The following is a 55814-nucleotide window of genomic DNA, read 5'->3' on the forward strand; positions in this document are numbered from 1 at the left end:
CATATATAATACAGAACGTCCTCACCTGAGCTTACAGATGAAGACGCCTGGATACGTACATCAAAAATGGCTGCAAGACATTCGTCCTACAGCCATCTAGATAACCTTATTACCCGTCAACTTATTCTAGGACGGGACAAAAGGAGCTTTGGAACTATAAGGTACCGGCTTCTTTCTTAACGTCGATTGCGATTTTCCAAAGGATGGATACCACAAATGCGCCTACAGCAAAGATGCCGAGTGAAATCAGCAATTCAGGTACAGTTGGAGCATAGGTAGCCCAAGTCTCAAATGGAGATGGTGCGAAACCACCGATGATGAGACCAAGACCTTTGTCAATCCAAGTTGCGAGAACGAGCATGCTAAGAGCCCATGGGAGGATCTTCATGTTTTCACGCAAGGATGTTGGGATGAGCAGTGCAAGGCTGGCAATAGCGAAAATTGCACCAATCCACATCCAGTAGGTTACCCAAGGAATGCCCTGTTCAGTACCTGCGAAGAGGTAATGGAGAGGGTGCATGTGACCTGGAATGTTACTGTAGAAGGAAGTAAATACTTCACAGAGGAACAGGAACACGTTGAGGCACATTGCGTATGTGATGATGATGGTAAGAGTTTTGATAGCCTCTTTACCAATTTCAAACTTAGCAATTTTCTTCACGATCATAAGAAGGAGAAGAAGAAGAGCTGGACCAGCACAGAATGCAGAAGCAAGGAAGCGTGCTGCAAGAACAGCGGTCAACCAGTAATGACGACCCGGGAGACCCTGAGACAGAAACGCTGTTACGGTGTGGATTGAGAACGCCCAAATTACGGAAGTGTAAATGAGGTATTTAACCCACTGTGGAGGAGCAATCTGGAAGCGTTCGCATTCCAGAGTTTTCCAGCCGATGATAGCGTTAAGGCACAGGTAACCGATAAGTACAACCATGTCGTAGAACATGACTGAGTTAAGGGTTGGGTGCAGAATTACGTTAAGCATACGCTGTGGCATACCCATATCAACTACGATAAAGAGCATGCACATAATAACTGCGCCGATTGCCATGAATTCACCAAAAATGATGATCTTTTTGAACTGCTTGTAGCCGTGGAAGTATGCTGGGAGAACCAGCATAACAGCGGATGCAGCAATACCTACAAGGTAGGTAAACTGAGCAATATAGAAGCCCCAAGTTACATCACGGTTCATGCCGGTAAGACCGAGACCGTATTTAAGCTGGAACAAGTATGTGATTGCACCGATGCCGATAATACCGCCGAGGAAAGCCAGCCACATATAGTACTTTGGAGATCCTTTCAAAACTTTTTCGAGCATGATGGGCCTCCTAAATTATGTAGAATACACCAGGCTCAGTGCCTAATGCAGGTTTACGACGAAGTGTGTAATTTTCTTCGAGCAACTTACGTACTTCAGATTCAGGATCTGAAAGGTCGCCGAAGTAAATTTTACCAGGTGCAGCTTCAACGCAAGCAGGAAGCTTGCCCTCATCAAGACGTTCAACGCAGAAGTTACATTTTTCAACTACACCGATCATACGGGTAGGGAACTTAGGGTTGATTTCTTTGATGTATGGACGAGGATCAGTGAAGTTGAATGAGCGTGCGCCAAATGGGCAGCCTGCCATGCAGAAACGACAACCGATGCAGCGATGGTAATCCATAGCAACAATGCCGTTCTCAAGCTTGTAAGTAGCCTGAGTAGGACATACGCGTACGCATGGAGGGTTTTCGCAATGGTTGCAGAGCATGAAGTATTCACGGTCTTCAATTTCTTTAGACTGATACTTGTTGGTTGTTTCAGTGAAAGTATGCTCGTACGCGTCTTTCCAGATCCATTTGATTTCAGTTTTACCCGGAATCTCAGGAACGTTATGAGCGGTATTACAAGCATTGATGCATGCGTCAAAATCTGCTTTAGCAGTAAATTCGCGTGTATCAATCACCATAGCCCAGCGCTTAGCTTTAAGCGCGAGAGCATCTTCTTTGTAACTAGGTTTAACAGCAGCAGCTGCTTTGGTCACGCCGCCAGCGGCAAGCTGAGCACCAAGACCTGCAACAGAAAGGCTGGCAACCTTAAGGAATTGTCTTCTGCTACGTTTCATTATTCATTCCCCTTAGGCGGAACGTGGCAAGTCCAACAGTATGGTTCCACGGCGTTCTCAAGGTGACATGTGTCACAGAACTCAGCCTTATTGGTATGACAGCTCATACAGGTTTTCTGTAAGCTTGCTTCCCAAGTTGCACCGTTAGATGCAACGTACACGCGTTTTCCGTCACGAAGAGCGGAATCGCGCCACTGGTTCAGCAGAGTCATGTGCTCAGCGCGCATAAACTCAACAGGCTCAATGCACTGCTTTTGATCGGCAGGCAGGCTCAATTTAGGACCAGTGTAGTCTTTGGAAGCCAGATTGCCCCAGAAAGGGTACGTAAAAACGGCTAAAAAGATTACCAGTCCGGAGATAACATACTTGCTGTTATACATGATTATTCATCCTCCATTCCTGGCAGTTCTTCTTGCCTGAGGTCCATAGTACGTTTGTGCTCGCCTTTCATAACAAGTGCGTTAGCAACAAGCTCATGTACACCGGAAACATCTACGCCTGGTGCCCAGTAATCAGCAAGCGGCGGCAGAGTTGCACGGTCGATAGCACAAACACAGGACATCATGTTAACACCATGTTTTTCCTGTACGTGACGCAATGCGTTACCACGAGGAAGAGCACCACGCATGCGGATTTCCATAATCTCGTCAGTGTTGAGACCGGAACCAGCACCACAGCAGAAGGTCTGCTCGCGGATGGTGTTTTCAGGCATTTCGTAGAAGTTGTTACATACAGCCTTAAGGATTTCACGAGGTTCTTCAAGAAGACCCATAGCACGAGCCGGGTTACAGCTATCGTGGAAGGTAACGTTGAGATGATCGTTACGTGAAGGATCAAGGCGAATTTTGTTGTGCTTAATAAGGTCAGCTGTGAACTCAGCAATGTGAACCATTTTGGTTTCCGCAGCATTTTCGAACACAGTACCAGTAATAGGACTTACTGGAGTTTCCATGCAGGAAGGCGCAGGACCGTTCATGGTTGACATGTACTGGTTAATAACACGCCACATGTGACCACACTCACCACCGAGAATCCACTTGGAACCGAGGCGCTCAGCTTCAGCGTACATCTTAGCGTTCAGTTTCTTCATCATGCTGGATGACGTGAAGAGACCGAAGTTACCGCCCTCAGATGCGTATGTGGACAAGGTGTAATCAAGCCCGATTTCTTCGAAGAGCATCAAGTAACCCATAAAGGTGTAGATGCCAGGTTCAGCAAAAGCGTCACCGGAAGGAGTAATGAAGAGAACTTCATGTCCTGGTTCGTTGAAAGGAGGGTTGATTGAGATACCGGTAACTTCTTCAATGTCTTCGCAGAGGAATTCTACGATTTCTTTGAATGCATGCGGTGTAATACCAAGGTGGTTACCAGTGCGGTTACAGTTGCTTACAGGGTCCATGATCCAGTGCAGACCAAGACCGAGTTCGTGCAGCAACTCGCGAGCCATCATGGTGATTTCAGCGGTATCAATACCGTACGGACAGTACAGAGAACAGCGACGACATTCAGTACACTGGTAAAAATAGTAGAACCATTCTTTAATTACGTCTTTGTCGAGCTTGCGTGCACCGGCAAGTTTACCAAGGATTTTACCGGCAGTGGTGAAATCTTTACGGTAAACAGAGCGGAGCAGTTCTGCACGCAGAACAGGCATGTTTTTAGGGTCGCCGGAACCGATGAAGTAGTGACACTTATCAGCACAGGCACCACAGCGAACACAGATGTCCATGAAAAGTTTAAGAGAACGGTACTTTTTAAGGCGTTCTTTCAAACCGTTGTAGATGATTTCTTCCCAGTTTTCAGGGAGGTGCCAATCTTCCTCAAATGGATTCCAATCGTGAGGATTAGGCATTCCAAGAGGTTCCATGGTCGCTTTTTTAGCTGGATATGCAACTGCGCCTTCAGTAATTTCAGGCTTGGTGTTCATCCAGTTTTCACTAGGCATGTCGTAGCTGACTTTCATCAGCTCTTCCGGTGAAGGTATATTGGCCATAATTGCTCCTTATTCTTCCGGCTTCTTTACGACCGGGAGTCCTGCCTCAACCATAGGTACCCTGAACTCGTCTTCGTATGCTTCGTAAGTGCGGTATACTTTTTCCGGGTTCCATGGGTTAACGTGCAGCTTAATGCGGCTGTCGTTTGCCATGTTACGTGTCGGGCTAAGGAATACACCGCCAGCATGCATGAGTTTACTGAACGGGAAGTACATAAGGAGTACTACAAGGAAGAACATGTGCACGTAGAAAATGCTGCCGATTTTTGCGAGAGCGGCTGTGTCCGGTGCGAAGTGGAGCAGGCTCATTACAAAAACTTTAACAGTAGCAATGTCGACTTTCATGAAGTAGCGCATTGCGATGCCGGTAGCACAAAGACCAAGAATCAAGAAAAGTGGGAAGTAATCGCTCAGAAGAGAGATGTAACGCACTTTCTGATTAAAGATACGGCGACCAATCAGGTACAACAGCGCTACAATAATTAGTGGACCAGTCATAAACAGACGTGGAGCACCGATTTGCAGGATGCCGTCGATCATTTCGATACCATTTACAAAGAATGGTACCGGTTCAGCAAAGAACCTGAAGTGGCGTAAAAAGATAATAAGGAAAGAGTAGTGGAAAATGAGCGCGAAGAGCCACAGGAACTTAGAGGACCAGTAGACCACGCGGTCGCCTTCGATAGAAACATTAGTGTTGCGGAACAGGGAGCGAAACAAAAGTACTTCAAGGATCATGCGTCCCCAAACACCCGCTGTATTAGTCGGGTTGTCGAGGGTGGCAGGCTTAATCCAAGGAAGGGACTTCTGCTGGCCGCCTGTAGTAGGAATGCTGAACGGAACCGGGCGTTTTGCCCAGTCTAAAATCCGCCATGCGAAACCTACAAGGAATACGATTATTGCAGTGTAAGGTAAACAAACTGCCAGAACATATTGGAATCCCATCATTGATCCCATCCAGGCAAGTATACCCAAAGCAATAACCGCGAGAAGTGAAATAATCATTCCGTTACCTCGCTGCTAGGCTATTGGTTGTTACGATTCCGGTTCCCCAACCGGTTTCTCCAATATACGTTCTGCTCTTTTCAAGAGCTGAAAGTGCTTCCTTTTAAATTCATCAACGCGCATTCTCTGAACCTTATCGCGGCATTCCGAATAAATACGGAATCCCATAAGTGCCAGAGAATCTATTTTAGATTCTAGTTCCAGAAGATCAGCAAATTCTTCGGACTTAGAAAGTTTGGGGACAATGTGTTTTCGGATGATAGTTTTTAATATGAAGAGAACAGCCATTGCCTGATCTGCTTCAAATTTTTGAACAGCGCGTACTTGAACAATTTCATTCAAAGCCGGTTTTAGAATATCGCTGTCCAGATTATCATCTGCAAGTGCACCAATAATGATAGCGGTTGCTTTTTTGGTTTTGTTCCCTACAGGGTTCGAAAAAGCGTTGTCCTGACTGCGCAGGAAGCCGACAGTATCGATGTCATAGGTACCAAATATGGCAGCAATCCACTCTTCGGTGATTGTTTCTTTATGTTCAGAAAAAATAGTTTTAATTTGTTGCATAGAAACTCTTCGCTTGGGCTAAAAGGATTCCGGCGGGAGACCCTATAAAGCGTTTTTTACTCTTTGTCCAAATAAATTGGCAAAAAAGTATGACACCAAAGGATAATAGTGCTTGTCCGTTGCCCGTCGGTTTCAAATGATTTTTTTCACATAATGTGATTATATGGTTGCGTCAACATATTCAATCAGATTGGTTGTACAACCAGCCTGTCAGAAAAAGAAATAACTAGGGAATGTTAGTTAATCGCAGGGTTCGGAACCGTCTTCTGTGCAGCCAGAAAAGTCTTCAGTGAAATCTAGCGTATCTCCTGTTTTTTCTTGCTGTTGTCCGGTTGCGAGTAGAGATTTAGGCACACCGTTTGTAATCAGGACAGGGATACGTGTGACACCTATTGATGCCAATTGGGATTTATTTCTAAAAAGATTCCACTGATAATTTAGACGGGTCATAAGCGGTATGGAAATATCAGCAGGTGTGGCACGAACTGCACGGTTGAACGCAACGTACATGGACATGCCGTCATTCAACGCCTTTTGCATTACGAAAATCCTCTCAAGGTCATCGTCTGTTTCTGCTATGGGGTAGAAAGTAATGTTTCCAGCGTTGTCTTTAGTTAGATTTGGGATGAGTTTTTTGCATGCAGTGCAGCTTGGAGAAAAGAAAACTTGTACGTCTGCTTGCTTGTTTCCGTGGATAGCCCAAGTACCTATTTCTTCATTTATTGTCGCAAAAAGGTTTGGGGTAACTAGCAAAACCCAGATAGTTGCAACAGGTGCAAAAAGTCTAAGAGGGTGTTTCAAGCTGCTGCATTGCATAAATAAAACGAGAAGAAGGATTGCTGCAAAAAACAGGCACGGGACGCAAGGAGCTGTAAAGACCATGAGCAATAGAAAGCCCAAGTCGATAATGACGGCACAGAGAGCTAAAAAAAGTGCTGCCGTAGGAAATTTAAGAAGGTTCAGCAGTGCCAGGGAGATGAACAGCGCTGTGCCGATCCACCACAAAGAAATTCCGAATACAGATATATCTTTAAAAATTTCGCAGCCGGTTGTTATACAAATTGCGTCTAAATTTTTAGTGGCGTTAAGAGCGCAGAAAAGGGCACCGGCAAAGGCAACAAATGCAGTGCCATATGCAGATCGCTTAGAAAGGGACATGCAAAATCTCCAAAAGGTTGCAATAAGATAGTTATCTTGGACAGCCAAAATGCGTTTCAGACGCGGTTTGACGGTGAGCCTGAATAAGTCGCAAGTCTTTAGTGACTGTACTGTGATTGCAAATGCGGGTAAAGGGATTAGCTCAAATTTCATGCTTGAGGAGCTGTGTTTTGATATTTAGAGAAGATGGAACAATTCAATATACATTAAAGCGCAGTAAACGGGCTAAACATGTTCGCCTGCATGTAACACGAACTAAGGGGCTTGAAATTGTTGTCCCTCATTCTTTTAATAAGGCATGGCTCCCTTCGATTCTTGAAAAGCGCGCAGAGTGGATACGCAATGCCGCAAAAAGGCTGCGAGTTCCAACTGTTGGGGAGCCTCTTGAGCGTATTCCGAACGAAATATTTCTAACAGCTCTTAACTCTACGTATACGGTGAAATACGTTACGGATGAGAGAATTAATAAGCGAGTGGTTGATGCTCAAAAGATTATAAGGACAGCTACCGGATTGTTATCGGTAGAGTGTGGCGGACAAATATTGTTACCTGAAGATGCTTGCGAGGCGGATTGCATTGAATTGCTTCGATTATGGCTAATTCGGAGTGGTCGGGAATACTTGCCTGAATTTCTCGAAGAAGTCGCAGCACAGGTAGGAATTGAGTTTAAAAAGGTGCAGATTCGGCTTCAGAAGGGACGGTGGGGCAGCTGTTCCACGCGGGGGACGATCTCTCTCAATGCTCGATTATTACTTCTGCCACAGCATTTACTGCAATATATTTTGCTTCACGAGCTGGCACATGTTCGTCACCCAAATCACTCCCAAGCTTACTGGGATTTTTTACAAACGCTAGATCCAAATGCGCTACAACATGACGCAGAGATGCGCGATACATGGCAGCATATACCGCTTTGTTTTTCCATGTAGGAATTAGTAGGGGGCGTTATTGCTAAGTATTTTTTTGCTGGGCATTATATATAATGTTGTACAACTTTTTATCTGCATAAAAAAAAGGGGATCGGTTAACCGATCCCCTTTCATATTCAGAGTCGTCAAATTACATGGAGTCGCCAGAAGCAGCACCCTGCATTTTAACTTCAACTTTCTCGGTAAGACCTTCGTAGTATTCGCGAAGGATAACGAGAACTTCGTCACGACCGAAGTGATCTGGAATTTCAGCGCCTTCGGAGAGAGCTTTACGGAGTTTAGTACCGGAAAGGATAACGCGATCTTCTTTAGTGTGTGGGCAAGTACGCAGGGAGGCCATGCCGTCACACTTGTAGCAGTAGAAAGTCCAGTCAATTTTCATTGGCTTACAAAGCAGAGCTTTGCCTTCGTCTGCTGGAGTAGGGATACGATCGAAGATTTCCTGTGCTTCGAAGAGACCGTAGAAGTCACCAACGCCAGCGTGGTCACGACCGATGAGCATGTTGTTTACACCGTAGTTCTGACGGAAGGTAGCGTGGAGGAGACCTTCACGTGGACCAGCGTAACGCATGTCAAGTGGGTAACCAGCCTGAATTACGTTGTCTTTCACGAAGTAGTGCTCAACGAGAGTATCGATAGCTTTTACGCGAACGTCAGCAGGGATGTCGCCTGGCTTGAGGTTACCGATGAGGGAGTGAATGAGCACGCCGTCACAAACTTCGATAGCGATTTTTGCGAGGAATTCGTGGGAACGGTGCATTGGGTTACGGAGCTGGAGTGCAGCAACTTCAGACCAACCACGTTCTTCGAACATTGCACGAACTTCTGCAGGGCGGAGGTAAACACCTTCGTATTCTGCTGGGTATTCGCCTTCAGAAAGAACTTTTACAGGACCTGCGAGGTTAACTTCTTTCTGAGCCATTACCATTTTAACGCCTGGGTGATCTTCGAGAGCGATTTTCCAGAATACGTCGTCAGCAGACTCTTCGCCTTCACCTTTAAATACTTTTTCGCATTCCCATTTTTTGTCAGCTTCGGTCATTTCGAATTTTTCTTCTACTTTCATAGTAGCGAAAACGATGCCGTCGCGAACGAGAGCGATTTCTTCACCAACTGCAATTGCGTCAGCTTCAGCTTTGGAAGCGTCAAGAGTAACTGGTACAGGCCAGAAAGTGCCGTCTGCGAGAGTGAAGCTTTCACATACGTTCTTCCAGTCTTCTTTACCCATGAAGCCGTTCAGTGGGGAGAAGCCACCGATACCCATCATGATGAGGTCGCCTTTAGCACGAGCAGAAATGTCGAGCTTTTTGAGGCCTTCAGCTTTTTTTACTTCAGCTTCAAGTTCAGCACCTTCGAGCAGGCAACAAACGAGACCTTTACCACCATGTGGGGCTACCAGTTTAGACATAACTTCCTTCCTCCGGAATATAAAAGTTTGTAACTTGTGAATTACCGATTTGGTTTTTCATAAAGCCAATCTTGTAGTCACACTAACAGGATAGACGATTGCGCTTGTGTCTGTAAAAATTCCAGTTAGTGCGTGAGACTGGTTTGTGAAAAATTAGACAAAAAGTCAAGGGCAAATAATTAACTTTTTTAAAGCAGTAAAAACAGTGGCTTGAAGTGCGCATGTTGTGTCAAGAAAAAATAAAATAACAGTACTTAGGCGGTTGCTTGAGAATAATAGTACAAATTGACGCAAAAAAGCAGGTATTATTGAGTGGTTGCACAGGTGGCTTTCTTGTGAAAAAGAGCACAATGGCGCTTAGGGGGTGTTACAATTTATTTGTATGATGAGTAACATTATTATATTTGAAAAAAATAGCAAAAATTACTTGAACCCTATATGAAAAAGACGTAAGTACCTGATTCGAAATTTCACGGGTCTGACTGTCGATGCCGAGCGGGCTGCTGGGCTGCATCGGGTCCCCGTTTGGAATAGATGAGCTGCTAGCTAACTTTTAGTTCTCCACTGAAGGTTGGTTAGTGCTTTTGTTGTGATTGAGTTGCACCACACAACGGGGCTGCTCATCCTGTACTAAGCGAACGACTTTGATTAATTCCTATGGAGGAAAAATGCCCACTATCAACCAACTTATCCGCAAGGAACGTAAGAAGGTTGTAAAACGTAAGAAAACTCCAGCGCTGCAGGCTTGTCCACAGCGTCGCGGCGTTTGTACTCGTGTTTACACCACTACACCTAAAAAACCTAACTCCGCGCTGCGTAAAGTAGCTCGTGTACGCCTCACCAACGGCATCGAAGTAACTGCCTACATCCCTGGTGAAGGTCATAACCTTCAGGAACACTCTGTTGTTATGATTCGTGGTGGTCGTGTAAAAGACTTACCAGGTGTACGTTACCATATCGTGCGTGGTACCCTCGACACCGCTGGTGTTGCAGATCGTCGCCAGGGCCGTTCTAAATACGGCGCTAAGCGTCCTAAGTAAGCAGTTAATTGGAGTAATATAGATATGCCTCGTAAAGGACCCGTACCTAAGCGTGAGATTTTGCCAGATCCGGTATACGGAAGTCGTCTGGCTGCTCGTTTTGTAAACCGTCTTATGCTCGACGGTAAAAAAAGCACCGCAGAAAAAATCTTCTACAAAGCACTTGATGTTCTCGCTGAAAAAACCGGCGAAGATGCAATTCGTGCATTTGAAAAGTCTCTTGATAATGTAAAACCTCATCTGGAAGTTAAGTCTCGCCGCGTTGGTGGTGCAACTTATCAGGTTCCAGTTGAAGTTCGTCCAGACCGTCAGGTTTCTCTCTCTATCCGTTGGATCATCACCTACGCTCGTGGTCGTGGCGAGCAGGGCATGGTTGCACGTCTGTCCGGCGAACTGCTTGACGCGTTCAACAACCGTGGCGGTGCTGTGAAGAAGAAAGAAGACACCCACCGTATGGCAGAAGCAAACAAAGCTTTTGCTCATTTCCGTTGGTAATCTGAGGAGCTTACTGTGTCTGCTAAAGTAGCTGTATCGAAACAGAGAAATATTGGTATCATGGCCCACATTGATGCGGGCAAGACTACCACTACTGAACGTATTCTTTACTACACCGGTGTGTCTCACAAAATTGGTGAAACACATGACGGTGAGTCCAACATGGACTGGATGGAACAGGAAAAAGAGCGTGGTATTACTATTACCTCTGCTGCTACAACCTGTTTCTGGAACGACCACCGCGTAAACATCATTGATACTCCGGGTCACGTTGACTTCACTATGGAAGTAGAACGTTCCCTTCGTGTTCTTGATGGTTCCGTTTGTGTGTTCGATGCTGTAGCTGGCGTTGAGCCTCAGTCTGAGACTGTATGGCGTCAGGCTGACCGTTACGGCGTTCCACGTATCTGCTTTATTAACAAAATGGACCGTATCGGTTCCGACTACTGGCGTGCAGTAGGTATGATCTCCGAGCGTCTCGGTGCTAAGCCTATTTCTCTCCAGATTCCAATCGGTGCTGAAGACCATTTTGAAGGCATCATCGACCTCGTAACTGGCGAAGCTATCTACTACGATAAAGCTACAAAAGGTGCTGAGTTCGAAATTCGTGAAGTTCCTGCTGACCTTCAGGATCTTTACGATGAAAAACGTATGGAAATGATGGAAGCTATTGCAGAAGAAGACGAAGCTCTTCTTGAAAAATACCTCGGCGGTGAAGAACTTACCGTTGAAGAAATTAAAGCTGCAGTACGTAAAGCTACTATTTCTCGTACCATCGTGCCTGTATTCAGTGGTTCTGCATTCCGTAACATGGGTGTACAGCCTCTGCTCGACGCAGTAGTTGACTACCTCCCAAGTCCGGTTGACATTCCAGCAATGGAAGGTGCTAACCCTGATAACGAAGAAGAGAAAATTCTTTGTCCATGTGACGATAAAGAGCCTTTCTCCGCTCTCGTGTTCAAGCTTGCTTCTGACCCATACATCGGTCACCTTTCCTTTACTCGTATTTACTCCGGTAAAATCGAGTCCGGTATGACTATTCTTAACTCTAATACCGGTAAGAAAGAACGTGTTGGTCGTCTTCTCAAAATGCATGCTAACAAGCGTGAAGAGATCAAAGAAGCATACGCTGGTGACATTGTAGCTGTTGTAGGTCTGAAAAACATTTCTACTGGTGATACTATCTGTGCGATGGATCGTCCTGTAGTTCTCGAGTCTCTCGATATTCCAGATCCAGTTATCGAAGTTGCTATTGAGCCTAAAACAAAAGCTGACCGTGACGCTTTGTCCGCAGCTCTTGCTAAGCTCGCTAAAGAAGATCCATCCTTCCGCGTAAAAGGTGATGACGAAACTGGTCAGACCCTTATTTCCGGTATGGGTGAGCTTCATCTCGACATCATCGTTGACCGTCTTACCCGTGAATTTAGCGTTAACGCTAACGTAGGTAAGCCTCAGGTAGCCTACCGTGAAACTATCACTAAGGTTGCTAAAGAAGATCACAAGTACGCTAAGCAGTCTGGTGGTCGCGGTCAGTACGGTCATGTTGTTATTGAAATCGAACCTAACCCAGAGAAAGGTTACGAATTCACTAACTCCATTACTGGTGGTGTTATTCCTAAAGAATACATCCCAGCAGTTGATAAAGGTATTCAGGACGCACTTAAATCTGGTGTGTACGCTGGCTTCCCAACAGTTGACGTTAAAGTTAACCTCGTATTTGGTTCTTACCATGACGTTGACTCCTCCGAGCAGGCTTTCTACATTGCCGGTTCTATGGCAATTAAAGAAGCTTGTAAGAAAGCTGGTCCTCAGATCCTCGAGCCTATCATGGGCGTAGAGGTTGTTACTCCTGAGGAGTACCTTGGCGACGTAATGGGTGACCTCAACGGTCGTCGTGGTCGCGTGCAGGGTATGAATACCCGTGCTAACGCTCAGGTTATTGATGCGATGGTTCCGCTTTCCGAAATGTTCGGTTATGCAACTGACCTTCGTTCTAAAACTCAGGGTCGTGCGAACTTTACTATGCAGTTCGATCATTACGAGCCTGTACCTAACTCTATTGCTGAAGAAATTATCAGCAGTAAAGGTTAGTTCCTGAGTTCTCAGGTGATATAATGCTCCGGTCATCGCAAGATGGTCGGAGCTTTTCTGGTTAGAAAGGGTAGGGAAGTTATAATTCAACATTTCATATAAAAAAATATGAAAAAGGTGTTGACGTTAGAACTTGTCTCGCATATAAGTCTTTCTCGCTTGAGGGAACAACGAATTTCCTCAACGCATAAAACTCCTCCTCACAAATTTGGAGGTTAAGAATAGGTTGAGCCTATTCTGCTGTTTTTTGACATTTGCAGGCGTTTCTTGATGCTGCATTATGTCGTGCCGTTCCAGCAAAGACCGTGTTTTGCTGTAAGGTGCACATACAAAAATTTAAGTGTTTTACCACTTGCATCTTGGAACTCCTGCGAGCCACCAGTGCGTATTGTATCTATCAATTATGCACAGGCAGGCTGACGACATATGGACGTTCTTCGCAAATAGTGGAGTAGAGGTCTTTTGATGTTGTCAGGCTGACTGGCTTGTCACACATCACAACCCCTCTCTTCTTTTCTCCATTATTTCCGAAAGACAAATTTTCGAGCTCACTTTGAGTTCACCTGTCCTCTGTCGTGTTTAGGTCAAGATGCATCTGTTCAGCCGTTACTTTACAGAGATTTCATCTTGTACCATCGTGAGGAAATTTCTGCTTATTGCAGTTTGGATCATCCCCCTCACGGGATGATCACAGGTAAGGGTCTCGTATCCCTAATATGGAGTAATAAACTATGACAACTGTTAGCAGTGATCGTATCAGAATCAAGCTTAAAGCTTACGATTACCGCATCCTTGATAAGGCTGTGGCAGAGATCGTTGATACGGCGCGCAACACGGGTGCAGGGGTTGCTGGTCCAATCCCACTCCCAACAAACATTCACAAGTTCACGGTCAACCGTTCTGTACACGTAGACAAAAAGTCTCGCGAGCAGTTCGAAATGCGCATCCACAAGCGTCTTATGGATATCCTTGAGCCTACTCAACAGACCGTTGATGCTCTTGGAAAGCTCAGTCTACCTGCTGGCGTGGACGTTGAGATTAAACTCTAGCGAGAGGTAATCATGACTGAGAAATTAGGAATCTTGGGCCGCAAAGTTGGCATGACCCGTATCTTCGTTAACGACGGTTCTGCTGTAGCAGTTACAGTTATCGAAGCAGGTCCTTGCCCGGTAATCCAGAAAAAAGATGCGGCTACTGACGGATATAATGCAGTACAGATTGCTTTTGGCGAAGCTAAAGAAAAGCACGTAACCAAAGCAATGCGTGGTCACTTTGAAAAAGCTGGCCGCGGTCTGTTCCGCAATACTTGCGAAATTCGTCTCGAGGAAGCACCAGAACTGGAAGTTGGTCAGGACATCACCACAGAGATCTTCTCTGCTGGCGAAAAAGTTCGTGTGACCGGCACTACAATTGGTAAAGGCTTCCAGGGCGTAATGAAGCGCTGGAACTTCGCTGGTATGCCTGCATCCCACGGTCACGAAAAAGTGCACCGTTCCCCAGGCTCCATTGGTCATGCAACATTCCCTGGTAAAGTGTTCAAAGGCAAAAAAATGCCTGGTCACATGGGTAACGTTCGCCAGACCACATCTAACCTCGAAGTCGTCGCTGTTCGCGCCGATGAGAACCTCATCCTGGTTAAGGGTGCAGTACCTGGTCCTAAGAATGGCCTCGTACTGGTACGTAAGCAGTAAAGGGGTACTACAGTGGCTGTTGTAAAATTATACGATCAGAACAAAGCAGAAGCCGGTGAAATCACCTTGGCTCCTGAGGTGTTCGAGGTCGAGGTAAAACCCGAGATCCTGAACCTTGTTGTACGCGCTCAGCGTGCAGCTAAGCGTGCAGGCACCCACGCAGTAAAGGGCCGCTCTGATGTTAGCGGCGGTGGCGCTAAACCTTGGCGTCAGAAAGGTACCGGCCGCGCACGTGCTGGTTCCTCCCGTTCCCCAATCTGGCGTGGTGGTGCTGTGACTTTTGGTCCTCAGCCCCGCGACTATGGGTTTAAGGTAAATAAAAAAGTTCGTCGCCTTGCTATTAAAATGGCTCTTTCTTCCCGCCTCGCCGGTGAGAATCTTATGGTCGTTAATGGCATCGAACTGTCTGAAGTAAAGACAAAGCTCATGGCTGGTGTTACCGAAGCACTCGGTCTGAACAAAGCACTCATCATTGCAAAAGACCTTGATGAAAAGCTCGTTCTTTCCGCGCGTAACCTTCCTGGTATCACTGTACAGTCCGTTGAGCAGCTGAACGTTTACGATGTGCTCCGTCATAAGCAGCTTGTTCTGCTTGAAGGCGCAGTTGAATCCGTTCAGGAACGACTGAAGTAGAGGTAGGGTCACATGAATTATACTAAGATCCTCATCAAGCCGCTTGTATCTGAAAAAGCTACTTTCCTTAAGGAAGAAGCTCAGCAGGTAACCTTTTTTGTAGCACCTTCTGCTAACAAAATTGAAATCAAGAAGGCTGTAGAAGAAGCCTACAACGTAAAAGTTGCAGGTGTTAACGTAGTGAGACGTCGCCCTCAGCCTAGAGTACGTCATGGCCGCACTGTCGGTCAGATCTCTGGCTACAAGAAAGCGTACGTGACTCTGGCCGCTGGCGAAAAAATCGAATTCTTCGAGGGAGTGTAAGCAATGGCTGTTCGTAAGCTTAAGCCTACTTCTCCGGGTCGTCGCTCCCAGACAATTTCCCTTTTCGAGGAAATCACTCGTAGCACCCCAGAGAAGTCTTTGACTGAAGGCCTGTCCAAAAAAGCAGGTCGCAACAACTACGGTCGTATTACTCAGCGTCGTCGTGGCGGTGGACACAAACGTCTTTACCGTATCATCGATTTTAAACGTAACAAGTTCGATATTCCTGCAACTATTGCACATATCGAATACGACCCGAACCGTTCCGCTCGTATCGCACTTCTGCACTACGCAGACGGCGAGAAGCGTTACATTATTGCTCCAGTTGGCGTAAAACAGGGTGATGTTGTTATTGCAGGCGAAACTGCAGACATCAAACCTGGTAACGCTCTTCCAATGAGCAAAATTCCGGTTGGTACAATCATTCACAACATCGAGCTTGCTCCAGGCCGTGGCGGACAGTTCTGCCGTGCTGCTGGTGCATATGCACAGCTCGTTGCTAAAGAAGGCAAATACGCACTCTTGCGCATGCCTTCCGGTGAAGTACGTAAGGTTCTTTTGACCTGTATCGCAACCGTTGGTCAGGTTGGTAACGTAACTCACGAAAAAATTCGCATTGGTAAAGCTGGCCGTAACCGCTGGCTTGGTAACCGTCCGAAAGTTCGTGGTGTTGCAATGAACCCTATCGATCACCCACTCGGTGGTGGTGAAGGTCGTAGCTCTGGTGGTCGCCATCCGGTTACCCCTTGGGGCGTACCTACCAAAGGCTACAAGACTCGCGACAAGAAGAAAGCTTCCAATAAGCTTATCGTTAAGCGTCGCGGTCAGAAGTAGGAGTAGAAAATGCCTAGGTCTCTTAAAAAAGGTCCTTTTGTCGACGACCATCTTCTCCGAAAAGTTGAGAAGGCTCAGGAAAGTGGCGATCGCCGCGTGATCAAGACTTGGTCCCGTCGTTCCATGATTCTTCCTGAAATGGTAGGCCTTACCTTTGCGGTTCACAACGGCAAGAAATTTATCCCTGTATTCGTGACTGAGAACATGGTTGGTCACAAATTGGGTGAATTCTCCCCGACCCGCACTTACTACGGCCATGCTGCCGACAAAAAGAGCAAGGCTAAACGCTAGGGCAGGTGAAGTAATATGCAAGCTCAAGCAACCGCCAAGTTCGTACGCGTTTCTACACGCAAAACCCGTCTTGTTGCTAAAAACATCGTGGGTCTGCCAGTAGAAGACGCTGTAAATATCCTTAAGTTCACCCCGAACAAAGGTGCAGCAGTTATTAACAAAGTGCTGCACTCTGCAATCGCCAACGCCGAACAGGTGCCTGGCTCTGATGTGGATGCTCTCGTGGTGAAACAGGTTATAGTCAACGAGGGTCCAACCTGGAAACGCTTTATGCCTCGTGCACAGGGTCGCGCAACTCGCATCCTGAAGCGTACCAGCCACATCACTGTCATTCTCGAAGAAAGTTAGGATACAGTTATGGGACAAAAAGTACATCCATATGGTTTCCGTCTTGGTTTTAACAAGAACTGGAGATCTCGCTGGTTCAGCAAAAAAGAATATCCTGCCTTTGTCTTCGAAGATAACAAAATTCGTAAGTACGTAAAAAAGGCCCTGTATCATGCAGGTATTGCTGACATTGAAATCGAACGCGCTGGCGGAAAAGTTCGTCTTATCCTTAGCACAGCACGTCCGGGTATTGTCATCGGCCGTAAGGGCGTAGAAATCGAAAAGCTTCGCGCTGACCTCCGTGGTAAATTCAAACGTGAATTCTCCATCGAAGTTAACGAAATTCGTCGCCCTGAAACTAATGCACAGCTTGTAGCTGAGAACATTGCTATGCAGCTGGAACGCCGTGTTGCTTTCCGCCGCGCTATGAAACGCACTGTTTCTATGGCACGCAAGTTCGGTGCAGAAGGTATCAAAGTCTCTTGTGCTGGCCGTCTGGCAGGCGCTGAAATCGCACGTACCGAATGGTACCGCGAAGGTCAGGTTCCGCTTCAGACTCTGCGCGCTGATATCGACTACGGTTTTGCAGAAGCTTCTACCACTTACGGTATCATCGGTGTTAAAGTCTGGATCTACAAAGGCGAAATCCTTGACAGTGAGGTAGGGCAGTAATGCTTCAGCCTAGAAAGACTAAATTCCGCAAGCAGCAGACAGGCCGTCTGAGAGGCAAAGCCACTCGCGGTAACACTATTGCTTTCGGTGACATCGGTTTGAAAGCACTCGAACATGGCAAGATCTCCAACCAGCAGATTGAATCTGCTCGTATTGCGATGATCCGTCACATTCGACGTGGTGGTAAAGTTTGGATCCGCATTTTCCCGGATCACGTGAAAACCTCTAAGCCTCTTGAAGTTCGTCAGGGTAAAGGTAAAGGCGCACCATGTGGTTGGTATGCACCTGTTAAGCCTGGTCGTATCCTTTACGAAATCAAAGGCGTTGATATCGAGCTTGCTAAAGAAGCACTCAAACGTGCTGCTTACAAGCTTCCTATCAAGACTACTATTGTAGTTAAGGAGGGGCTCTAGTATGAAAGCTGCAGAACTCAAAAAACTTAGCGTTGAAGAACTCAACACTAAGCTGGAAGAAGCACGCAAGGAACTTTTTGACCTGCGTTTCAAGCATGCAACTGCACAGCTTGATAATACTTCCGGTATTCCTGCTACAAAACGTGCTATTGCACGTATTTTGACCATTTTGAAGGAAAAGGGAGCGTAAAATGTCCGAAGCTATTGAACAGCGGAAGGGTCGCGCGCTCGTTGGTACTGTTGTGAGTGACAAGAACGACAAAACTATTGTTGTTCGCGTTGAGACACTCGTAAAGCACCCGCTTCTTAAAAAGTACATTCGTCGTCGTAAGAAATTCACAGCTCACGACCCTAACAACGAGTGTGCAATGGGTGATAAAGTGAAAATCATCGAGTTCCGTCCTCTCAGTCGCAACAAACGCTGGCATCTCGTTTCTGTTTTGGAAAAAGCCGTTTAGGGGTTTGCTATGATTCAGGTAGAATCTACTCTTGAAGTAGCGGACAACTCCGGTGCCAAAAAAGTTGCTTGTATTAAAGTTCTCGGCGGTTCAAAACGCCGTTACGCTTCTGTAGGCGACATCATCGTAGTATCCGTGAAAGAGGCTATGCCTCATTCTAAGGTGAAAAAAGGTGACGTGATGAAAGCTGTTGTTGTGCGCACGAAGAAAGAAATTCGTCGCGTAGATGGCACTTACATCAAGTTCGACACCAACGCAGCAGTAGTGCTGAACAAGCAGGGCGAACCTGTAGGTACACGTATCTTCGGACCAGTTGCTCGCGAACTCCGCGGTAAAGGTTTTATGAAGATTGTATCTCTCGCACCTGAGGTATTGTAGGAGAAACCATGAAACAGTATCGTATCCATAAAGACGACAAGGTCATGGTAACCTCCGGTAAGGACAAAGGCAAAATCGGCAAAGTTACTAAGATCCTTCGTAAGAAAGATCGCGTAATTGTCGAAGGTGCTAATATGGTTAAACGCCACACTAAGGCGAACCCATATGCACAGCAGCCTGGTGGAATCGTCGAAAAAGAAATGCCTATTCACGTTTCTAACGTAATGGTCATGTGCGGTGCATGTGCAGAGCCTACCCGTGTAGGTTACCGCCACACCGAAGACGGTAAAAAAGTGCGCTTCTGCAAGAAGTGTAACGAAATCCTTGGGTAGGGTGAAAGACGATGACCCGTCTGAATAAGATCTATAATGAAAACGTGGTGCCGGCCTTGCAGAAAGAGTTCCAGTACAAAGGACCTATGCAGGTTCCCGGGCTGGAAAAGATCTCCCTCAACATCGGTCTTGGCGAAGCAAGCTCTAACAACAAAGTTCTCGAAGACGCTGTTGTAGCTCTTACAGCCATTGCCGGTCAGAAGGCCGTTGTTACTCGTGCTAAGAAATCTATTGCGGCATTTAAACTGCGTGAAGGCATGCCTATCGGCTGCCGTGTAACTCTTCGCGGTGCTGTAATGTGGGATTTCCTCGATAAGCTCGTTAACTTTGCACTGCCTCGTGTACGTGACTTCCGCGGTATCCCTGATCGTGGTTTTGATGGTCGTGGTAACTTTACCCTGGGTATCAAAGAACACACCATCTTCCCTGAAATGGAAGCAGATCGTGTTGAAAATGCCTTTGGTATGAACATCACCATCGTTACTACCGCTTCCTCTGACAAAGAAGGCAAATTCCTGCTTGATCAGCTCGGAATGCCTTTCAAGAAGTAAGGAGAACCAAAGATGTCTCGTAAGTCTCTTGAAGTAAAAGCAGCGCGCAAACCTAAGTTTAGCGCGCGTGCATACAATCGTTGTCCAATTTGTGGACGCCCGCGCGCATTCATGCGCCGCTTCGGCATTTGCCGTATCTGCTTCCGCCAGATGTCTCTGCGCGGTGAGCTCCCAGGCGTTCGTAAATCGAGCTGGTAAGTCACAAGGAGTTTTAGATGCTGACTGATCCTATTGCTGACATGCTTACACGTGTCCGCAACGCGCACTTGGCCCTTCATAAGGAAGTGAGTGTGCCGCGCTCGAAGATGAAGGAATCCATTGCCTCCATCCTCAAGGCTGAGGGTTACGTAAACGACTTCTCTGTAGAAGATCGTGAAATCAAGATCACTTTGAAATACGTTAAAGGTAAAGCAGTTATTGCTGGTCTCAAGCGTATCTCTAAGCCAGGTCGTCGTGTTTACGTAGGTGCTCAGGACGTTCCATCCGTTCAGAACGGTCTTGGAATTTGTATCCTGTCCACATCCCGTGGTGTACTAGAAGGAAACGCTGCTAAAGAAGCTAATGCTGGCGGCGAAATCCTCTGCGAAATCTGGTAGCGGGTGCAGTCATGTCACGTATTGGTAAGCAGCCTGTAGCAATCCCTTCCGGTGTTGAAGTTAAGATTGCGGGCGAAGCTATTAATGTAAAGGGCCCTAAGGGCAGTATTTCTACTCCTGTAGAAGCTACCCTCAATTACGAAATTGCTGACGGCAAAGTAGTAATTACCCGCAAAGATGAGTCCCGCGTAGCTCGTGCACAGCACGGCCTTCGTCGTACTCTTGTTGCTAACTGCATCGACGGTGTAAGCAAAGGCTTCTCCAAAACTCTCGAAGTTAACGGTGTTGGTTACAAAGTTGCGGTTAAGGGAAAAAATGTTGAACTTGCAGTTGGGTTCTCCCATCCAGTTGTTATGCCTCTTCCAGAAGGAATCGAGGCTAAAGCTGAGGGTAACAAGCTGACAATTAGCGGCATCGATAAGCAGCTCGTAGGTGAGTTTGCAGCTACCGTTCGTCGTGTACGTCCGCCAGAACCTTACAAAGGCAAGGGCATTAAATACGATAATGAGCAGATCCGCCGCAAAGCCGGTAAATCTGCAGGTAAATAGGCAGGTCTAGACAGATGAAGTCCAAGAACGAAAAAAGGTTGCGTCGTAAAGTTCGCATCCGGAAAAAGATTTCAGGCTCTGCTGAATGTCCGCGTCTCGTTGTCTTCAGGTCTAACCTGCACATCTACGCTCAGCTTGTGGATGACTGCGAAGGTAAAACCATTGCAGCAGCTTCCACACTGACTCTTAGCAAAGACGGCGAAGCACTTAAATCCAACAAGGCTTCTGCAGCCAAGGTTGGCACAGAAATCGCTCGCCTTGCTAAGGAACAGAAAATCGAGCGCGTAGTGTTCGACCGTAACGGCTACATCTATCACGGCCGCATTCAGGCAATTGCTGATGCAGCTCGTGAAGCAGGCCTGAAATTCTAACAGGTATAGGTATAGTCATGGAACAAAACGAACTCGGTTTGATTGAAAAGATTGTCTATCTCAACCGCGTTGCTAAAGTTGTAAAGGGCGGCCGCCGTTTCAGCTTTTCCGCATTGGTTGTAGTAGGCGACGGTCAGGGCAATGTAGGCTTCGGCCTTGGTAAAGCTCAGGAAGTTCCTGAAGCTCTGCGCAAAGCCTCTGAGCGTGCAAAAAGAGACATGGTTCAGATCTCATTGGTTGACGGTACATTACCTTATGAGGTATTAGGTCGTTTCGGCGCTGGTCGTGTTCTTTTGAAGCCTGCTTCAAAAGGTACTGGTATCATCGCTGGTGGCCCGGTACGTGCGATTATGGAAGCTGTTGGTGTAACTGATATTCTTGCAAAAGCTATCGGTACCAACAACCCACATAACGTACTCCGTGCAACCATGGCTGGTCTGACATCCCTGCGCAGTGCTGACTATGTTGGTTCTCTGCGTGGTAAGAAGCTCGAAGCTCCTAGGAAGTAGGTATAGCCATGATCAAGGTTAAACTTGTACGTAGCCGGATCGGCTCTCTCCCTAAACAGCGTGCTGTACTGGACGCTCTGGGCCTGAAAAAGATCCGTCAGGAAAAACAGTTTAAGGACAATGCTGCAATACGCGGTATGATTGCTAAAGTTTCTCATATGGTGGAGGTTACGGAGTAATGCAACTTCACGAACTTTTCCCGTTTAAAGAGGAACGTAAGCAGCGTCGTCGTATCGGTCGTGGCTCCGGCTCTGGCTGGGGTAAGACTGCAGCAAAAGGTCATAAAGGTCAGAATGCACGCTCTGGTGGCGGCGTTCGTCCAGGTTTCGAAGGTGGCCAGATGCCTCTGGCTCGTCGTCTGCCTAAGCGTGGTTTCTCCAACGCTAAGTTTAAAGCAGTATACGACGTGATCAATCTTGATCGCCTTGCTGAAGCTTTTGAGGGTCAGACTAAGATCTCCCTCGAGGACATCTACGCACGCGGTCTTGCTAAGAACGGTGCAGCTGTTAAAATTCTCGGTCGTGGCGAAATTTCTGCTGCGCTGACAATTGAAGCTCACAAGTTCACTGCTTCTGCACTTGAAAAAATCCAAAACGCCGGCGGCGAAGCCAAGGCGCTTGAAGGGTAGGTAAAACGTGGCGCTCAGTGGTGTTGATAATCTGGCGAAACAGCCAGAACTGAAAAAGAAATTGTTGTGGACCTTCTTCTTACTCGCTGTTTACCGTATTGGTATTCATGTACCTGTTCCAGGAGTTGATGCAGCGGCGTTGTCTGATTTCTTTGCCAGCGTTCAAAACACCCTGTTCGGCCTGTTTGACATGTTTTCCGGGGGCGGACTTCGAAAGCTTTCGATCTTCGCTCTCGGTATCATGCCCTATATTTCTGCCTCTATTATCGTGCAGCTTTTGCAGGTAGTTTCACCTGATCTTAAGCGCATGGCAAAAGAGGAGGGGGCTTCTGGTCGTCAGAAGATTACCCAGTACACCCGTTATGGTACTGTCCTCATTACCATTATTCAGGGTCTGGGTATCGCAGTTGGTCTGGAAAGCATGACCAGCCCAGTTGGCGCACCAGTTGTACTTACAGCCGGATGGGCTTTCCGACTCACCACGATCATCACGCTTACCGCAGGTACCGTCTTGATTATGTGGCTAGGCGAGCAAATTACTGAAAAAGGTGTTGGAAATGGTATTTCCTTAATCATTTTCGCTGGTATTATTGCTGGTCTTCCGGGTGCCCTGCTTAGATCCTTTAACCTTGTTGGTGCAGGTGAACTCAGCATTTTTGTTGGTATTCTCATCCTCGCCATCATGGCTGCCGTTTTGGCATTTATTGTCTTTATGGAGCGTGGTCAACGCCGTATCCCTATCCATTATGCTAAGCGTCAAATGGGTAGAAAAATGGTTGGCGGACAGACTACTCATCTTCCACTGCGTGTTAACACTGCTGGTGTTATTCCACCGATTTTTGCATCTTCATTGCTCATGTTCCCGGCTACAATCGGTACATTTGCACCGGATGTAGAGTGGATTCAGCAGTTCTCTGCATGGTTTGCTCCACAGACAATTATATATAACATCATTTTCATCGCTCTCATTGTATTCTTCTGTTTCTTCTACACTGCAATTGTTTTTGATCCAAAAGACATTGCTGAAAACTTGAAGAACTCAGGTGGTTTTATTCCTGGTATTCGTCCAGGTGTAAAAACTCGTGAATACATTGATAAGGTCCTTTCCAGAATCACTCTGTGGGGTTCCTTTTACATCGCAGCTATCTGTGTTCTGCCAATGCTCCTTATCGCAAAGCTTAATGTTCCATTCTACTTTGGTGGAACAAGCCTCTTGATTATTGTTGGGGTTGCAATGGATTTCATGTCACAGGTAGAGTCTCACATGATCTCTCGCCAATACGAAGGACTTATGAGTAAGTCTAAGAAAGGTAGAAAGTAGAAGTGAAAAAATACCGCGGTGTTTTTTTAAAAAATGAGAAAGAAATTGGCCTCCTTAGAGAGGCCAATAGAATTGGTGCTATCATTCTTGACGTCCTGGGTGAACATGTTCGCCCAGGCGTTAAGACTATCTTTTTCCATGAGTTAACAATGAACTTGTGCAAACAGTTCAATGTTAAGCCTGCATTTCTCGGTCTCTATGGTTTTCCTTATTCTTTATGCTGTTCAATAAATGAAGAAATCGTTCACGGTTTTCCGTCTGAACGTGAGCTTAAAGAAGGTGACATAGTTTCTTTTGATGTTGGTGTCCTTTTTGAAGGTTTTTATGGCGATAATGCCAGAACCTTTGCAGTAGGATCTGTTTCGGAAAAAGCGCAAGAGCTTATGGACGTAACCCGTGAATCTTTGATGAAGGGTATTGAACAGGCTCGCCCGGGAAATAATCTCAACGATGTTTCCAGAGCTGTTCAGGAACATGCTGAATCCCATGGTTTTGGTATTGTTCGTCGCTTTGTAGGACACGGTATCGGTCGCAAGCTTCATGAAAAACCGGAAGTTCCTAACTTTGTTCCGCAGGGTAATTCGGGACTTCCGCTGAAAGCTGGAATGGTGATTGCCATTGAGCCTATGGTTACTGAAGGTTCGTTTGAAGTTGATATTCTTGATGACAAATGGACAGCTGTAACTAAGGACAGAAAGCTTTCTGCTCATTTTGAGCATTCTATTGCTATTACATCAGACGGTCCCGTTATTTTGAGTCTGTCTGATTAATTGAGTCAATACACGTTTTTTGTGTTGACTACTTGTGGAACTTGGTGTTACTGACTACAGTTCTGGGCTTGTGAGAGCTCAGTTTTGTTGTGTCAGAAGATCCAGACTATGGAGTCAAAGATGAAAGTCAGGCCTTCAGTTAAGAAAATGTGCTCTAAGTGCAAGGTTATCCGGCGCAAGGGCATCCTGAGAGTCATTTGCGAAAATCCCCGACATAAACAGCGTCAGGGCTAAGCATACCAGGAGTAAATTGTGGCTCGAATTGCAGGTGTAGATCTCCCAAGAGGTAAGCGTGCAGATATCGCTCTTACCTACATTTTCGGCATTGGTCGTTATACTGCTCTCCAGATCCTCGACACCGTAGGTGTTGACTGGACACGCAACATTGACGACGTAACTGCGGAAGAAGTTAACGAGATCCGTAAAGTTATTGAGCAGGACTACAAGGTAGAGGGCGACCTCCGCCGCGAAGTTTCTTCCAACATCAAACGTCTTATGGACTCCGGTTGTTACCGTGGTCTGCGTCACCGTCGCGGTCTTCCTGTGAGCGGTCAGCGTACTAAGACTAACGCACGTACCCGTAAAGGTCCACGTCGCGCTGTTGTTGGTAAGAAGAAGAAGTAAGTCCATCCTCATGTAGGATCAGGCGTGGAATCTCTCCCGAGCCTAAGGATGCTTTCATATGATGCAACCCTTAGACCCGGCGTATCACGGCTTAGTCATACTAAGCTCGTATGAGGTTCCCAACCCCATCTATCAATTAATCTAGTTGAGAGAGTATAGTTATGGCTAGACCCAAGCGTACGGGCAAGAAAAGAGAAAGAAAGAATATTCCCGTAGGGATCGCCCATATCCAGGCTACCTTCAACAATACCATTATTACCTTTACCGACACTCGTGGTAACGCAGTAAGTTGGGCATCCGCTGGCCAGTCCGGTTTCAAGGGTTCCCGTAAGTCTACTCCGTTTGCTGCTCAGGTTGCAGCTGATACTGCAGCCAAAAAAGCACAGGAAAACGGAATGCGTACTGTCGGTATCTACGTCAAAGGTCCAGGTACCGGTCGCGAAGCCGCCATGCGTGCTATCAACGCTGCTGGATTCAAGGTTGCGTTCATCCGTGACGTAACCCCGATCCCTCACAATGGCTGCCGTCCACCTAAGAGACGTCGCGTCTAATACAAGAGGAGATTGTTTTGGCTAAATATAATGGTGCTAAGTGTCGCATTTGTCGACGCGAAGGTTCAAAGTTATTCCTGAAAGGCGATCGCTGTTACACTGATAAATGCGCGTTTGACCGCCGTCCATACGCACCTGGACAGGCTGGTCGTGCACGCAAAAAAGTAAGCGATTACGCAGTTATGCTGCGCGAAAAGCAGAAAGTTCGTCGTATGTACGGCATTCTTGAAAAGCAGTTCCGCGCATACTTTAAAAAGGCTGACATGCAGAAAGGCGTTACTGGTGAAAACCTCCTCGCTCTTCTCGAACGTCGCCTTGATAACGTGGTATACCGTCTCGGCTACGCTAACTCACGTCAGCAGGCTCGTCAGATGGTTCGTCACGGCGTATTTACACTCAACAACCGTCAGGCAAACATTCCTTCTATGCAGGTGAAAGTTGGCGACGAAATCGTTGTTGTAGAAAAACATCGTAAAGATCCAGTTCTGGCGGAAGCTCAGGAAGTTATCGCTCGTCGCGGTTGTCCAAATTGGCTGGAAGTTGACGCCCCTAACTTCAAGGGTTCCGTTAAGGCTCTGCCTCAGCGCGAAGACATTCAGTTCCCAATCAACGAACAGCTGATTGTCGAGCTCTACTCCAAATAAGCGGGTTTAAAGCATGCTCATCAAACAAGGCGACAGAACTATTAATACTCGCAACTGGTCTGAGTTGGTTAAACCGGACACCATTGCGCGTATCGGCGAAGGCAACACGCAGTACGGTAAGTTTGTATGCGAGCCTCTTGAACGTGGATATGGTAACACCATCGGCAACTCTTTGCGTCGTGTGTTACTCGCTTCCCTTCAGGGCGCTGCCGCTGTTGCAGTAAAAATGTCAGGTGTACATCACGAGTTTACTACCATTGAAGGTGTGCTCGAAGATGTTACTGATATTGTACTGAACCTTAAGTCAGTACGTTTTGCTATGGACACGGAAGAACCTCAGCGTATTGAGTTCACCGCGAACAAGCAGGGCGCTGTAACTGCCGAAGCCATTAAAGGCAACCAGCACGTGATGGTTCTTAATCCGGATCAGCCATTATTCACTTTGACCGAGGATAAGGAAGTTACTTTCGAACTCGAGATCAGAATGGGTAAAGGTTACGTGCCTGCAGACATGCATGAAGGACTCAGCGATGAGATTGGTCTTATCAAGCTTGACGCTAGTTTTTCACCAGTTCGCAAGGTTGCCTACACTGTTGAGCAGGCCCGTGTCGGCCAGATGACCAACTATGACAAGCTCATCCTTGAGGTTTGGACTGATGGTTCAGTTTCACCTGAGGATGCCATTGCCTACAGTGCTAAGATCATTAAAGAACAGATTTCTGTTTTCATTAACTTCGACGAACGCATCTCTGAAGAAGAAAACGAACAGGCTGCTGCTGACAGCGGTCTGAACGAAAATCTCTTCAAAGGCATTGATGAGCTCGAACTTTCAGTTCGTGCTACTAACTGCCTGAAGAGTGCAAACGTTGCATTAGTTGGTGAACTTGTTCAGCGCACTGAATCTGAAATGCTTAAAACCAAAAACTTTGGCCGTAAGTCACTCGACGAAATTCGTCGCGTACTTGGCGAAATGGAACTGGATTTTGGCATGCAGGTTGAGGGCTTTGAGAAGAAATACCAGGATTGGTTGAAGAGGAAGCAGCAAAATGAGGCATAGAAAATCTGGAAAGAAATTCAGCAGAACACCTGCACATCGCAAGGCTATGTTTAGCAACATGGCTAAGTCTCTGCTGACTCATTACTCTCTTCGTACCACCGTGGTTAAAGCTAAAAGCCTGCGTGGCGTTATTGAGCCCCTGATTACTCTTGCTAAACGCAATGATCTTCATGCTCGCCGTCAGGCTTACAAAGTTCTTGGTTCTCACCAGCTCGTTAAGGTTCTGTTCGATGAAATCGGACCGCTTTTCGAAGGTGTACCAGGCGGCTACACTCGTGTTATCAAGCTCTCTACTCCACGTAAGGGCGATAACGCACCTATGGCTGTCATTGAACTTATTCGCAAGCCCGGTGCAGAAGAATCTGAATCTGTAGCTCCTATGAGCAAAGATCAGAAAGACGAAGCAGTAAAGCAGGCTGTTGAAGCTGCTACCGCAGCTGAATAATCTGCGGCTACTGTCTCGCACTATGCATATTAAAGACCGTTGTTTTACAACGGTCTTTTTTTATGTCAGTTGCAGTATTTCTTTTTTCGATGTAGGCAATAGGCATGATCGATTATAGAAAACTAGAAGCATTTTGCAAGGTGTATGAGTTGCAGAGCTTTTCCCGTGCCGGAAAGGAACTTTTTTTATCGCAACCTACTATCAGTGCACATGTTTCGGCGCTTGAGGCTGAGTTGAACGTCCCACTTCTAGATAGAATGGGGCGCATTGTTTTGCCTACGGAAGCTGGTGTTATTTTATATAAATATGCGAAGAAGGCTTTTGCGTCTCTCGATGCAGCCCGCGCAGAAATTGCACAGCTTAATGATGAGATTGCAGGGGAGATTATCATAGGCGGCAGCACGATACCTGCGCATTATCTCCTTCCTCGTGTAATGGCAAAATATATGCTCAAGCACACTACTGTAGATGTGTCGCTAAAGGTGGCTGATTCTGAAGCAGTTATTCAAAAGCTTTCGAATGGTGAGCTTTCTGTCGGTGTTGTGGGAGCATTCGAGAATGATCCAGAGCTGACATTTATTCCAATAGTAGACGATGAACTTGTTGTAATTGCTTCACCATCCTATTTGCAGCAGCCTATCGAATTGTCCATTGAAAATCTCGATGAGCATAGCTGGGTGATGCGTGAAAGAGGTTCAGGTACCCGTAAAGCATTTGCAAACGCCTTGGCAGAACATAATATTGATATACGGTCACTGCCGTCTGTTGTTCAGGTTGAGTCAACAAATGCGGTTATCCAGTTTGTTAAAGCTGGAATGGGGCTTTCCATAACATCCAGACTCGCGGTAAGCTCTGAAGTAGAGCGCGGAGATTTGTTGATTGTTCCGGTAGCCGATATGCAGCTTCATCGAAAATTTTTCTGTGTATATCATAATCGACGTCATTACTTCCCCGCTATTCATAGTTTTATTCACTTTTTAAAAGAGGAAACCCGCTCAATGCGGGATAGTGCAGGTTCTGTACATGACTAAACCGACAATAAATATGGTAGAGACTGTAAAGGCAGCAGGTTGAGCTGCAAAGATAGCTCCAGGGGACCTGGAGGAAATTTTACAATCTTTACCGCGTACTGCTGAAAGAGAGCAGGGCAGAATTCTTGCTGGAACTACAAATAATGAGGATGCAGCGATACTCTCGTTTCCAGCGGGGAAAGCAATCGTACAAACGTTGGATTTTTTTACACCTATTGTTAATGATCCTTACAAGTTTGGGCAAATTGCTGCTGCAAACTCGTTGTCGGATGTGTATGCCATGGGGGGCACGCCATGGTGCGCTATGAATATTGTCTGTTTTCCAGTCAAGAGCATGTCAAAAGGTATGCTCAGTGAAATTATTCGTGGTGGATACGATAAAATTGTCGAATCCGGTGCGGTTTTGGCTGGCGGACATAGCGTAGAGGATGCTGAGATTAAATATGGACTCTCTGTTACTGGCTATGTAGACGCAGATGCGTACACATCGAATGCCGGTTTGCAACAGGGGGACAAGCTTATTCTTACCAAGCCCGTTGGAACAGGCGTTTTGGCAACAGGCATTAAGGCTCGTTGGGATGGCGCTGATGAGATGGAAGAATTACTATTTAAGTGGTCGGCTCATTTGAATAATGTTGGTGGTGAGTTGATTCAAAAAATGGGGCTGAAGGCTGCGACTGATGTTACAGGATTCGGGCTTGGCGGTCATATCCTTGAAATGGCTCAGGCATCAAAATCGCTTGTAGCTATTGACTCCGAGGCCATTCCTATGCTTGATAAAGCCCTCGAGTTGGCAAGTATTGGATTGGTTCCTGAGGGGAGCCATGCAAATAGACTGCACTGTAAAAATGCAACAGAAGTTGCTACAGGTGTTGACTCTTTGCGTCTTGATCTTATATTTGACGCGCAGACCTCGGGAGGGCTTGTACTAGCTGTTCCTGAAGAGCGGGTTCAAGAGGCAATATCTTTCCTTGAAGAGAGGGGAGAGCTTGCCGCAGTTATCGGTGAAGTGCTGACAAGCGGTTCAGAATGCGGGACATTGCGTATTCGCTAAAAAATATGTGAAAAAATCTTTGTGAGTAGGATCATCTACTTAGCGCTTTTTTTCACAATAAATGCCGATAATTGTATTTTTATGCTTGAACTCTGTGCGCAGCAATGGTAAATGTCTGCGCCTTCGACATGTTACCAGCTTAGCGAGCGGAAACAGACAAAGTTCCGTTCCGGTAAAGTGTCACACATATGAATGAATGCGAGAGTGGCGGAATTGGTAGACGCACCAGATTTAGGATCTGGCGGTTAATCCCGTGAGAGTTCGAGTCTCTCCTTTCGCACCATATATTTCTATCCGGTCTTGACGTTGTTGATCGCCGGAGAATTTTTCTAATTTTTCCACTGGACAAGAAGGAGCGTGTGCCATGGAATATAAAGTAGAAGATCTGTCTCCGGTTAAGAAACAGATTAATATTACTGTTCCTGTGGACGAGGTTAATGCTGCACTTGCTGCAACTATCGCAATGTACCGTACCAACGTAGACCTGAAAGGTTTCCGTAAAGGTAAAGTACCTTCCAGCGTAATCGAAGGTCGCTTCAAGAAAGAAGTTTACTCTGAAGCAACTCAGGACCTCGTTAACGTTCACATCAACGAAGTAATCGGTGAAGGCGAGCTTTCTCCGGTTTCCCGCATCGACTTTGATGGCGGCGAGCTTGTTCGTGATGAAGAGTTTTCTTACTCTATTTCTTTTGAAGTAATGCCAGAGTTTGACCTTCCAAACTACGAAGGCATTGACGTTGAAGAAGAAAAAGTTGTTGTAGACGAAAAAGAAGTTGATGAAGTAATCGACCGCATCCGTGGCAACATGGCTGAAAACGTAGTTATCGCGGAAACCCGCGCTGCTAAAGACGGCGAAATTGCTGTAATCGACTTTGCTGCTTACGAAAACGGCGAGCCTGTTGAAGGCGTATCTGCTGAAAACTTCCAGATGACTCTTGGTGACAAGCAGGCTCTCGAAGATTTCGAAGCACTCGTTAAAACAATCACTGTTGGTGAGTCTGGTGAAGGCGAAGTTACTTTCCCAGAAGACTTCATCAACCCTGAGTTTGCAGGCAAATCTGTAACTATGAAAGTTACTGTTCACGCTATTCAGGAGAAAAAACTTCCTGAACTCAACGACGAACTTGCTAAGAAAGCAGGTGGTTTCGATTCCGTTGAGAAAATGCGCGAAGCTGTTGTAGAATCATACAAAAGCAGCCGTTTGCAGCTTAATAAATCTCAGGCTCAGAAAACCATGCTCGACTCTCTCTTGAAGACTGTTGACTTCCCGCTTCCAGATACCATGGTTGACGGTCACGTTGACAGCCTCATTCAGGAACGCATTGAGCGTCTTGAGCGTCAGGGTAAGTCTGTTGAATCTCTCGGCAAAACTCCTGAAGAACTCCGCACTGAAGTTCGTCCAGAAGCAGAAGAGATCGCTAAGACTCAGGTTTTCCTTATCGCAGTAGCGAAGAAAGAAGGCGTAGAAGTAACTGATCAGGAAGTTGATATGCAGCTTCACCAGATCGCAATGCGCGCTGGTCAGGAATTCCACGTAGTTAAAGATTACTACTCTAAAAACAACCTTCTCTTCAGCCTTCGTGATCGTCTCCTTGCTGACAAAGCAATGGACGCAATTTACGAAAAAGCTAACGTTACTGAAGTTGAGCCAAAGAAAGAAGAAGAAAAAGAAGACTAAGTTCTCTTTTTACTTTCTTCTAACTAGACGAAATAAACGGGGCGGCATATATGCTTGCCCCGTTTTTTTGCTTTATATGCAAGTTATCACAAATTGAGCCTTTTTGCTTCTTGAGCACTTGGGTCAACTTCTGCTAGGTTGCAATAAGTCCGTTTGTAAGAACGGGTGGTACGCTTCTGTTATAGATATGCTGCGTACATTCGCTGCCCTTTCTTTTTCCAAGCCTACAACTTATACTTTTTTACCACTGTTAGGAGTGCGTTATGGCAGTGCCTATTGTTATTGAAACCACCGGTCGGTCTGAACGTGCCTACGATATCTACTCCCGTTTGCTTAAAGACCGGATTATTCTTCTTGGAACTCCTATTGATGATCAGATTGCGTCATTAATTTGTGCACAGCTGTTGTTCCTGGAATCAGAGAATCCAGAAAAAGAAATTTACATGTACATCAACTCTCCTGGTGGAGCAGTTACCGCAGGCATGGCAATTTATGATACCATGCAATATATTTCTGCACCTGTTGCAACATTGTGTATGGGACAGGCAGCTAGCATGGGTGCTTTGCTTCTCGCTGCCGGTGCCGAAGGCAAGCGTTACTCTTTGCCTAATAGCCGCATTATGATTCATCAGCCGCTTGGCGGAGTTCAGGGGCAGGCTACGGATATTGATATCCATGCCAAAGAAATTTTGCGTTTAAAAGATTCTTTGAATGGTATTCTTGCTCATCATACAGGGCAAGACTTGGCAACCATAGAGAAACACACTGAGCGTGATAACTTTATGGGACCTCAACAAGCAAAAGAATTCGGACTTATTGACGAAATTCTTGTATCCCGTAATGACATTCTTAAAACAGAGAAGTAGTGGGACACTATATGGATAAAGACTCAACCGACACAATCGAAGAGCTCAATTGCACGTTCTGCGGAAAAGGACAGGATCAAGTTGCCCGTCTTATTGCAGGCCCTGAAGTCTATATTTGTGACGAATGCATCGCTCTTTGTAATGAGATCATCGCGCAGGAAAATACTGAAGTCGTTGAAAGCGGCGATCAGTTACTTACTCCTGAAGAAATCAAAAGCAAACTCGACGAGTATGTTATTGGTCAGCATCAGGCAAAGAAAATTTTGTCTGTAGCTGTGCATAACCACTACAAGCGTGTGTTCTATGAACATAAGCTTGGTGATGTTGAGCTTGAGAAAAGTAATATTCTGCTTGCCGGTCCTTCCGGTAGCGGTAAAACATTACTCGCAAAAACACTTGCGCGTGTTCTTAATGTTCCGTTTGCTATTGCAGACGCTACAACCCTCACTGAAGCAGGGTATGTTGGTGAAGATGTAGAGAATATTCTTGTGCAGCTGTTGCAGAATGCTGATTACGATATTGAATCTGCTGCAAAAGGTATTATCTACATCGACGAGATTGATAAAATTTCTCGTAAGGGTGACGGACCTTCTATCACCCGTGACGTATCCGGTGAAGGCGTGCAGCAAGCTCTGCTGAAAATTATTGAAGGTACCATTGCCAATATTCCTCCTAAAGGTGGTCGCAAGCATCCGCAGCAGGAATTTATTCGAATGGACACTTCAAACATCCTCTTTATTGTGGGGGGTGCGTTTATCGGTCTTGATAAGATTATTGAAAAACGCATGAGCGGCAAAGTCATGGGCTTTGGTGCTAAAGTTACAGCTAAAGAAGATTTATCCTTCACTTCTTTGCTGACACAGGTACAGCCGAACGACCTCGTGAAATTTGGTCTTATTCCAGAATTCATTGGTCGTATTCCGGTAATTACTTGTGTGGAAGAGCTTGGCGAAGATGACCTTGTTCGAATTCTTACAGAGCCTAAAAACGCTCTGGTGCGCCAGTACCAGAAGCTTTTTGAGTTCGACAAAGTATCATTACGCATTACCACAAACGCGCTTAAAGCGATTTCCCGTCAGGCAATTGATCGCAAGACAGGAGCAAGGGGACTGCGTAACGTTATGGAATCTATCATGCTGGAGATTATGTACCACTTACCATCCCTTAAGGGAGTTAAGGAGTGCGTAGTAAACAGGGCGGTAGTTGAAGAAGGAAAAGAGCCGATGCTCATTTACGAAAATGAGGCAAAAACTGCTTCTTAATTAGTTAGTTATCAAAATGCATCACATGAATGTGTGATGCATTTTGAGTATATTCAGCTGAAGCAATTGACAATTCGGCACCGAGACTTAACTATCTCATGGTGCCTCTTGTCTTCCTTGCGGAAGAGTGCATGGCACGAAACGAGGAGGATATATGACTGAGATTGGAACAAGCGACGAAAAGCGTCTTGCTACCATTCAACTCCCACTGATGTCCCTGCGGGAAGTAGTAATGTTCCCGCGTTCGATTATACCTTTGTTTGTTGGTCGAGAGGCCTCTATAAAGGCTATCGAGCATGCTATTGCTGATAGCAGTAAAGAAATTTTTCTTGTAGCCCAGCGCGAGCCGGAGATGGAAGTTCCGGAAGCAGACGATTTGTTCCAAGTCGGTACTGTTTCTAAAGTGCTTCAGATGCTTAGACTGCCTGACGGCACTATTAAAGTGCTGTTCGAAGGTCTTTACCGTGCCAGCTGGACTCCTGCCGGTATCGAAAAGATAGAGACAGAAGAAGAGGGCGAGGAAGAACTGAGTTTTGTTCTCGCCGATGTGACTCCAGTCGATGAAAATGACATTGAAGGTACAGAAGCCGAAGCGCTTGCCCGTGCTTGTCATGAGTCATTAGAAGAGTACGCAAAAATTAATAAAAAACTCGCTCAGGAAACGCTGCTTGCGATTAATGCTGTAAGCTCTGTGGGTAAATTGGCAGATGCCATTATGCCGCATCTTAAAGTTGATTACCGCATGAAGCAGGAAGTTCTTGAATTGACTGATCCTGTTCAGCGCCTTGAAAAAGTGTATGAACTGCTTCAGGGCGAAATTGCCATTACATCTATGGAAAAACGCATCAAAAATCGCGTTAAGCATCAGATGGAACGCAACCAGAAAGAGTACTACCTCAACGAGCAGATCAAAGCGATTAATAAAGAAATGGGTCGTGATGATGACCCACAGGAAGAGCTTAACGAGCTTGAAGCCAAGCTTAATGCTAAAGACATGCCTGATGACGCGCGCGACCGCGGTCTGCGTGAGCTTAAAAAGCTTCGTGGTATGCCTGCTTCTTCCGCAGAATATACTGTTGTCCGCAACTACATTGATTGGATTGTAGATCTTCCTTGGAACAACCTTAAAGATACTCCGATTGATATTGACGGAGCGCGCTCAATTTTGGATCAAGACCATTTTGGACTTGAAAAGCCAAAAGAGCGTATTCTGGAATTTCTTGCAGTACAAAAGCTTGCTACCAAGTTGAAAGGTCCTATCCTGTGTCTTGTGGGCCCTCCGGGTGTTGGTAAAACATCTCTTGCACGTTCTATTGCACGCGCAACTAATCGTGATTTCGTACGGTTGTCTCTCGGTGGCGTGCGTGACGAAGCTGAAGTGCGCGGTCATAGACGTACATATGTTGGTGCTCTGCCGGGTAAAATTATTCAGTCTCTTAAACGAGTTGATTATAATAACCCGCTGTTCTGTCTTGATGAAATCGACAAGATGAGCACTGATTTCAGAGGTGACCCATCCGCAGCGTTGCTTGAAGTGCTTGATCCTGAACAGAACGGTACATTTAACGATCACTACCTTGATTTAGACTATGATCTGTCGCAGGTGTTCTTTATTACAACTGCAAACAGTCTTCAGTCTATTCCGCTTCCTCTTCAGGACAGAATGGAAATTATTCAGCTTCCGGGATACCTTGAAACTGAGAAAAAACGTATTGCTCGCGATTTCCTGTTGCCGAAACAAATTGAGCAGCACGGAATTAAAAGCGACAACCTGCGTATGTCCGACAATGTTATTATGGACATTATCCGGTACTACACCAGAGAAGCAGGGGTGCGTAACCTTGAGCGTGAAATAGCTTCAATTTGTCGTAAAGCAGCAATGCGTGTTGTAGAAGCGGACGATATGGATAAGCTTGTATCCATTACAACGCAGAATCTGTCCAACTTGCTTGGTGTTAAAAAATATCGTTACGGCGAACGGGAAGATGAATCGCAGGTTGGCGTAACCACAGGTCTTGCTTGGACAGAGCTTGGTGGTGAGCTGTTGCTGGTTGAAACAGCAATTATGCCGGGTACAGGTAAAGTTTCTATCACAGGTAAGCTCGGAGAAGTTATGACTGAGTCAGCACAGGCAGCTCTTTCGTACATCCGCTCCCGTTCCGGCTTGTTTGGTTTGAAACCGGACTTCCATAAATCTGTGGATATCCATGTGCACGTACCGGAAGGCGCAACGCCTAAAGATGGTCCTTCAGCTGGTATCACTCTGTGTACCTCAATGGTATCTGCACTACTTGGCATTCCAGTACGGAACGATATCGCAATGACAGGTGAAATTACCTTGCGTGGTCGTGTTCTGCCAATTGGTGGACTGCGTGAAAAGCTTTTAGCTGCACGCCGTGGACTTATCACCACTGTACTTATTCCTAAAGATAATGAAAAAGATCTTAAGGATATCCCTGCTGACGTTCTTAAAGGAATGACGATTGTTCCTGTTGAGAATGTTGATGAAGTGCTTCCACATGCTCTTGCAGCGGAATCTTCAGATATTTATCAGGGAAAATGTCAAACAAGAGAGTTGTTAGACTCTTTAAAGATTTGTGAACCTGACGCAGCACAGGTTACACACTAATTATAAAAAAATAGCCGTGCATTGCTGTGCACCGTATCAGGTGTGTGTATGGCTCTGGCTTACGTAGTAAAAGACCGTCCAATGGACGGTCTTTTTTTTGTACTGGTGAGGCATGATATTCTATTTAAGTTTTCTCCTCCAGCGCCGATAGTGAATGTAACTCGGCTAATAATGAACGCACCTGAACTGGTACGAACTTGATATGGAGGATCGGCATGTCTAATGCTTTTCGCGGCGTTTTGATAGCGCTCATGGTTATTACGGTTGGCGTCCCGAAAGTATGGGCAGAACAGCAACCACAAAAGAAAGTATACGGTGCAGTGGAAAGCATGGTGCCGGAATCGGCAGATGCTGCGTACATGGAAGATACACCGCTTACTTCCGTAACCACTGTCATCAATTATGACAGCGGGGTTATGCTTCCAGATGGAACTGGTGGTATGCTGTGGCGCAAAGGCGCTACACGCCCTGATCTTACCGCAGGTGATGATGCGCGTGAAGTTAAACTGAAAGTTCGCGAGCTTGCAAATCAGCTTTTGTGCAACCTTGATTGGGAAGTGTTCAAAAATGCGAGCATCCTTCCTGTCACCTTTGTTGAACAGGATAATTTCGAGCGATCTTCAGGATTTGGTCGCTACGTCGCTGAATCTCTCATCTACGAATTTAACCAGCGCAATGTGCCGGTAAAAGAATACCGTATAGGAAACGAAATTTTAGGGCGCAAGGGTGAAGGTGAGTTTATGCTGACCCGTAACCATCGTACTTATGTCAAAAACAGACGTTCTCTTGCTGTTGTTGGTACATACTATCAGGTGAAGGGAAATGTTTTCGTGAATGCTCGCATCGTACGTGTTTCTGATAACGCTGTACTTCGCACCGCGCAGCTTGTGTTTCAGCAGACTGATGTTATTCGTAGAATGCTGGCTGATACCGGTCCTAAATTAAGCTCTGGGTATGTTTCTATGCGTGACTTTACAACAATGACCAGAGCAAATGATCTGACAGCCATCGATCTTGGCGAAGATCTGCATTAGGAGCTGACATGAAAAAAGTATTACTTATTGCACTGGTAATTGCTCTTAGTGGCTGTACTGCTTTTAAAGCCCGCAAGTCACCTACAGCGCAGCGTCCTACAGTCTATAAAGTTGTGGCTTCACCGTATAGCAGCAACTCAATGCAAAATTTATATATCGGTCGAAAATATATAGCAGAGCAGCGATATGAGCTGGCAAAAGAGCACTTCTTGCTTGCACTTGCTTCCGCAGAACACGAAAACATGCGTGAGCAGCTTGTATCTGAAATTACAGCTGTGAATCGCTTAATCGAAACCCTTCGGTAGGGGAGGTATACATGCTTCGTTACATATTTACAGCGCTAATAATGTTTGTGTGCCTGTTGTTGCCGTTTGCTGCTTCTGCCGGAACATTCACAGATTACTTCACAGCAGAAAAAGAAGCGCCTGAGCAAAAACAGCAGGTGGTTACTAAAACTATTCCGATGGTTGCAAATACACTTGCAGCGCAGCTTGATGCACAGCTGCGTGATAAGCTGAATTTAGACTCAGGTGACGTTGAGAGCTATGGTGTTATTGTGACAACACCGGTTGCCCTTGGTGATCTTGAAGAGACAAGCTCCCTTGCCCGTCAAATGGGAGAAGAGCTTTCACGTTGGTTCGTTTGTTCCGGTTACAAGGTACAGGAAGTTCGTAAAGGACGCTCTGTTTTGTTCGAACCGCGTGCTGGCGAATTTATCTTAACTCGCCGTACTCATGTGCTGGCTAACGAAAATGTCCGTGCAACGATCATTGTTGCAGGAACCTACACGCAGACATTGAATCGTGTCCGTTTTAACATGCGTTTCATTCATGCACCGACTAATGAGGTACTTGCAATGGCGACTCATACTCTGCCTTTGAATGCAGAGATGCGCTTGCTCACTGCGGGTACTAATGAAAATCGCGGCGTGGTTCCAAGCGTGGGAACAAGCTTCTAGTAGCGATCTCAATTAGTATACAAAAGCCCCTGACTTTATCATATAATTTGATAGAGTCAGGGGCTTTTTTTGTCTTGTTTTACATCGTAAATTTGCGCTGCTGTTTTGGGAGGAAAAAGCTATTTAGCGCCGTTAAGCTGATAATGTAGAATTTTCCTCTAGCTCTTACGTAGCTGGTCTATGGTGACCATAGTAAAGAAGCAGGTCGCAGCAACAGCAATGATACTGGCTCCTGACGTTATGTTGAACCAGTACGCGAAAAAGAGTCCGGTAATACAAAACAACGTACTCCACAGGATGGCAGCAACAATCATCGTGGCAAGGCTGCATGCTCTGCGCTCCGCAATAAACGGAGGAATGGTGAGTAGAGCAATGACAAGAATAAGTCCTACGACTCGTATAATCATGACGATGGATAAAGCAGCCATGCATACAAGTAGAGTGTGTAAGAGTGACGCGGGTAATCCTCTTGATTTTGCGTATTCAGCATCAAAGGTAATGCTAAGTAGCCCGGGGTAAAGAAGGATAGTTGCTGCTACAATAAAGATATCCAGCCCCAGCATTAACCAAAGATCAAAAGAGGATACCGTGAGAATTGATCCAAAAAGAAAGCTCATGAGATCAACGTTGTAGCCGGGGGTTAGGTCGATAAGGATAATACCGAAAGCCATACCGGCTGCCCAAAGTACGCCAATAACAGTGTCGGCTTTTTCTTTATGCCGTTGAGCGATATTCGACATAAGTATGGATGAGCCAAGCGTGAATCCAAGGGTGCATGGCAGTACTGGCAGCCCGAAGAAAAAGGCTAAACCAACACCGCCGTATGCCGCATGTGCAACGCCGCCTGCAAGAAATACAAGACGGTTAAGTACAACAAGGGTACCGACAATACCACACGCAATGGAAGCCAGAACAGATGCCGCAAGGGCATTTTGCATGAAAGGAAGAGTGAGTATGTCCACGTTGTTACTCCTCTGTGTCCTGTGGAGTAACACTTGTTGAAAATGGTTTGAATGAGAGCAGTTGGGGCACGTTGTCCATAAATGCACCCAGAGGGCAGCTGCTTTCGTGAGTGCCATATAAGTGCGCGAGGAATTCCGGCGTAATGTTGCTGTTTCCTTCATGATACGAGAGATTGCGGTTGACTACGGCAATACCTGTGAAAGGGGATGCTGCAATCGAAATGTCATGGCTTACAACTATGGTTGTAATATCATCCGGCAACTCGGCAAGGAACTCGTAAAAACAAAACTTTCCGCTTGGATCAAAGTTCGCAGTCGGTTCGTCAAGCAGCAATAGTTTAGGGTCAGACATAAGAGCACGGGCAACAATGACTCGCTGACGCTGCCCACCAGAAAGATTGCAGAGCCGAAGTCTTTCTTTTCCAGCCAACCCAACCTTGGCTAATGCATTAACTGCCTTTTCTTCATTTTTTTGCCGCTGTTTTTTTGAGAATGGAAATAGAAGCGGACTGGTTATGGCTCCCATCATGACAACATCCAAAAGGTTTGCAGGAAACAAATCTTTGGTTGTCGCATATTGTGGAACATACCCAATATAGCGAACGCTATCGGCTGGTTTTCTGCCGAATACTTTGATTTCTCCTGATTGTGGCGTCAGCAGACCCAAGATGCATTTCAGGAGTGTTGTCTTTCCTCCGCCATTGGGACCAAGAATAGCAATATATGCCCCCTGTTTTACCGTAAAGTTCAGGTTGTCCAATACGGTAAATCGAGAGGCTTCTGGATAGGCGTATGTAAGCCCGGAGATAGCAATAACTGGTTGATTCATAACTACTCAAAGAATAAAAGATGCTGCAAGTTTTTTAGAGATAGTACGTAAGTTTTCTTCCCAGTCTTCTGCAAGAGGGTCTGCTACAACTATGGTTCCGTTGATGCTGTCTGCAATTGCTTTTGCACTGGATTGAGAGAACTGAGGCTGCACGAAAATAGTGCGCAAATTTCGTTTTTTTGCAATTTCTGTGATTTTTTCAAGAACCATAGGGGTCGGCGCTTTGCCTTCAAATTCAATTGGAATTTGAATGAGGTTGTATGTCATGGCGTAGTATCCCCAAGATGGGTGGAACGTCATGAAAGCACGTTTTTCTGGCGGAATCGGGTTGAAAATAGCATCTATTTCTTTATCCAGCTCGTCTAACTGCTTGGTAAATGCGCGAGTATTGATTCTATACTGCTTCGCATGCTGGGGAGCAATTTTACTGAGGGCAAGACGAGTTGGTTTTGCCATAGCTTTTACCCAGCGTGGCGAAAGCCAGATATGTGGGTCAAACATTCCAACGTGGCTGTGTTTATGTACGTGCTGCTCGTCCTCATGCTTATGCCCATGTGTGTGGTGCTCATGCATGTCGTGTGTTGCGTGAGCTTCATGTGTAGATTCTGCTTCGTGTGCCTCGTGGGATTCGTGACGGTAATCTTCCAAGATGGCACCACGCGGGTTTTCATCAACGTCTATTGCACTGGCAGCCATCGGTAATTTGCGCAGTATATTGTCTACATGAACGATGGTAAGATCAGGGTTTGTATCCTGAATGCGAGGGAGCCATGTGCGTTCAAATGGAACTCCTATAGCGAGGTACACTTCTGCTGTTGCAAGTTTTGCCATTTGGCGCGGACGGGGTTCGTATGTCGCTGGACTTGCGCCGGGCATTACCATTACTTCTACATCAACGGTGTCCCCTGCAATTTGTTCCACAAAATATTTTTGAGGAAGGATGCTGACAAAAACAACAGGCTTTTTTGCCAGTGCAGTACCGGAAAACGGCATAGTGATAAGGAGAGCTAGGAACAAAAATGCCATGAATAAAAGCGCTGTTGTTTTCTTGAGTAATTGCATATCGGCTCACTTTTATGTGTTGGAGATTAGAGTTAGCATTTTATCAATGGTTAGAATATTGTAGCGCAATATTTTGAAATAAAGCAATGAAAGGTGAAGAACCTATAATCTCAAACTAATAATGACAGTATAGTGCATGGTATGTTGCTGGATATTCACTGTGCGACGTTCTGTATGGGTATCTCCTTGCTGTCTGGCAAAATGAGTAATGACCATTGGGAATTGCATAAATAAAATGGCAAAAAAAGTAATTTCGTATCAACTAAGAATGTATGAAAAAAGCAGAAGAGTGGATACAAGTTGCAGTACTGCTCTGCGGACTTCTTGTTGAGGTTTGTATTGCATAGATTTACTCTGGTTAGGCAGGCGTTGATGCGGGCAACGTCTGCGACGCGAACAACATGCTTTTCTTATTTAGAATTTTCAGAACCAGCTAGTGCTTGATAATAGTTTTCAATCTTATTTTGTCAATACAAAATTTGTCTGTAGGTACTTGGCTTGCAATATGAAATGCAGTAGTGAGAATGGATTGTTTAACAAAGATTCTTTTGGAACTGATGCTGAATAAGCAGAGTAGATAAAATAACTGCTATTTTGTAAGCGTTTGCAGATGAGACATTTATAGAAGCAAACTGCATGATACAACGTGGTAAAGCAGCATAAGTATTTTTGAACAGTTCTGTATAGGGAAGGAGTAAAAGGAAGCTATGTCCTTACAAAGAAGAAAGACTCGGGACGTGACTGTTGGGTCACTTACAATCGGCAGTGAGCATCCTGTTGTTGTGCAGAGCATGACAAACACGGATACTCGTGACGTAGAGTCAACCGTTGCTCAGATTTTAGAACTTGAAGCGGGCGGGTGCGAACTTGCGCGTGTTGCAGTTTTAGACGAGCAGGCAGCGTGGGCTATTTCCCGAATCAAAGAGCAGGTGAATGTACCGATCATTGCGGACATTCATTTTGACCACAGACTTGCAATCAAATCGCTGGAAGCTGGTGTTGATGCATTGCGTATCAACCCGGGTAATATTGGCGGTGAAAAAAATGTGGATAAAGTGGTTGATGCTGCAAAGGCACATAACGCTGCTATCAGAGTTGGTGTGAACAGCGGCTCTGTAGAAAAATCTTTATTGGACAAATACGGTGCTCCTACTCCTGAAGCTATGGTAGAAAGTGCGATGCATCATGTTGCCATGCTTGAAAAACGCAACTTTTATAACACTAAAATTTCCTTGAAATCCTCTTCTGTGCTACATACGATTGATTCGTATAAATTGCTCGCAGATAAATGCGATTATCCACTGCATATCGGTGTTACAGAAGCAGGTACATTGCTCCGTGGTGCAATAAAATCTTCTGTTGGTCTTGGCATATTGCTCTGGCAGGGCATTGGTGATACTTTGCGCGTTTCCCTGACAGACGATCCTGTTCAAGAGATGACTGTTGCTTGGGAATTACTGCGTTCTCTCGGTTTACGCAATCGTGGACCGGAGATTATCTCGTGCCCGACATGCGGCAGAACCGAAATTGGCTTAATTAACCTTGTTGAAGTTGTTGAGAAACGTCTTGAAGGTGTTGTTGACCCGATTAAAGTAGCTGTAATGGGCTGCGTTGTTAACGGACCGGGCGAAGCTCGCGAAGCTGATATCGGTATTGCCGGTGGCAGAGATAAAGGCATTATTTTCCGTAAGGGAAAAGTTATTAGAACGGTAAAAGGCGGGGCGAATTTGCTTAACGCCTTTGTGGAAGAATTAGATAAATTTCTTATAGAACGAAATAAAGGATAGCTATGCGCTGGAGTCGTTTCTACATTCCTACGCTTAAGGAAGCACCAGCTGATGCTGAAGTTGTCAGCCATAAATTGCTTACCCGTGCGGGTATGATTCGTAAGCTTACATCTGGTATCTACACTTATATGCCGCTTGGTTTACGCTCCATTACTAAAGCCTCTGCTATTGTCCGTGAGGAAATGGACAAAGCTGGTGCAAACGAAGTAAGCATGCCGATGGTGCAGCCTGCTGATTTGTGGCAGGAGTCCGGACGTTGGGATTTTTACGGTAAAGAATTACTGCGTCTGAAAGACCGTCACAACCGCGATTACTGCCTTGGACCGACACACGAAGAAGTTATTACAGACATCGTGCGCGGCGAAGTGCGTTCTTACCGCCAGCTGCCTATGAATTTGTACCAGATTCAGACCAAATTCCGCGATGAAGTTCGTCCTCGTTTCGGACTTATGCGTGGTCGTGAATTTATCATGAAAGATGCATACTCTTTTGATAAAGATCAGGAAGGTCTGGATGAGAGCTACAGAGCCATGTACGAAGCGTACAATGCTATCTTCACTCGCATGGGACTGAAATATCGCCCAGTAGAGGCAGACAGCGGCTCCATTGGCGGCAGCTTCTCTCATGAATTTATGGTGCTTGCAGAAACAGGTGAAGATACTATTGTTGTATGTGATTCCTGTTCGTATGCAGCAAACGTGGAGCGTGCTGAAATTTTCTGCACTGGTGATGAGTGTGATATGCTCGATACTCCAATGGAAGAAATTTCCACACCGAATGTATGCACCATCGAAGAAGTTTCCAGCTTCCTTGATGCTCCTGCTGCTGCATTCATTAAAACACTTCTGTTTGATGCAGACGGTGAACCTGTGGCTGCACTTGTACGTGGCGACAGGGAACTTAATGATGTTAAACTCAAGAACCTGCTTAATGCCGATACTCTTGAGATGGCAACTCCTGAGCAGGTACGCGAATGGACAGGCGCACCTGTTGGCTTCGCTGGTCCTGTAAAGCTGAATGTAAAACGCATCTTTGCAGATAACGAACTGCGTCTTGCTACTGACTGGATTGTCGGTGCAAACAAAGCAGATGCGCACATCAAACACGTTTCTCTCAAACGTGATGTTGAGCTTTCCGGTTTTGCTGACCTGCGTGTTATCACCGAAAACGATGTATGCCCTAAGTGTGGCAAAGAAATCAGCCTCACAAAAGGCATTGAAGTCGGTCACGTATTCAAACTTGGTACAAAGTACTCTGAATCTCTTGGTTGTACTTTCCTTGATGAAAACGGCAAAGATAAAGTTATGCTCATGGGTTGTTACGGCATTGGTGTTTCCCGTGTTGTTGCTTCCTGCATTGAGCAGAACCATGACGAAAACGGTATTTGCTTCCCGCCTCCGATTGCTCCTTTTGAAGCACTTGTTGTTAACCTCGACATTAAGAGTGACGAAGTGAACGACAAAGTAGATGAAATCTACACCTTCTTAAAAGAGCAGGGCATTGACGTGCTTGTTGATGACCGTAAAGAGCGTCCGGGCGTTAAGTTTAAAGATGCTGATTTGATCGGTGTACCTATGCAGATTGTTGTAGGTGGTCGTGGGCTTAAAAACGGTATTCTTGAAGCAAAAGATCGTCGTACCGGCGAAAAAACTGAGCTTCCAGTTGAAGGCTTTGCAGAAGCATTCAAAGAGTGGAAAACAAAAGTATACGCAGGATGGAACATCGACTAGATCGATTTTTCTGCTTATGCACTGCATTTTTATTTACCTGCGCTGTAAACAGAATGCGTGTGTGCTGATGTATTCCTGAGTAAAAAATAATGCTCCTGTTGCGCATGCCGCAACAGGAGCGTTTTTCTAGTTACGTAGTCGTGTTTTCGATGCGCTGAACTAGGCAATTAGATTACATAATATCCGTTGGAGTCAGCAAATCTGCCTGCCGGAGGCAAAGGTATTCATGAGCCAGATATTTACAGTCAGAGAATTAACAGATGCCCTTAAGAAAACTCTTGAGGGTGCGTTTCCGTTTGTCTGGGTACGCGGTCAGGTGTCCAACCTTTCACGTCCAGCGTCCGGTCATATGTATTTTTCTCTTAAAGATGCCGATGCGGTATTAAATTGTGTCTGGTTTAAAGGGAATCAGCGTGGCGATGAACACTTTGACCCTCTTACAGGGGAAGTGTTTGAAGACGGTCCAAGACCGAGCCTTGCGCGTACCATGCAGAATGGTACGGAAATTATGTGTGCGGGCAGGCTCAATGTGTATCCACCGCGCGGTAGCTATCAACTTGTTGTTGAACTGGCGCAGGATGTCGGGCTTGGGAAACTGTTTATGGAATTTGAGGCGCTGAAGCAAAAGTTGACTGCTAAAGGCTTTTTTGAATCCATGCGCAAGCGTCCGTTGCCGTATCATCCACAAAAGGTTGCAGTAATAACTGCGCCATCCGGCGCTGCGATACAAGATTTTCTGCGCATTGCTGACGCCCGTGGCTGGGGAGCACAGATTCGTATTTATCCGGCACTTGTTCAGGGCGATCTTGCAGCGGGGCAGCTAGCAGATCAGATGGACAGAGTGAATGCTGATGGCTGGGCAGATGTCATAGTTCTCATACGCGGTGGCGGCTCTATAGAAGATTTGTGGGCGTTTAATGACGAAACGCTTGCAGAAAAAATTTTTGGTTCTGCAATTCCTGTTATTGCAGGTGTGGGACATGAAGTTGATACGACAATTGCTGACATGACGGCAGATGTTCGTGCTGCTACACCAAGTCATGCTGCACAATTACTTTGGCCGGAACGCGCAATGCTTGTTCAAGCGTTGGATGAGCTTGAAATGCGTCTTGCCCGAAGAATTGAACGGCAATTAGGTGCAAAGGAGCATAGCCTGAGTACGCTGGAACGCGGGCTTGGCTGGCTTTCTCCAGTACAAAAATTAGGGCGGCTTGATGAGCAATTTGTCACTCTTTCAGAACGTCTTGAAAGGGCGTTAGCCTTGAAGCTTGAAACAGTAGAGCGTACAGTCGCATACAGTGAAGAGCGAATAAAGCGAGCTTTTGGTGAAGGTGCTGTTACATATCAGCTACAAAAAATTCATACTTTGGAAAGCAGACTGAAGTGGGCGGGGGATAGCCTGTTCACAATGGCAGAGCGCAAGCTTGACCGAGCTGCTATTCTGTTGGAAAGCCTTAATCCTGAAAAACCGTTAGAACGCGGGTACAGCCTAGTTCAGAAGAAAGATGGAACATTTGTGCGCAGTGTGGATGATGTTACAAAAGGTGAGCATCTGCACGTAATGGTGGCAGACGGTTCTGTTGGCGTTCAGGTTGAAACAATGAAAAAAAGGAGTGATGGATGATTCGTCGTGCTGTGTTGTTGGTATGTGTTATTCTGCTTAGTGCCGTTCCGGCGCTGGGAGCACTCCAGATTGATTTACCTGAAACCGTAATGAACGGACGAGCATTTTTTGTAACGGTGCACTCTGATTCAGAGTTTCCTGTCCTCTTGAAATGGAACGAACAAGAGGTTCCGGTTGAAGTATCACAGACAAAACATGGGTACACCGGACTGGCATTATTAGCATTACCCCGAGATTTTTCTAAAAAGACGCTTGCAGTTACAGCTATAGAAGAAAATGTAGTTGGAACAAACACCATCACTCGCACTGTGCCAGTAAAACACAAAAAATATCGTGAACAGCATCTTAAGGTTAATAAAAAATATGTTGAGTTAAGCAAGAAAAGCTTAGATCGACATTATGCTGAAAAAGCGAACGTGCGTAAGGTCATGGAAAACCCGCTTGGAAACCGTATGTGGGATGGAAAATTTATTCGTCCGGTATCCGGCAGCGTGAGCAGCGAATTTGGTGTGCAAAGATTTTTCAATGGCAAACCTCGAAAACCGCATAGTGGTGTAGATTTACGTGGCAAAACAGGAACGCCTATTAAGGCTTTTGCAAGCGGAGTGGTTCGCATTGCAGCTTCCCACTTTTTTTCCGGTAAAGTAGCGTACATCGATCATGGTCAAGGTGTTGTGAGCATCTATTGCCACATGTCAAAATTACTTGTGCATGAAGGTGACCGAGTTAAAAAAGGGCAGGTTATCGGGAAGGTTGGCGCAACTGGTCGAGTTACAGGACCTCATCTGCATTTTGGGGTGAAGATTGCGAATGTGGCTGTCGACCCTATGCCGCTTTTTTCAGCAACAAACTAAGATTGATGGCAAAAGCGAACGTGGTTTAGCTGGTGGTCGATGTAGCTACCGTAGAAGGAAATAGTATATTTCCATACACTGCATGCTATGCAGCCGTATCTGCATCTAATAAACACGTTTTTGTCAACAGGTTCAAATAGAGAGAGTTTCATGGCAGCACGAAAGAAAAATTTTGAAACGCAGTTGAAGCGCCTTCAGACCATTGTTGAATCATTGGAAAACGGAGAGCTTGCGTTAGAAAAAAGCGTGGCATTGTATAAAGAAGGTATGACGTTATCAAAAGAATGCCGTACCCAGTTGGAAAATGCACGGAATGAAATTCGTCTTTTTACTGAGGAAGGCGAAGTTCCTTTTGATGAAGAAAAAGCTGCTGAGACATCAGCAGAGTAGGTGGAATAAAGAATGACGATGATGAGTGCGCAGGAGTTTAAATCCGTGCTTAAAACAGAGGCTGATGCTGTCGAAAATTATCTTTCTACCTGCTTGCATAATAGAAATATTCCTCAACGTTTGCAGGCTGCTATGGAATATAGTTTGCTGGCGGGGGGAAAGCGCCTGCGCCCTGTTTTGTGTCTTGCGGTTGCCGCTATGCTTGGTGCTAAAAAAGAACACGTAATGCCCTTTGCTTCTGCCATTGAATGCATTCATTCGTATTCGCTTATTCACGATGATCTTCCTGCAATGGACGATGACGATCTGCGTCGCGGCAAGCCTTCCAATCATAAAGCTTTTGATGAAGCAACAGCAATATTGGCTGGCGACGGATTGCTGACCGAAGCATTTGTTTTGATGACTGAAACTGCACAACATATTTCTGCGCCTTCAGTTCTTTCTGCTGTTAATACTGTGGCAGTTGCGGCGGGTTCTGGTGGTATGGTCGGCGGTCAGCAGCTGGATATGGATTTTACGGGGCGTAATGACGTTTCTCTTGAAGAATTGCAGACAATGCATGCTATGAAGACAGGCGCGTTGATTCGATGTTCTTGTGAATGTGGTGCAATCTTGGGTGGTGCCAGCGCAGAAGAACAACAGTGCATTCGAACATATGGTGCAAACATCGGTGCAGCATTCCAGATAGTTGATGATATTTTAGACGAGACTGGAACTGAAGAAGAGCTTGGAAAGCCTGTCGGCAGTGATCTTGAACAAGGGAAAAATACCTATCCAAGCATGCTCGGAATTGAAAAAAGCCGAGAACTTGCTCAGGAACGTGTTGATACAGCCATTGAGCAACTCACAGCATTTGATGGAGCTGAGGCACTGTTTTTGCGTAAGCTGGCTCAGTACATTATTGACAGAGTGTCATAAAGAGTACACTACCTTTATCAGCAAATGGTATGATGCTTCATTCCTAACTACTAGCACCCGGATTTATAATGCCTGATAAGAGCCAATCTACTCCTCGTCTTATAGACAGCATTAACTTGCCGTCGGATGTTCGCAAGCTCGATCAAGCTCAGCTTGAGCGCCTTGCAGGGGAGTTGCGAGAAGAAATAATTTCCGTAGTTTCTCAGACAGGTGGTCACCTAGCTCCTTCTCTTGGGGTTGTTGAGCTAACACTTGCGCTGATGTCTGTTTTTGATTTCGATCATGATAAATTAGTGTGGGATGTAGGACATCAGGCGTATGCCTGGAAATTATTAACCGGACGTAAGGATGAGTTCCATACCCTGCGAACCAAAGATGGTGTAAGCGGTTTTCCTAAAATGGCGGAAAGCCCGTACGATCATTTCGGAGTGGGGCACTCCTCTACATCAATTTCTGCTGCATTGGGTATGACTGTAGCCAGAGAGCTTTCCGGCAAAAAGAATGAAGTCATTTCTGTTATTGGTGATGGTTCTATGACTGCCGGTCTTGCGTTCGAAGGACTTAATCAGGCGGGGCATGTAGATAAAAAAATGCTCGTTATTTTGAATGATAACGAAATGTCTATCTCCAAAAATGTCGGCGCAATGTCACATTTTATGTCACGTAACTTGTCTTCCCGCTGGGTTCGGCGTTTCAAAAAAGATGTTGAAACTATTTTGAACGCGGTTCCTGCCATCGGTGAAGAAATGCTTAACTATGCTCGCCGCAGTGAACATAGCCTCAAAAGTTTTTTTACCCCCGGTATGTTGTTTGAAGCATTTCATTTCAACTACATGGGACCTATCGACGGGCACGACATTAAAGCATTGCAGCGTGCTTTTAGACTATATCAGGATTTGGATGAACCTGTTTTGCTTCATGTCCTTACCAAAAAAGGTAAGGGGTATGCTCCTGCTGAATCCAATCCGACATTTTTCCATGGTGTAGGGCGGTTTGAACCGGAAACAGGGCAAGCCAAGAAGGTTGCCAAGCTTAATGCGGTTCCAACCTACACTGAAGTATTCGGGAATACGCTGTGCGATCTTGCTGAGCAGGATGACCGTATTGTTGCTATTACAGCAGCTATGCCGGAAGGTACGGGCACTGCCTGCTTTGAAAAGAAATTTTCTGAACGTTTTGTTGATGTGGGCATCTGTGAACAGCACGCGGTTACTTTTGCCGCAGGATTGGCAACACAGGGGTACCGTCCATTTGTCGCTATTTATTCAACATTTATGCAGCGTGCGTACGACCAGATTGTGCACGATGTTTGTTTGCAGAATCTGCCTGTCACATTCTGCCTCGACCGTGGCGGCATTGTCGGTGAAGATGGACCAACCCATCACGGTGTATTTGATTTAAGCTACATGCGTCATATTCCAAATATGACAGTGCTTGTGCCATCTAACGAATCTGAGTTAGCGGACTGCATGGCAACTGCTCTCGCGCATGATGGACCTGTTGCTATCCGTTATCCACGCGGTGCAGGATACGGTGTTCCACTAAAAGAAAAGCCTGAGCCGTTTACAATTGGAACCGGCGAAGTGTTGCTGGAAGGTAGCGGCGTAGCTGTTGTTGCAGTTGGTTCCCGCACATATCCAGCGCTTGAAGCGGTAAAAGAGCTTGCGGCGGAAACTGGAAAACAGGCAACAGTTTTTAATGCCCGTTGCGTTAAGCCGTTGCCGAAAGAGCAATTGCTCGAATTAGCAAGCACCCACGACTCCCTTTTGCTGCTTGAAGAAAATGCATTGCAAGGTGGTTTTTCTTCTGCGGTGTTGGAATTGTTATCTGACAATGACGCTCTTCAAAACTGTAGAGTGAAGCGTTTGGGAATTCCAGATCAATGGGTAGAACATGGTGCTCAGGTAGAATTGCGTGAGCAGCTTGGAATCAATAAAAGTGGAATTAAACAAGCTGTTCAGGATTTATTTGCTAAAAAATAGCTGTAAAAAATTACCTGTTCTTTTTTGCAGTGATCGCTACAGGCTTTCACTAGCAAGTGAGCTGTATATAAAAATAACAAAGCCCCTTTCATTATGTGAAAGGGGCTTTGTTTGTGGTGTGCTCTAAAATGTTTCAATAAACATGCGGATGCCATCTTCAAGCATCTGTACTGCCATAAAAATGAGGATAAGCCCCATGAGGCGCTCGGTCGCTCGCAATCCTCGTTGTCCGAGAATCTTTGTGAGAGAGGAGGCACATAACAGAATGATTGAGGTGACCAGCCAAGATAAAAAGATGGCTGTCAGAAGTTCCGCATTACCATGTGGGCTTTCCTGAGAGCGCGCAGCGTACAACATTACTGCTGCAAGCAAGGAAGGACCAGCAAGAAGCGGAACAGCTATCGGCACAATAAAAGGGTCTTTCTCTAAATCGGAGGAAGCACCGTTTCCTTGTGGGAACACCATTTTCATTGAAATGATGAGCAGAATAATACCGCCCGCAATTCGTAATGTTGAATGATGGATATTTAATAGACCAAGCAGGCTGTCGCCGAGGAAGGTGAATAGAAGGATAATACCCAGAGCGATAACGACTTCGCGAAGCATGATCTGACGTTGCTGTTTGGGCGTAAAAGCACCAAGCATCGGCAAACATACAGCGGCGTTACCCAATGGGTCAAAAATCAGAAAGAGGGTGATAGCAATTTCAAAAATCACCTGCCAGTTTAACTCCATCATTACTTATAACTCCAAATAGGTCGCGGACTGTGCAGCTTTTTCAGACACAGTTACAGAGTGAACACGCACGCCGTATGATTCGATGCGTTTACCCAGTTCTTGATAAATGAAACGGGCGAGGTTTTCGGAAGACGGGTTCATTGCGTCAAACGGCGGAGTACAGTTCAAATCTTTATGGTCGATAAGCTCTGTTACTTCTTTCAGTTTGTTTTTCATTACTTTGAAGTCGAGCAGAATTTCTACATCTTCAGAAAGTTTGTCACCTTCTACCACAGCTTCAACGGCAAAGTTGTGCCCATGAATATTTTCGCATTTACCGTCATAATTGCGAAGTGCGTGTGCGGCTGCAAAGTCGGAACGAACCGTCAACCGCCAGATACCGTTAGCCATGTGTTACTCCTTTCCAGTTGGTGAAGTCTTTTTCAAATTGAGGACCCGGATGAATAGAGTACGCTTCATCCAGACTAAAAATTGCATCAGAATCATTAATCATGGCACGTACGTAAACAGGTACAGGACCATTGTGTTTTATTAAAAGCTCTTTAAGTTCGGCGATTGCCTGCTGACACAGCTTTCCGTGCGGAATTTCGATAGTTGTCGGCTCAAGGTTGCACTGACATGCCTCAGTGAGTGATTCTACCTTTTCGCACAGCAGTTTAATCTCTTTTACTGCGTCTTCGTCATCAGAATCTTCATTGTTTTGCTGGTCACTGATGCGTGCGGTAAGCAGCAAAGGTTGTTCACTGTAGAGCAGCTCTTTTCCCTCTGCATACGCTTCTGGAAATACGACAAGTTCGCCGGAAGCGGTCAGGTCTTCGATATCCACAAACGCCATTTTGCTGCCTTTCTTGGTAATATGCTCTTTAATTGCAGTTACCAGAATAGCGCATTTGATTTCTCCACCTTGATCGAGATCAACCGCTTCTTCAAGTGGTTGCAGGTGCAGACGATGTAGCTCGCGGCGGAATGGTTGCAGCGGGTGACTTGTCAAATAGAAGCCGAGAGCGTCTTTTTCAAATCGCAGCTTTTGTTCGTCATCAAATTCTTCGAGTGTCTGCTCTTCACAATCAAATCCAATTCCACCAATAACTTTTGGTTCTTCGGAAATCATGGTGAATAAAGAAACTTGGTTAGAATCTTTGTCTTTTGCTTTTTTTTGTGCCTTGGCGACAACGCTATCAAGTGCGGCAAGCATTCCTCGGCGAGAAACACCGAAGCAGTCCATCGCGCCGCCTTTAATCAAGTTTTCCAGAACTCGCTTGGTTACCTTGCGAAGGTTTACGCGGCAGGTGAGATCGAGCATAGATTGAAATTCACCGTCTTGCTCGCGTGCTTCCACAATTTCACGGATTGCCTCATCACCTACTGTTTTAATTGCGCCCAGACCAAAAATTACTTCGCCATTGTGCACAGTGAATTGTCTGCGTGATGCCTGAACGGTTGCCTGCTTAACTGCAACGTCCATGTCACGACATGCGGCAACATATTTAAGAACTTTATCTTGGTTACCCATTTCAGATGTCATGAGGGCAGCCATGAATTCTACAGGATAATGTACTTTAAGGTACGCAGTCCAATATGAGATAAGAGCGTAGGCAGCGGAGTGAGATTTGTTAAAACCGTAGGCTGCGAACTGTTCCATTAAGTCGAAAATTTCTTCGGCTTTTTCTTTCGGAATGTCGTTTTCTGCTGCACCGGCAACAAATTTAGTACGTTCCTGTGCCATTGCGTCGGCATTCTTTTTACCCATTGCTCGGCGGAGCAAATCCGCACCACCAAGGGTATAGTTGCCGACAATCTGGGCAATCTGCATTACCTGTTCCTGATATACGATAACTCCGTATGTCGGTTTCAGGCAGTCTTCAAGAGATGGCAGAGGGTATACAACAGGCACTTCGCCGTGTTTACGCTTAATGAATTCATCAACCATACCGGAGTTCAAAGGACCCGGACGGTAGAGGGCAAGCATAGCGATGATGTCATCAAAACAACTCGGCTTGAGCATACGGAGGTAGGTACGCATGCCGGAAGATTCAACCTGAAAAATACCGTCCGTGTCGCCACGTTGATACAGCTCGTATGTAGGCTCATCGGTAAATGGCAGTGTGTCTAAATCCGGCTGTGGCTTTCCTGCAAAGCCGATGTTGTCAACGGCATCCTGAATAACCGTCATGGTGCGCAGACCGAGGAAGTCAAATTTTACAAGACCGACTTCTTCGACTTTTTTCATGTCGAACTGCGTTACCCTGCCGCCTTTTTTATCTCGGTACAGTGGCAGGTATTCCACCATAGGTTTGTCTGAAATAACAACACCCGCAGCATGCGTAGATGCATGGCGGCAAAGCCCTTCCAGACGCTGTGAAATATCAATAAGTTTGGTGACAGTAGGGTCGTTGCGATACAGGTCTGCAAGCTCCGGCTCTGCAACCAGCGCTTTTTGAATGGTCATTTTCATTTCATCAGGGATAAGTTTCGAAATCTTATCGCCTTCCTGAAATGTGAGCCCCTGAGCACGGGCAACGTCTCGAATTACCGCTTTCGCCTTCATTTTACCGAAGGTAGTAATCTGCGCTACCTTGTTTTCCCCATACCGCTCCATGGTATAACGGATAACTTCCCCTCGGCGTCGTTCACAGAAGTCAACGTCGATATCCGGCATGGATACACGTTCAACGTTCAGGAATCGTTCAAAGAGTAAGTCATACGGAATCGGGTCAAGGTTGGTGATGCGCAAAGCCCATGCAACAATGGAACCCGCAGCAGAACCACGCCCAGGACCTACTGGAATGCCGTTATCTTTCGCCCAGTTAATAAAGTCCTGAACAATGAGGAAGTAGGCAGGGAAGCCCATGTCATTAATAACTTTAAGTTCAAGCTCAAGCCTGTCCCAATAGACTTTTTCATCGATACTGTACGGAATGGTATCAATGCGCTTTTGCAGACCTTCGCGGCACATGCGACTGAATTCTTCAGCCATGCTGACGCCTTCAGGAAGTTCATATTCAGGGAAGTAGTATTCACCGAGAGTGAGGTTGATATCAATTTCATCCGCAATTTTTACCGTGTTGGAAATAGCTTCCGGTACGTGTGAAAATGCGGCTTTCATTTCTTCAGGCGATTTGTAGTATAACTCTGTGGTATCAAAGCGCATGCGGCGTTCATCCTGAACCTTTGCACCGGTCTGGATACAAAGCAGGGTGTCGTGCGCTTCAACATCGGAAGCATTCAGGTAGTGGCAGTCGTTAGTTGCAACAAGCGGTAAACCTGTGCGCTTGGAAAGTTCTATAAGTTTGTCGTTCAGCTCATCCTGCTCTTTCAAGCCGTTTGACTGAAGCTCAAGGTAGAATCTGTCAGGGAAAATTTCTGCATACTCGCGTGCAATTTCTTCAGCTTCGTCCATGGTGTTGTTCAGCAGGTAGCGTGGAACTTCGCCAGCGAGACATGCGGACAGAGCGATAAGGTTGTCGCTGAATTTGCGTAAAATTTCTTTGCTTACACGCGGCTTGTAGTGGAAGCCGTTAATGCAGCCTTCTGTAACAATCTCACAAAGGTTTTTGTAGCCTTCTTCGTTTTTGGCAAGCAAAACCAAGTGGTAGCGCTTTTTAGCCATTTCACCGGTTTTTTCTGTATGATCTCCGTGCGATACATACACCTCACACCCGATGATTGGCTTGATTCCGGCTTTTTTTGCCATGAGATAAAAATAGACGGCACCGTACATATTACCGTGGTCAGTAATGGCTACGGCAGGCATGTTAAACTCAGAAGCCTTTTGACAAAGGTCTTCTAAACGGATAGCGCCATCAAGAAGGCTGTATTCTGTATGACAGTGTAAATGTACAAAATCTGACATGGCTCGCAACTATTGTGGAAGGTTTTTGGGCACTGCTTTTAAATTGATGACAGCTCCGCATATGACGGAAGAATGGCAAAGCGATCAGCGACCTGTTTGTAAATTTCTACTGGGTTCTTGTCTGACAGTAATATTGTAAGCTGGCAGGTAAGAATTTTGTCAGCAGGTTAAGTTATAGCATCTGTTTTGCAGAACAACTGATACAATTGAATGTCGCCTGAAACTAACAGAATCAATACGTTGGGACAACAGAATTTCCTCTACGTACGTGTACTGGGCTGAAAAAAATGAACAATGTTTTTTGTGTGCACGTTTGGGATGTAACACGGTGGAAATTACTGTTGCCACTGACTAGCGAAGAGCAGGTGTAATACCGGAGGTTGTAGTGTTTGAAAAGTTTTTATCTTGGCTTCAGAGCGTAGTTGAATCCAAAACATTGGATGAAGCCGTCACTAATTTTATTTCGACACGATATGGGCAGTATGCTCTTATATTTATATTTTTCATGTTTATCATCATCTACTTGCGTACTCTTTTCGGACCAAAGGGATTTTTTAGAGAGAAGAAGTGGGATGAGTGGAATGAGGAAGCAGAGTCTACAGCAAAAGCAGAGAAAGCCGCAGCAGATGCTCAGGCAGCGTTGGACGCAAAAGAAAAAGAAAGTGCAACGGATAAGTAGGAATGCTCTCGGAACTTTCGCCGTATCTCGAATGGTTTGCGCAATATGTTGAGCGGTACACTCAGCAAAGCAGTAATGAGCAGCAATATATTGATTTAAAACGTGACCATACGTTGCGTGTTCTTGATAATGCAGCACAGATAGCAGCGACGCTTTCCT

General features: G+C 45.8%; 65 protein-coding genes and 1 tRNA gene (1 of these 66 running past the window's edge). 52 read left to right on the forward strand and 14 right to left on the reverse strand.

Translation table 11 applies throughout. The annotated features are described in order from the left end of the window. Positions 1–154: 154 nt before the first annotated feature. The 7 genes from dsrP to N4A56_RS09085 form a co-directional block, all read right to left on the reverse strand. The gene (gene dsrP, locus N4A56_RS09055) at positions 155–1318 is read right to left on the reverse strand and encodes a sulfate reduction electron transfer complex DsrMKJOP subunit DsrP (RefSeq protein WP_293668284.1); all 1164 of its coding nucleotides are present in this window, start codon (positions 1316–1318) and stop codon (positions 155–157) included. Positions 1319–1328: 10 nt separating this feature from the next. Then, on the reverse strand, positions 1329–2105 hold the full coding sequence (dsrO, locus tag N4A56_RS09060) for a sulfate reduction electron transfer complex DsrMKJOP subunit DsrO (RefSeq protein ID WP_295546699.1): 777 nt from the start codon (positions 2103–2105) through the stop codon (positions 1329–1331). Continuing rightward, entirely contained in the window at positions 2105–2485 is a 381-nt protein-coding gene (dsrJ, locus tag N4A56_RS09065; RefSeq protein WP_293668281.1) for a sulfate reduction electron transfer complex DsrMKJOP subunit DsrJ, read from the reverse strand. The genes dsrO and dsrJ overlap by 1 nt, the downstream gene beginning before the upstream one ends. Before the next feature lie 2 nt (positions 2486–2487). Then, on the reverse strand, positions 2488–4098 hold the full coding sequence (gene dsrK / locus N4A56_RS09070) for a sulfate reduction electron transfer complex DsrMKJOP subunit DsrK (RefSeq protein WP_293668279.1): 1611 nt from the start codon (positions 4096–4098) through the stop codon (positions 2488–2490). Between the two features lie 9 nt (positions 4099–4107). Continuing rightward, positions 4108–5103 carry a sulfate reduction electron transfer complex DsrMKJOP subunit DsrM gene (gene dsrM, locus N4A56_RS09075; protein ID WP_293668278.1) on the reverse strand — a complete coding sequence of 332 codons (996 nt, stop codon included), beginning with the start codon at positions 5101–5103 and terminating at the stop codon, positions 4108–4110. Positions 5104–5133: 30 nt separating this feature from the next. Continuing rightward, the gene (locus N4A56_RS09080) at positions 5134–5667 is read right to left on the reverse strand and encodes an RsbRD N-terminal domain-containing protein (protein ID WP_293668276.1); all 534 of its coding nucleotides are present in this window, start codon (positions 5665–5667) and stop codon (positions 5134–5136) included. 240 nt (positions 5668–5907) lie between these two features. After that, the gene (locus tag N4A56_RS09085; RefSeq protein ID WP_295546703.1) at positions 5908–6825 is read right to left on the reverse strand and encodes a hypothetical protein; all 918 of its coding nucleotides are present in this window, start codon (positions 6823–6825) and stop codon (positions 5908–5910) included. Between the two features lie 170 nt (positions 6826–6995). Here N4A56_RS09085 and N4A56_RS09090 point away from each other — a divergent pair, with 170 nt between their 5' ends. Next, on the forward strand, positions 6996–7754 hold the full coding sequence (locus tag N4A56_RS09090) for a YgjP-like metallopeptidase domain-containing protein (protein ID WP_295546706.1): 759 nt from the start codon (positions 6996–6998) through the stop codon (positions 7752–7754). A gap of 130 nt (positions 7755–7884) precedes the next feature. Here the strand turns inward: N4A56_RS09090 and sat are convergent, their stop codons facing one another. After that, complete coding sequence (gene sat / locus N4A56_RS09095; RefSeq protein WP_293668272.1) at positions 7885–9162, reverse strand: sulfate adenylyltransferase; 1278 nt, start codon at positions 9160–9162, stop codon at positions 7885–7887. Positions 9163–9830: 668 nt separating this feature from the next. Between sat and rpsL the strand changes: the two genes are divergently transcribed. The 42 genes from rpsL to N4A56_RS09305 all read left to right on the forward strand — a co-directional run bounded on the left by rpsL (position 9831) and on the right by N4A56_RS09305 (position 38247). Beyond that, on the forward strand, positions 9831–10202 hold the full coding sequence (gene rpsL / locus N4A56_RS09100) for a 30S ribosomal protein S12 (RefSeq protein WP_020001415.1): 372 nt from the start codon (positions 9831–9833) through the stop codon (positions 10200–10202). Positions 10203–10226: 24 nt separating this feature from the next. After that, complete coding sequence (rpsG, locus tag N4A56_RS09105; RefSeq protein ID WP_293668270.1) at positions 10227–10697, forward strand: 30S ribosomal protein S7; 471 nt, start codon at positions 10227–10229, stop codon at positions 10695–10697. A gap of 15 nt (positions 10698–10712) precedes the next feature. Next, entirely contained in the window at positions 10713–12788 is a 2076-nt protein-coding gene (gene fusA / locus N4A56_RS09110) for an elongation factor G (RefSeq protein ID WP_295546713.1), read from the forward strand. 731 nt (positions 12789–13519) lie between these two features. After that, on the forward strand, positions 13520–13837 hold the full coding sequence (rpsJ, locus tag N4A56_RS09115) for a 30S ribosomal protein S10 (RefSeq protein WP_010938597.1): 318 nt from the start codon (positions 13520–13522) through the stop codon (positions 13835–13837). Positions 13838–13849: 12 nt separating this feature from the next. Next, entirely contained in the window at positions 13850–14479 is a 630-nt protein-coding gene (gene rplC / locus N4A56_RS09120) for a 50S ribosomal protein L3 (RefSeq protein WP_293668247.1), read from the forward strand. A gap of 12 nt (positions 14480–14491) precedes the next feature. Then, positions 14492–15112 carry a 50S ribosomal protein L4 gene (rplD, locus tag N4A56_RS09125; protein WP_293668245.1) on the forward strand — a complete coding sequence of 207 codons (621 nt, stop codon included), beginning with the start codon at positions 14492–14494 and terminating at the stop codon, positions 15110–15112. 12 nt (positions 15113–15124) lie between these two features. Next, on the forward strand, positions 15125–15415 hold the full coding sequence (gene rplW / locus N4A56_RS09130; protein ID WP_293668244.1) for a 50S ribosomal protein L23: 291 nt from the start codon (positions 15125–15127) through the stop codon (positions 15413–15415). 3 nt (positions 15416–15418) lie between these two features. Continuing rightward, positions 15419–16249, forward strand: a complete 831-nt coding sequence (rplB, locus tag N4A56_RS09135; RefSeq protein WP_074215175.1) for a 50S ribosomal protein L2 — start codon at positions 15419–15421, stop codon at positions 16247–16249. Between the two features lie 9 nt (positions 16250–16258). Continuing rightward, positions 16259–16540 carry a 30S ribosomal protein S19 gene (gene rpsS, locus N4A56_RS09140; RefSeq protein WP_074215176.1) on the forward strand — a complete coding sequence of 94 codons (282 nt, stop codon included), beginning with the start codon at positions 16259–16261 and terminating at the stop codon, positions 16538–16540. Between the two features lie 15 nt (positions 16541–16555). Continuing rightward, positions 16556–16888: a 50S ribosomal protein L22 gene (rplV, locus tag N4A56_RS09145; RefSeq protein WP_074215177.1), complete on the forward strand. Its 333-nt coding sequence runs from the start codon at positions 16556–16558 to the stop codon at positions 16886–16888. A gap of 9 nt (positions 16889–16897) precedes the next feature. Further along, positions 16898–17539, forward strand: coding sequence for a 30S ribosomal protein S3 (gene rpsC / locus N4A56_RS09150; RefSeq protein WP_293668238.1), 642 nt, complete (start codon positions 16898–16900; stop codon positions 17537–17539). Next, entirely contained in the window at positions 17539–17952 is a 414-nt protein-coding gene (rplP, locus tag N4A56_RS09155; protein WP_293668237.1) for a 50S ribosomal protein L16, read from the forward strand. The genes rpsC and rplP overlap by 1 nt, the downstream gene beginning before the upstream one ends. A 1-nt stretch (position 17953) precedes the next feature. Beyond that, positions 17954–18142 (forward strand): 50S ribosomal protein L29, encoded by a 189-nt coding sequence (gene rpmC / locus N4A56_RS09160; RefSeq protein ID WP_020001426.1) that lies wholly within the window; start codon positions 17954–17956, stop codon positions 18140–18142. A gap of 1 nt (position 18143) precedes the next feature. Further along, positions 18144–18410, forward strand: a complete 267-nt coding sequence (gene rpsQ, locus N4A56_RS09165; protein WP_020001427.1) for a 30S ribosomal protein S17 — start codon at positions 18144–18146, stop codon at positions 18408–18410. 9 nt (positions 18411–18419) lie between these two features. Further along, positions 18420–18788: a 50S ribosomal protein L14 gene (rplN, locus tag N4A56_RS09170; RefSeq protein ID WP_020001428.1), complete on the forward strand. Its 369-nt coding sequence runs from the start codon at positions 18420–18422 to the stop codon at positions 18786–18788. 8 nt (positions 18789–18796) lie between these two features. Beyond that, positions 18797–19120 (forward strand): 50S ribosomal protein L24, encoded by a 324-nt coding sequence (gene rplX, locus N4A56_RS09175; protein WP_293668234.1) that lies wholly within the window; start codon positions 18797–18799, stop codon positions 19118–19120. 11 nt (positions 19121–19131) lie between these two features. Beyond that, positions 19132–19671 (forward strand): 50S ribosomal protein L5, encoded by a 540-nt coding sequence (rplE, locus tag N4A56_RS09180; protein ID WP_293668233.1) that lies wholly within the window; start codon positions 19132–19134, stop codon positions 19669–19671. 12 nt (positions 19672–19683) lie between these two features. After that, entirely contained in the window at positions 19684–19869 is a 186-nt protein-coding gene (locus N4A56_RS09185; protein WP_020001431.1) for a type Z 30S ribosomal protein S14, read from the forward strand. A gap of 17 nt (positions 19870–19886) precedes the next feature. Continuing rightward, positions 19887–20267 (forward strand): 30S ribosomal protein S8, encoded by a 381-nt coding sequence (gene rpsH / locus N4A56_RS09190; RefSeq protein ID WP_293668232.1) that lies wholly within the window; start codon positions 19887–19889, stop codon positions 20265–20267. 11 nt (positions 20268–20278) lie between these two features. Further along, positions 20279–20815 carry a 50S ribosomal protein L6 gene (gene rplF, locus N4A56_RS09195; RefSeq protein WP_293668231.1) on the forward strand — a complete coding sequence of 179 codons (537 nt, stop codon included), beginning with the start codon at positions 20279–20281 and terminating at the stop codon, positions 20813–20815. 14 nt (positions 20816–20829) lie between these two features. Further along, positions 20830–21186 (forward strand): 50S ribosomal protein L18, encoded by a 357-nt coding sequence (rplR, locus tag N4A56_RS09200; RefSeq protein WP_293668230.1) that lies wholly within the window; start codon positions 20830–20832, stop codon positions 21184–21186. 17 nt (positions 21187–21203) lie between these two features. Further along, positions 21204–21695: a 30S ribosomal protein S5 gene (gene rpsE / locus N4A56_RS09205; RefSeq protein ID WP_020001435.1), complete on the forward strand. Its 492-nt coding sequence runs from the start codon at positions 21204–21206 to the stop codon at positions 21693–21695. An 8-nt stretch (positions 21696–21703) separates the two neighbouring features. After that, entirely contained in the window at positions 21704–21874 is a 171-nt protein-coding gene (rpmD, locus tag N4A56_RS09210; RefSeq protein WP_293668229.1) for a 50S ribosomal protein L30, read from the forward strand. Beyond that, complete coding sequence (gene rplO / locus N4A56_RS09215) at positions 21874–22323, forward strand: 50S ribosomal protein L15 (RefSeq protein ID WP_293668228.1); 450 nt, start codon at positions 21874–21876, stop codon at positions 22321–22323. Before rpmD ends, rplO begins: the two co-directional genes overlap by 1 nt. A 7-nt stretch (positions 22324–22330) precedes the next feature. Continuing rightward, entirely contained in the window at positions 22331–23644 is a 1314-nt protein-coding gene (gene secY / locus N4A56_RS09220) for a preprotein translocase subunit SecY (RefSeq protein ID WP_293668227.1), read from the forward strand. A gap of 2 nt (positions 23645–23646) precedes the next feature. After that, positions 23647–24414, forward strand: coding sequence for a type I methionyl aminopeptidase (gene map / locus N4A56_RS09225; RefSeq protein WP_293668225.1), 768 nt, complete (start codon positions 23647–23649; stop codon positions 24412–24414). Positions 24415–24534: 120 nt separating this feature from the next. Further along, positions 24535–24648, forward strand: coding sequence for a 50S ribosomal protein L36 (gene rpmJ / locus N4A56_RS09230; protein ID WP_020001440.1), 114 nt, complete (start codon positions 24535–24537; stop codon positions 24646–24648). An 18-nt stretch (positions 24649–24666) separates the two neighbouring features. Then, the gene (gene rpsM / locus N4A56_RS09235) at positions 24667–25038 is read left to right on the forward strand and encodes a 30S ribosomal protein S13 (protein WP_290924590.1); all 372 of its coding nucleotides are present in this window, start codon (positions 24667–24669) and stop codon (positions 25036–25038) included. A 161-nt stretch (positions 25039–25199) separates the two neighbouring features. Then, positions 25200–25589: a 30S ribosomal protein S11 gene (gene rpsK, locus N4A56_RS09240; protein WP_293668224.1), complete on the forward strand. Its 390-nt coding sequence runs from the start codon at positions 25200–25202 to the stop codon at positions 25587–25589. Between the two features lie 17 nt (positions 25590–25606). Continuing rightward, complete coding sequence (gene rpsD / locus N4A56_RS09245) at positions 25607–26233, forward strand: 30S ribosomal protein S4 (protein WP_293668223.1); 627 nt, start codon at positions 25607–25609, stop codon at positions 26231–26233. 13 nt (positions 26234–26246) lie between these two features. After that, positions 26247–27290, forward strand: a complete 1044-nt coding sequence (locus N4A56_RS09250; RefSeq protein ID WP_293668222.1) for a DNA-directed RNA polymerase subunit alpha — start codon at positions 26247–26249, stop codon at positions 27288–27290. Continuing rightward, the gene (gene rplQ, locus N4A56_RS09255) at positions 27280–27735 is read left to right on the forward strand and encodes a 50S ribosomal protein L17 (RefSeq protein ID WP_293668221.1); all 456 of its coding nucleotides are present in this window, start codon (positions 27280–27282) and stop codon (positions 27733–27735) included. Before N4A56_RS09250 ends, rplQ begins: the two co-directional genes overlap by 11 nt. Before the next feature lie 104 nt (positions 27736–27839). After that, the gene (locus N4A56_RS09260; RefSeq protein WP_293668220.1) at positions 27840–28766 is read left to right on the forward strand and encodes a selenium metabolism-associated LysR family transcriptional regulator; all 927 of its coding nucleotides are present in this window, start codon (positions 27840–27842) and stop codon (positions 28764–28766) included. After that, on the forward strand, positions 28759–29820 hold the full coding sequence (gene selD, locus N4A56_RS09265; RefSeq protein WP_295546735.1) for a selenide, water dikinase SelD: 1062 nt from the start codon (positions 28759–28761) through the stop codon (positions 29818–29820). Before N4A56_RS09260 ends, selD begins: the two co-directional genes overlap by 8 nt. A 198-nt stretch (positions 29821–30018) precedes the next feature. Then, positions 30019–30103, forward strand: a tRNA-Leu gene (locus tag N4A56_RS09270). 81 nt (positions 30104–30184) lie between these two features. Continuing rightward, positions 30185–31498, forward strand: coding sequence for a trigger factor (gene tig, locus N4A56_RS09275; RefSeq protein ID WP_293668216.1), 1314 nt, complete (start codon positions 30185–30187; stop codon positions 31496–31498). A gap of 263 nt (positions 31499–31761) precedes the next feature. Then, on the forward strand, positions 31762–32364 hold the full coding sequence (gene clpP, locus N4A56_RS09280) for an ATP-dependent Clp endopeptidase proteolytic subunit ClpP (protein WP_295546738.1): 603 nt from the start codon (positions 31762–31764) through the stop codon (positions 32362–32364). 11 nt (positions 32365–32375) lie between these two features. Continuing rightward, on the forward strand, positions 32376–33626 hold the full coding sequence (clpX, locus tag N4A56_RS09285; protein WP_293668213.1) for an ATP-dependent Clp protease ATP-binding subunit ClpX: 1251 nt from the start codon (positions 32376–32378) through the stop codon (positions 33624–33626). A gap of 154 nt (positions 33627–33780) precedes the next feature. Then, positions 33781–36255, forward strand: a complete 2475-nt coding sequence (lon, locus tag N4A56_RS09290; protein ID WP_293668212.1) for an endopeptidase La — start codon at positions 33781–33783, stop codon at positions 36253–36255. A 215-nt stretch (positions 36256–36470) separates the two neighbouring features. After that, complete coding sequence (locus N4A56_RS09295) at positions 36471–37289, forward strand: FlgO family outer membrane protein (protein WP_295546741.1); 819 nt, start codon at positions 36471–36473, stop codon at positions 37287–37289. A gap of 8 nt (positions 37290–37297) precedes the next feature. After that, positions 37298–37594 (forward strand): hypothetical protein, encoded by a 297-nt coding sequence (locus N4A56_RS09300; RefSeq protein WP_293668209.1) that lies wholly within the window; start codon positions 37298–37300, stop codon positions 37592–37594. An 11-nt stretch (positions 37595–37605) separates the two neighbouring features. Next, positions 37606–38247 (forward strand): FlgO family outer membrane protein, encoded by a 642-nt coding sequence (locus tag N4A56_RS09305; protein ID WP_295546744.1) that lies wholly within the window; start codon positions 37606–37608, stop codon positions 38245–38247. A gap of 158 nt (positions 38248–38405) precedes the next feature. Here N4A56_RS09305 and N4A56_RS09310 read toward each other — a convergent pair whose 3' ends face one another. From N4A56_RS09310 to N4A56_RS09320, 3 genes are read right to left on the reverse strand one after another with little or no spacing between them, the layout of a single operon-like run. Next, on the reverse strand, positions 38406–39209 hold the full coding sequence (locus N4A56_RS09310) for a metal ABC transporter permease (protein ID WP_293668207.1): 804 nt from the start codon (positions 39207–39209) through the stop codon (positions 38406–38408). Positions 39210–39213: 4 nt separating this feature from the next. Further along, positions 39214–40038 (reverse strand): ABC transporter ATP-binding protein, encoded by an 825-nt coding sequence (locus N4A56_RS09315; RefSeq protein ID WP_293668206.1) that lies wholly within the window; start codon positions 40036–40038, stop codon positions 39214–39216. A 6-nt stretch (positions 40039–40044) separates the two neighbouring features. Next, positions 40045–41100 carry a zinc ABC transporter substrate-binding protein gene (locus N4A56_RS09320; protein WP_295546746.1) on the reverse strand — a complete coding sequence of 352 codons (1056 nt, stop codon included), beginning with the start codon at positions 41098–41100 and terminating at the stop codon, positions 40045–40047. 707 nt (positions 41101–41807) lie between these two features. On the opposite strand from N4A56_RS09320, the gene ispG reads away from it, so the two are divergent. The 7 genes from ispG to dxs all read left to right on the forward strand — a co-directional run bounded on the left by ispG (position 41808) and on the right by dxs (position 50385). Then, a complete protein-coding gene (gene ispG / locus N4A56_RS09325; RefSeq protein WP_293668203.1) occupies positions 41808–42887 on the forward strand; it encodes a flavodoxin-dependent (E)-4-hydroxy-3-methylbut-2-enyl-diphosphate synthase in 1080 nt (359 codons plus the stop codon). 2 nt (positions 42888–42889) lie between these two features. After that, complete coding sequence (locus N4A56_RS09330; protein WP_295546749.1) at positions 42890–44617, forward strand: proline--tRNA ligase; 1728 nt, start codon at positions 42890–42892, stop codon at positions 44615–44617. Positions 44618–44843: 226 nt separating this feature from the next. Further along, positions 44844–46241 carry an exodeoxyribonuclease VII large subunit gene (gene xseA / locus N4A56_RS09335; protein WP_295546752.1) on the forward strand — a complete coding sequence of 466 codons (1398 nt, stop codon included), beginning with the start codon at positions 44844–44846 and terminating at the stop codon, positions 46239–46241. After that, on the forward strand, positions 46238–47095 hold the full coding sequence (locus N4A56_RS09340; protein WP_295546754.1) for a M23 family metallopeptidase: 858 nt from the start codon (positions 46238–46240) through the stop codon (positions 47093–47095). Before xseA ends, N4A56_RS09340 begins: the two co-directional genes overlap by 4 nt. A gap of 150 nt (positions 47096–47245) precedes the next feature. After that, positions 47246–47485, forward strand: a complete 240-nt coding sequence (gene xseB, locus N4A56_RS09345; RefSeq protein WP_293668195.1) for an exodeoxyribonuclease VII small subunit — start codon at positions 47246–47248, stop codon at positions 47483–47485. 18 nt (positions 47486–47503) lie between these two features. After that, positions 47504–48403 (forward strand): polyprenyl synthetase family protein, encoded by a 900-nt coding sequence (locus N4A56_RS09350; protein ID WP_295546929.1) that lies wholly within the window; start codon positions 47504–47506, stop codon positions 48401–48403. A gap of 68 nt (positions 48404–48471) precedes the next feature. Next, complete coding sequence (dxs, locus tag N4A56_RS09355) at positions 48472–50385, forward strand: 1-deoxy-D-xylulose-5-phosphate synthase (protein WP_293668193.1); 1914 nt, start codon at positions 48472–48474, stop codon at positions 50383–50385. Between the two features lie 123 nt (positions 50386–50508). Here the strand turns inward: dxs and N4A56_RS09360 are convergent, their stop codons facing one another. Genes N4A56_RS09360 through dnaE form a run of 3 tightly spaced genes read right to left on the reverse strand, consistent with a single transcriptional unit; the run spans position 50509 to position 54976 of the window. Beyond that, the gene (locus N4A56_RS09360; protein ID WP_295546757.1) at positions 50509–51123 is read right to left on the reverse strand and encodes a MarC family protein; all 615 of its coding nucleotides are present in this window, start codon (positions 51121–51123) and stop codon (positions 50509–50511) included. Positions 51124–51126: 3 nt separating this feature from the next. Further along, positions 51127–51513: a 6-carboxytetrahydropterin synthase gene (locus N4A56_RS09365; RefSeq protein ID WP_293668189.1), complete on the reverse strand. Its 387-nt coding sequence runs from the start codon at positions 51511–51513 to the stop codon at positions 51127–51129. Next, a complete protein-coding gene (gene dnaE / locus N4A56_RS09370; RefSeq protein ID WP_295546759.1) occupies positions 51506–54976 on the reverse strand; it encodes a DNA polymerase III subunit alpha in 3471 nt (1156 codons plus the stop codon). The genes N4A56_RS09365 and dnaE overlap by 8 nt, the downstream gene beginning before the upstream one ends. Positions 54977–55361: 385 nt before the next feature. Here dnaE and N4A56_RS09375 point away from each other — a divergent pair, with 385 nt between their 5' ends. Further along, positions 55362–55655, forward strand: a complete 294-nt coding sequence (locus N4A56_RS09375) for a hypothetical protein (protein WP_293668185.1) — start codon at positions 55362–55364, stop codon at positions 55653–55655. A 2-nt stretch (positions 55656–55657) separates the two neighbouring features. Then, positions 55658–55814: the beginning of an HD domain-containing protein gene (locus tag N4A56_RS09380; protein ID WP_293668184.1), read on the forward strand. Its footprint extends 647 nt past the window's final position; 157 of the gene's 804 nt are visible here — the first part of the coding sequence; it begins with the start codon at positions 55658–55660; its stop codon lies beyond the right edge, outside the window.

Source organism: Halodesulfovibrio sp., from assembly GCF_025210605.1.
Classification (GTDB): Bacteria; Desulfobacterota; Desulfovibrionia; order Desulfovibrionales; family Desulfovibrionaceae; genus Halodesulfovibrio.

Coding starts and splice junctions, on each gene's coding strand:
- dsrP (WP_293668284.1), bottom strand. CDS start 1,318: ATGCTCGAAAAAGTTTTGAAAGGATCTCCAAAGTACTATATGTGGCTG.
- dsrO (WP_295546699.1), bottom strand. CDS start 2,105: ATGAAACGTAGCAGAAGACAATTCCTTAAGGTTGCCAGCCTTTCTGTT.
- dsrJ (WP_293668281.1), bottom strand. CDS start 2,485: ATGTATAACAGCAAGTATGTTATCTCCGGACTGGTAATCTTTTTAGCC.
- dsrK (WP_293668279.1), bottom strand. CDS start 4,098: ATGGCCAATATACCTTCACCGGAAGAGCTGATGAAAGTCAGCTACGAC.
- dsrM (WP_293668278.1), bottom strand. CDS start 5,103: ATGATTATTTCACTTCTCGCGGTTATTGCTTTGGGTATACTTGCCTGG.
- N4A56_RS09080 (WP_293668276.1), bottom strand. CDS start 5,667: ATGCAACAAATTAAAACTATTTTTTCTGAACATAAAGAAACAATCACC.
- N4A56_RS09085 (WP_295546703.1), bottom strand. CDS start 6,825: ATGTCCCTTTCTAAGCGATCTGCATATGGCACTGCATTTGTTGCCTTT.
- sat (WP_293668272.1), bottom strand. CDS start 9,162: ATGTCTAAACTGGTAGCCCCACATGGTGGTAAAGGTCTCGTTTGTTGC.
- rpsL (WP_020001415.1), top strand. CDS start 9,831: ATGCCCACTATCAACCAACTTATCCGCAAGGAACGTAAGAAGGTTGTA.
- rpsG (WP_293668270.1), top strand. CDS start 10,227: ATGCCTCGTAAAGGACCCGTACCTAAGCGTGAGATTTTGCCAGATCCG.
- rpsJ (WP_010938597.1), top strand. CDS start 13,520: ATGACAACTGTTAGCAGTGATCGTATCAGAATCAAGCTTAAAGCTTAC.
- rplC (WP_293668247.1), top strand. CDS start 13,850: ATGACTGAGAAATTAGGAATCTTGGGCCGCAAAGTTGGCATGACCCGT.
- rplW (WP_293668244.1), top strand. CDS start 15,125: ATGAATTATACTAAGATCCTCATCAAGCCGCTTGTATCTGAAAAAGCT.
- rplB (WP_074215175.1), top strand. CDS start 15,419: ATGGCTGTTCGTAAGCTTAAGCCTACTTCTCCGGGTCGTCGCTCCCAG.
- rpsS (WP_074215176.1), top strand. CDS start 16,259: ATGCCTAGGTCTCTTAAAAAAGGTCCTTTTGTCGACGACCATCTTCTC.
- rplV (WP_074215177.1), top strand. CDS start 16,556: ATGCAAGCTCAAGCAACCGCCAAGTTCGTACGCGTTTCTACACGCAAA.
- rpsC (WP_293668238.1), top strand. CDS start 16,898: ATGGGACAAAAAGTACATCCATATGGTTTCCGTCTTGGTTTTAACAAG.
- rplP (WP_293668237.1), top strand. CDS start 17,539: ATGCTTCAGCCTAGAAAGACTAAATTCCGCAAGCAGCAGACAGGCCGT.
- rpmC (WP_020001426.1), top strand. CDS start 17,954: ATGAAAGCTGCAGAACTCAAAAAACTTAGCGTTGAAGAACTCAACACT.
- rpsQ (WP_020001427.1), top strand. CDS start 18,144: ATGTCCGAAGCTATTGAACAGCGGAAGGGTCGCGCGCTCGTTGGTACT.
- rplN (WP_020001428.1), top strand. CDS start 18,420: ATGATTCAGGTAGAATCTACTCTTGAAGTAGCGGACAACTCCGGTGCC.
- rplX (WP_293668234.1), top strand. CDS start 18,797: ATGAAACAGTATCGTATCCATAAAGACGACAAGGTCATGGTAACCTCC.
- rplE (WP_293668233.1), top strand. CDS start 19,132: ATGACCCGTCTGAATAAGATCTATAATGAAAACGTGGTGCCGGCCTTG.
- N4A56_RS09185 (WP_020001431.1), top strand. CDS start 19,684: ATGTCTCGTAAGTCTCTTGAAGTAAAAGCAGCGCGCAAACCTAAGTTT.
- rpsH (WP_293668232.1), top strand. CDS start 19,887: ATGCTGACTGATCCTATTGCTGACATGCTTACACGTGTCCGCAACGCG.
- rplF (WP_293668231.1), top strand. CDS start 20,279: ATGTCACGTATTGGTAAGCAGCCTGTAGCAATCCCTTCCGGTGTTGAA.
- rplR (WP_293668230.1), top strand. CDS start 20,830: ATGAAGTCCAAGAACGAAAAAAGGTTGCGTCGTAAAGTTCGCATCCGG.
- rpsE (WP_020001435.1), top strand. CDS start 21,204: ATGGAACAAAACGAACTCGGTTTGATTGAAAAGATTGTCTATCTCAAC.
- rpmD (WP_293668229.1), top strand. CDS start 21,704: ATGATCAAGGTTAAACTTGTACGTAGCCGGATCGGCTCTCTCCCTAAA.
- rplO (WP_293668228.1), top strand. CDS start 21,874: ATGCAACTTCACGAACTTTTCCCGTTTAAAGAGGAACGTAAGCAGCGT.
- rpmJ (WP_020001440.1), top strand. CDS start 24,535: ATGAAAGTCAGGCCTTCAGTTAAGAAAATGTGCTCTAAGTGCAAGGTT.
- rpsK (WP_293668224.1), top strand. CDS start 25,200: ATGGCTAGACCCAAGCGTACGGGCAAGAAAAGAGAAAGAAAGAATATT.
- N4A56_RS09250 (WP_293668222.1), top strand. CDS start 26,247: ATGCTCATCAAACAAGGCGACAGAACTATTAATACTCGCAACTGGTCT.
- rplQ (WP_293668221.1), top strand. CDS start 27,280: ATGAGGCATAGAAAATCTGGAAAGAAATTCAGCAGAACACCTGCACAT.
- N4A56_RS09260 (WP_293668220.1), top strand. CDS start 27,840: ATGATCGATTATAGAAAACTAGAAGCATTTTGCAAGGTGTATGAGTTG.
- tig (WP_293668216.1), top strand. CDS start 30,185: ATGGAATATAAAGTAGAAGATCTGTCTCCGGTTAAGAAACAGATTAAT.
- clpP (WP_295546738.1), top strand. CDS start 31,762: ATGGCAGTGCCTATTGTTATTGAAACCACCGGTCGGTCTGAACGTGCC.
- clpX (WP_293668213.1), top strand. CDS start 32,376: ATGGATAAAGACTCAACCGACACAATCGAAGAGCTCAATTGCACGTTC.
- lon (WP_293668212.1), top strand. CDS start 33,781: ATGACTGAGATTGGAACAAGCGACGAAAAGCGTCTTGCTACCATTCAA.
- N4A56_RS09295 (WP_295546741.1), top strand. CDS start 36,471: ATGTCTAATGCTTTTCGCGGCGTTTTGATAGCGCTCATGGTTATTACG.
- N4A56_RS09300 (WP_293668209.1), top strand. CDS start 37,298: ATGAAAAAAGTATTACTTATTGCACTGGTAATTGCTCTTAGTGGCTGT.
- N4A56_RS09305 (WP_295546744.1), top strand. CDS start 37,606: ATGCTTCGTTACATATTTACAGCGCTAATAATGTTTGTGTGCCTGTTG.
- N4A56_RS09315 (WP_293668206.1), bottom strand. CDS start 40,038: ATGAATCAACCAGTTATTGCTATCTCCGGGCTTACATACGCCTATCCA.
- N4A56_RS09320 (WP_295546746.1), bottom strand. CDS start 41,100: ATGCAATTACTCAAGAAAACAACAGCGCTTTTATTCATGGCATTTTTG.
- ispG (WP_293668203.1), top strand. CDS start 41,808: ATGTCCTTACAAAGAAGAAAGACTCGGGACGTGACTGTTGGGTCACTT.
- N4A56_RS09330 (WP_295546749.1), top strand. CDS start 42,890: ATGCGCTGGAGTCGTTTCTACATTCCTACGCTTAAGGAAGCACCAGCT.
- xseA (WP_295546752.1), top strand. CDS start 44,844: ATGAGCCAGATATTTACAGTCAGAGAATTAACAGATGCCCTTAAGAAA.
- N4A56_RS09340 (WP_295546754.1), top strand. CDS start 46,238: ATGATTCGTCGTGCTGTGTTGTTGGTATGTGTTATTCTGCTTAGTGCC.
- xseB (WP_293668195.1), top strand. CDS start 47,246: ATGGCAGCACGAAAGAAAAATTTTGAAACGCAGTTGAAGCGCCTTCAG.
- N4A56_RS09350 (WP_295546929.1), top strand. CDS start 47,504: ATGATGAGTGCGCAGGAGTTTAAATCCGTGCTTAAAACAGAGGCTGAT.
- dxs (WP_293668193.1), top strand. CDS start 48,472: ATGCCTGATAAGAGCCAATCTACTCCTCGTCTTATAGACAGCATTAAC.
- N4A56_RS09360 (WP_295546757.1), bottom strand. CDS start 51,123: ATGATGGAGTTAAACTGGCAGGTGATTTTTGAAATTGCTATCACCCTC.
- N4A56_RS09365 (WP_293668189.1), bottom strand. CDS start 51,513: ATGGCTAACGGTATCTGGCGGTTGACGGTTCGTTCCGACTTTGCAGCC.
- dnaE (WP_295546759.1), bottom strand. CDS start 54,976: ATGTCAGATTTTGTACATTTACACTGTCATACAGAATACAGCCTTCTT.